General features: G+C 53.1%; 47 protein-coding genes, 4 tRNA genes and 2 rRNA genes (2 of these 53 cut by a window edge). 26 read left to right on the forward strand and 27 right to left on the reverse strand.

Annotation, left to right across the window (positions count from 1 at the left end; genetic code table 11):
* From C7120_RS13300 to C7120_RS13320, 5 genes are all read left to right on the forward strand, one after another.
* Positions 1 to 1,971 carry the 3' portion of a hypothetical protein gene (locus tag C7120_RS13300; protein ID WP_107622122.1) on the forward strand. The gene continues 159 nt to the left of window position 1, outside the view, so 1,971 of the gene's 2,130 nt are visible here — the last part of the coding sequence; its start codon lies beyond the left edge, outside the window; its stop codon occupies positions 1,969 to 1,971.
* An 85-nt stretch (positions 1,972 to 2,056) separates the two neighbouring features.
* Positions 2,057 to 7,270 carry a carbohydrate binding domain-containing protein gene (locus C7120_RS13305; RefSeq protein ID WP_107622123.1) on the forward strand — a complete coding sequence of 1,738 codons (5,214 nt, stop codon included), beginning with the start codon at positions 2,057 to 2,059 and terminating at the stop codon, positions 7,268 to 7,270.
* Positions 7,271 to 7,311: 41 nt separating this feature from the next.
* Positions 7,312 to 7,827: a hypothetical protein gene (locus C7120_RS13310; RefSeq protein WP_107622124.1), complete on the forward strand. Its 516-nt coding sequence runs from the start codon at positions 7,312 to 7,314 to the stop codon at positions 7,825 to 7,827.
* Positions 7,824 to 8,540, forward strand: a complete 717-nt coding sequence (locus tag C7120_RS13315; RefSeq protein WP_146154278.1) for a hypothetical protein — start codon at positions 7,824 to 7,826, stop codon at positions 8,538 to 8,540. Before C7120_RS13310 ends, C7120_RS13315 begins: the two co-directional genes overlap by 4 nt.
* Before the next feature lie 13 nt (positions 8,541 to 8,553).
* The gene (locus tag C7120_RS13320) at positions 8,554 to 9,327 is read left to right on the forward strand and encodes a hypothetical protein (RefSeq protein WP_107622126.1); all 774 of its coding nucleotides are present in this window, start codon (positions 8,554 to 8,556) and stop codon (positions 9,325 to 9,327) included.
* A 160-nt stretch (positions 9,328 to 9,487) separates the two neighbouring features.
* Here the strand turns inward: C7120_RS13320 and C7120_RS13325 are convergent, their stop codons facing one another.
* Both C7120_RS13325 and C7120_RS13330 read right to left on the reverse strand, forming a co-directional pair.
* Entirely contained in the window at positions 9,488 to 10,678 is a 1,191-nt protein-coding gene (locus C7120_RS13325; RefSeq protein WP_107622127.1) for a site-specific integrase, read from the reverse strand.
* 122 nt (positions 10,679 to 10,800) lie between these two features.
* Positions 10,801 to 10,876, reverse strand: a tRNA-Pro gene (locus C7120_RS13330).
* A 108-nt stretch (positions 10,877 to 10,984) separates the two neighbouring features.
* Between C7120_RS13330 and C7120_RS13335 the strand changes: the two genes are divergently transcribed.
* Positions 10,985 to 11,057: transfer RNA gene (locus tag C7120_RS13335), tRNA-Phe, on the forward strand.
* Positions 11,058 to 11,072: 15 nt separating this feature from the next.
* On the forward strand, positions 11,073 to 13,265 hold the full coding sequence (locus C7120_RS13340; RefSeq protein WP_107622128.1) for a DUF4838 domain-containing protein: 2,193 nt from the start codon (positions 11,073 to 11,075) through the stop codon (positions 13,263 to 13,265).
* Positions 13,266 to 13,370: 105 nt separating this feature from the next.
* Here the strand turns inward: C7120_RS13340 and murF are convergent, their stop codons facing one another.
* The 3 genes from murF to C7120_RS13355 all read right to left on the reverse strand — a co-directional run bounded on the left by murF (position 13,371) and on the right by C7120_RS13355 (position 16,658).
* Positions 13,371 to 14,678: a UDP-N-acetylmuramoyl-tripeptide--D-alanyl-D-alanine ligase gene (murF, locus tag C7120_RS13345; protein ID WP_107622129.1), complete on the reverse strand. Its 1,308-nt coding sequence runs from the start codon at positions 14,676 to 14,678 to the stop codon at positions 13,371 to 13,373.
* A gap of 166 nt (positions 14,679 to 14,844) precedes the next feature.
* Positions 14,845 to 15,876 (reverse strand): DNA methyltransferase, encoded by a 1,032-nt coding sequence (locus C7120_RS13350; protein WP_107622130.1) that lies wholly within the window; start codon positions 15,874 to 15,876, stop codon positions 14,845 to 14,847.
* A gap of 2 nt (positions 15,877 to 15,878) precedes the next feature.
* Positions 15,879 to 16,658, reverse strand: coding sequence for a restriction endonuclease (locus C7120_RS13355; RefSeq protein WP_107622131.1), 780 nt, complete (start codon positions 16,656 to 16,658; stop codon positions 15,879 to 15,881).
* Between the two features lie 694 nt (positions 16,659 to 17,352).
* On the opposite strand from C7120_RS13355, the gene folP reads away from it, so the two are divergent.
* The 4 genes from folP to C7120_RS13375 all read left to right on the forward strand — a co-directional run bounded on the left by folP (position 17,353) and on the right by C7120_RS13375 (position 21,384).
* Positions 17,353 to 18,144: a dihydropteroate synthase gene (folP, locus tag C7120_RS13360; protein ID WP_233247127.1), complete on the forward strand. Its 792-nt coding sequence runs from the start codon at positions 17,353 to 17,355 to the stop codon at positions 18,142 to 18,144.
* 33 nt (positions 18,145 to 18,177) lie between these two features.
* Complete coding sequence (gene cdaA / locus C7120_RS13365) at positions 18,178 to 18,954, forward strand: diadenylate cyclase CdaA (protein WP_107622132.1); 777 nt, start codon at positions 18,178 to 18,180, stop codon at positions 18,952 to 18,954.
* Positions 18,955 to 19,082: 128 nt separating this feature from the next.
* Positions 19,083 to 20,126 (forward strand): phosphate acetyltransferase, encoded by a 1,044-nt coding sequence (gene pta, locus C7120_RS13370; RefSeq protein WP_107622133.1) that lies wholly within the window; start codon positions 19,083 to 19,085, stop codon positions 20,124 to 20,126.
* 52 nt (positions 20,127 to 20,178) lie between these two features.
* On the forward strand, positions 20,179 to 21,384 hold the full coding sequence (locus C7120_RS13375) for an acetate/propionate family kinase (protein WP_107622134.1): 1,206 nt from the start codon (positions 20,179 to 20,181) through the stop codon (positions 21,382 to 21,384).
* Positions 21,385 to 21,557: 173 nt separating this feature from the next.
* On the opposite strand, the gene fucP is transcribed toward C7120_RS13375, so the two are convergent.
* From fucP to C7120_RS13400, 5 genes are all read right to left on the reverse strand, one after another.
* Complete coding sequence (gene fucP / locus C7120_RS13380) at positions 21,558 to 22,868, reverse strand: L-fucose:H+ symporter permease (protein ID WP_107622135.1); 1,311 nt, start codon at positions 22,866 to 22,868, stop codon at positions 21,558 to 21,560.
* A gap of 107 nt (positions 22,869 to 22,975) precedes the next feature.
* Positions 22,976 to 24,748, reverse strand: a complete 1,773-nt coding sequence (gene fucI / locus C7120_RS13385; RefSeq protein ID WP_107622136.1) for an L-fucose isomerase — start codon at positions 24,746 to 24,748, stop codon at positions 22,976 to 22,978.
* Positions 24,749 to 24,842: 94 nt separating this feature from the next.
* Entirely contained in the window at positions 24,843 to 25,538 is a 696-nt protein-coding gene (locus C7120_RS13390) for a GDSL-type esterase/lipase family protein (protein ID WP_107622137.1), read from the reverse strand.
* A 33-nt stretch (positions 25,539 to 25,571) separates the two neighbouring features.
* Positions 25,572 to 26,393, reverse strand: coding sequence for a UDP-2,3-diacylglucosamine diphosphatase (locus tag C7120_RS13395; protein ID WP_107622138.1), 822 nt, complete (start codon positions 26,391 to 26,393; stop codon positions 25,572 to 25,574).
* A 90-nt stretch (positions 26,394 to 26,483) separates the two neighbouring features.
* Entirely contained in the window at positions 26,484 to 26,804 is a 321-nt protein-coding gene (locus C7120_RS13400) for a metal-sulfur cluster assembly factor (protein WP_107622139.1), read from the reverse strand.
* A 343-nt stretch (positions 26,805 to 27,147) separates the two neighbouring features.
* Between C7120_RS13400 and C7120_RS13410 the strand changes: the two genes are divergently transcribed.
* Positions 27,148 to 29,358 carry a glycoside hydrolase family 3 C-terminal domain-containing protein gene (locus C7120_RS13410; RefSeq protein WP_107622141.1) on the forward strand — a complete coding sequence of 737 codons (2,211 nt, stop codon included), beginning with the start codon at positions 27,148 to 27,150 and terminating at the stop codon, positions 29,356 to 29,358.
* A gap of 16 nt (positions 29,359 to 29,374) precedes the next feature.
* On the opposite strand, the gene radC is transcribed toward C7120_RS13410, so the two are convergent.
* The 3 genes from radC to efp form a co-directional block, all read right to left on the reverse strand.
* Positions 29,375 to 30,061 carry a DNA repair protein RadC gene (gene radC / locus C7120_RS13415; RefSeq protein ID WP_107622142.1) on the reverse strand — a complete coding sequence of 229 codons (687 nt, stop codon included), beginning with the start codon at positions 30,059 to 30,061 and terminating at the stop codon, positions 29,375 to 29,377.
* 13 nt (positions 30,062 to 30,074) lie between these two features.
* Complete coding sequence (locus tag C7120_RS13420) at positions 30,075 to 31,124, reverse strand: glycosyltransferase (RefSeq protein WP_107622143.1); 1,050 nt, start codon at positions 31,122 to 31,124, stop codon at positions 30,075 to 30,077.
* A gap of 140 nt (positions 31,125 to 31,264) precedes the next feature.
* Positions 31,265 to 31,831 (reverse strand): elongation factor P, encoded by a 567-nt coding sequence (gene efp / locus C7120_RS13425; RefSeq protein ID WP_107622144.1) that lies wholly within the window; start codon positions 31,829 to 31,831, stop codon positions 31,265 to 31,267.
* A gap of 223 nt (positions 31,832 to 32,054) precedes the next feature.
* Here efp and rpmH point away from each other — a divergent pair, with 223 nt between their 5' ends.
* The 6 genes from rpmH (at position 32,055) to C7120_RS13455 (ending at position 36,913) form a co-directional block, all read left to right on the forward strand.
* The gene (gene rpmH / locus C7120_RS13430; RefSeq protein WP_025065500.1) at positions 32,055 to 32,210 is read left to right on the forward strand and encodes a 50S ribosomal protein L34; all 156 of its coding nucleotides are present in this window, start codon (positions 32,055 to 32,057) and stop codon (positions 32,208 to 32,210) included.
* 105 nt (positions 32,211 to 32,315) lie between these two features.
* Complete coding sequence (locus C7120_RS13435) at positions 32,316 to 33,020, forward strand: PASTA domain-containing protein (protein ID WP_107622145.1); 705 nt, start codon at positions 32,316 to 32,318, stop codon at positions 33,018 to 33,020.
* A gap of 8 nt (positions 33,021 to 33,028) precedes the next feature.
* Entirely contained in the window at positions 33,029 to 34,096 is a 1,068-nt protein-coding gene (locus tag C7120_RS13440) for an RluA family pseudouridine synthase (protein WP_107622146.1), read from the forward strand.
* Between the two features lie 8 nt (positions 34,097 to 34,104).
* Complete coding sequence (locus C7120_RS13445; protein ID WP_107622230.1) at positions 34,105 to 35,100, forward strand: D-alanine--D-alanine ligase; 996 nt, start codon at positions 34,105 to 34,107, stop codon at positions 35,098 to 35,100.
* 8 nt (positions 35,101 to 35,108) lie between these two features.
* Positions 35,109 to 36,257: a 1-acyl-sn-glycerol-3-phosphate acyltransferase gene (locus C7120_RS13450; RefSeq protein ID WP_107622147.1), complete on the forward strand. Its 1,149-nt coding sequence runs from the start codon at positions 35,109 to 35,111 to the stop codon at positions 36,255 to 36,257.
* A complete protein-coding gene (locus C7120_RS13455; RefSeq protein ID WP_107622148.1) occupies positions 36,254 to 36,913 on the forward strand; it encodes a NigD-like C-terminal domain-containing protein in 660 nt (219 codons plus the stop codon). The genes C7120_RS13450 and C7120_RS13455 overlap by 4 nt, the downstream gene beginning before the upstream one ends.
* 116 nt (positions 36,914 to 37,029) lie before the next feature.
* Here the strand turns inward: C7120_RS13455 and C7120_RS13460 are convergent, their stop codons facing one another.
* The gene (locus C7120_RS13460) at positions 37,030 to 37,983 is read right to left on the reverse strand and encodes an NAD-dependent epimerase/dehydratase family protein (protein ID WP_107622150.1); all 954 of its coding nucleotides are present in this window, start codon (positions 37,981 to 37,983) and stop codon (positions 37,030 to 37,032) included.
* Between the two features lie 185 nt (positions 37,984 to 38,168).
* Between C7120_RS13460 and kbl the strand changes: the two genes are divergently transcribed.
* The 3 genes from kbl (at position 38,169) to C7120_RS13475 (ending at position 40,943) form a co-directional block, all read left to right on the forward strand.
* Complete coding sequence (gene kbl / locus C7120_RS13465) at positions 38,169 to 39,356, forward strand: glycine C-acetyltransferase (protein WP_107622151.1); 1,188 nt, start codon at positions 38,169 to 38,171, stop codon at positions 39,354 to 39,356.
* Between the two features lie 94 nt (positions 39,357 to 39,450).
* Positions 39,451 to 39,792 carry a hypothetical protein gene (locus C7120_RS13470; RefSeq protein WP_146154279.1) on the forward strand — a complete coding sequence of 114 codons (342 nt, stop codon included), beginning with the start codon at positions 39,451 to 39,453 and terminating at the stop codon, positions 39,790 to 39,792.
* Between the two features lie 125 nt (positions 39,793 to 39,917).
* Positions 39,918 to 40,943 carry a hypothetical protein gene (locus C7120_RS13475; protein ID WP_146154280.1) on the forward strand — a complete coding sequence of 342 codons (1,026 nt, stop codon included), beginning with the start codon at positions 39,918 to 39,920 and terminating at the stop codon, positions 40,941 to 40,943.
* Positions 40,944 to 41,195: 252 nt separating this feature from the next.
* Here C7120_RS13475 and C7120_RS13480 read toward each other — a convergent pair whose 3' ends face one another.
* The 12 genes from C7120_RS13480 to C7120_RS13530 all read right to left on the reverse strand — a co-directional run bounded on the left by C7120_RS13480 (position 41,196) and on the right by C7120_RS13530 (position 51,937).
* Positions 41,196 to 42,038, reverse strand: a complete 843-nt coding sequence (locus C7120_RS13480; RefSeq protein ID WP_369916890.1) for a low specificity L-threonine aldolase — start codon at positions 42,036 to 42,038, stop codon at positions 41,196 to 41,198.
* 6 nt (positions 42,039 to 42,044) lie between these two features.
* Positions 42,045 to 42,233, reverse strand: coding sequence for a hypothetical protein (locus C7120_RS14390; RefSeq protein WP_369916891.1), 189 nt, complete (start codon positions 42,231 to 42,233; stop codon positions 42,045 to 42,047).
* Between the two features lie 82 nt (positions 42,234 to 42,315).
* Complete coding sequence (locus tag C7120_RS13485) at positions 42,316 to 43,566, reverse strand: S9 family peptidase (protein ID WP_107622156.1); 1,251 nt, start codon at positions 43,564 to 43,566, stop codon at positions 42,316 to 42,318.
* Positions 43,567 to 43,603: 37 nt separating this feature from the next.
* Positions 43,604 to 44,566, reverse strand: a complete 963-nt coding sequence (locus C7120_RS13490) for an acetylornithine carbamoyltransferase (protein WP_107622157.1) — start codon at positions 44,564 to 44,566, stop codon at positions 43,604 to 43,606.
* Positions 44,563 to 46,251 (reverse strand): AMP-binding protein, encoded by a 1,689-nt coding sequence (locus tag C7120_RS13495; protein ID WP_107622159.1) that lies wholly within the window; start codon positions 46,249 to 46,251, stop codon positions 44,563 to 44,565. Before C7120_RS13495 ends, C7120_RS13490 begins: the two co-directional genes overlap by 4 nt.
* Before the next feature lie 18 nt (positions 46,252 to 46,269).
* Positions 46,270 to 46,827, reverse strand: a complete 558-nt coding sequence (locus tag C7120_RS13500) for a helix-turn-helix domain-containing protein (protein WP_107622161.1) — start codon at positions 46,825 to 46,827, stop codon at positions 46,270 to 46,272.
* Between the two features lie 169 nt (positions 46,828 to 46,996).
* Positions 46,997 to 48,139, reverse strand: a complete 1,143-nt coding sequence (locus C7120_RS13505) for an aspartate aminotransferase family protein (RefSeq protein WP_107622163.1) — start codon at positions 48,137 to 48,139, stop codon at positions 46,997 to 46,999.
* Between the two features lie 181 nt (positions 48,140 to 48,320).
* Positions 48,321 to 49,289, reverse strand: a complete 969-nt coding sequence (gene argC / locus C7120_RS13510; protein WP_107622165.1) for an N-acetyl-gamma-glutamyl-phosphate reductase — start codon at positions 49,287 to 49,289, stop codon at positions 48,321 to 48,323.
* A gap of 7 nt (positions 49,290 to 49,296) precedes the next feature.
* A complete protein-coding gene (locus tag C7120_RS13515; RefSeq protein WP_107622167.1) occupies positions 49,297 to 49,488 on the reverse strand; it encodes a PspC domain-containing protein in 192 nt (63 codons plus the stop codon).
* 106 nt (positions 49,489 to 49,594) lie between these two features.
* Entirely contained in the window at positions 49,595 to 50,794 is a 1,200-nt protein-coding gene (locus C7120_RS13520; RefSeq protein WP_107622169.1) for an argininosuccinate synthase, read from the reverse strand.
* Between the two features lie 24 nt (positions 50,795 to 50,818).
* On the reverse strand, positions 50,819 to 51,433 hold the full coding sequence (locus C7120_RS13525; protein WP_107622171.1) for a GNAT family N-acetyltransferase: 615 nt from the start codon (positions 51,431 to 51,433) through the stop codon (positions 50,819 to 50,821).
* An 18-nt stretch (positions 51,434 to 51,451) separates the two neighbouring features.
* The gene (locus tag C7120_RS13530; protein WP_107622173.1) at positions 51,452 to 51,937 is read right to left on the reverse strand and encodes an arginine repressor; all 486 of its coding nucleotides are present in this window, start codon (positions 51,935 to 51,937) and stop codon (positions 51,452 to 51,454) included.
* A 209-nt stretch (positions 51,938 to 52,146) separates the two neighbouring features.
* On the opposite strand from C7120_RS13530, the gene C7120_RS13535 reads away from it, so the two are divergent.
* On the forward strand, positions 52,147 to 52,518 hold the full coding sequence (locus C7120_RS13535; protein WP_107622175.1) for a thioesterase family protein: 372 nt from the start codon (positions 52,147 to 52,149) through the stop codon (positions 52,516 to 52,518).
* A gap of 131 nt (positions 52,519 to 52,649) precedes the next feature.
* On the opposite strand, the gene C7120_RS13540 is transcribed toward C7120_RS13535, so the two are convergent.
* The gene (locus C7120_RS13540) at positions 52,650 to 53,375 is read right to left on the reverse strand and encodes a Bax inhibitor-1/YccA family protein (protein ID WP_107622177.1); all 726 of its coding nucleotides are present in this window, start codon (positions 53,373 to 53,375) and stop codon (positions 52,650 to 52,652) included.
* A 684-nt stretch (positions 53,376 to 54,059) separates the two neighbouring features.
* On the opposite strand from C7120_RS13540, the gene C7120_RS13545 reads away from it, so the two are divergent.
* The 4 genes from C7120_RS13545 to C7120_RS13560 form a co-directional block, all read left to right on the forward strand.
* A 16S ribosomal RNA gene (locus tag C7120_RS13545) occupies positions 54,060 to 55,592 on the forward strand.
* A gap of 144 nt (positions 55,593 to 55,736) precedes the next feature.
* Positions 55,737 to 55,810 (forward strand) — tRNA-Ile (locus C7120_RS13550).
* A 20-nt stretch (positions 55,811 to 55,830) separates the two neighbouring features.
* A tRNA-Ala gene (locus C7120_RS13555) sits at positions 55,831 to 55,904 on the forward strand.
* Between the two features lie 148 nt (positions 55,905 to 56,052).
* Positions 56,053 to 56,816, forward strand: a 23S ribosomal RNA gene (locus tag C7120_RS13560) (it continues 2,150 nt past the right edge of the window).
* The 16S and 23S rRNA genes sit together here with 2 tRNA genes alongside, the layout of an rRNA operon.

The raw sequence follows: 56,816 nt of genomic DNA on the forward strand, positions 1-56,816 counted from the left end.
CCGGACACCTTCGGTCGCCGTGTCAAGATGTCGCCCGTCGATGTCGCCATTCAGGATGGCGAGTATTTCGCCCAATGCCGGCAGGTCGTGCTTTCGGCTCAGCACAAAGGCAGTATCTCCACCTCGTTCTACATCAACGACGGGTCTTTCTACTCCCGCATCCAGAAAGTCAAGCTCAAGGATATCTTCGGGGATGAGCTTGTTCCGGTCCCGCATGTTGGCAACAACACGCCGGTGGAGGACTGCATAGAGTTCTGCCGCAACCTGAGGTCGAATACCAACGAGCAGTATGGTATATTCCCGCTCTTGCTGACGGATGACTCAGGGGTGGACTCGGGCTTCAATTACAAGTTCCTTAACGCCTTTGGCAAGGATGTTCCCCTCCGTTCCAAGAAGGTGTGGATCTTCAGGTTCGGGAGGTTCGAGCAGATAACGGTGGACTCTCTATATGCCTTCGACCCCGACAGGTCGGGCGACGAATGCGACTACTACAATGCCGTGCAGCGTACCGAGTATGTCGGAGAGGTACCCATCACGCTGGCTCCGGGCTACTACATCTCGCCGTTCATCCGGGCCAACTATCTGCTCCGCCGCATCTTTTCCCATTTCGGTTATGAGCTGCAGGAAAATTTCTTCACACGCACCGAGCCGTTTTCCAAGATGGTGGTCGTGAACAATGTCATGGACGCACTGGTCAACGGTCATATCCGGGTCGCCGACCTCGTTCCCGATGTTTCCTGCGCCGATTTCATAGCCGTGTTCCGTAAGAAGTTCTGCTGTGAGTTCACATCCGACGAGGGGCGGCGGACGGCGGATGTAGTCTTCCTGAAGGACGCATTGGCGTCCAAACCAACAGAAGACCTTACCCGCTGTATGACGGAGGAACCGGTCATATCCTATAAGTCGGAAAAAGACTATCAGCGGGTAACGATTTCTTCCGCCGATAAGGTAGACAGCGGCATCTCCGAATCCTATGATAACCTCGCCGACATGGTGAAGAGTAATCCGGGAGCCTACTTCAATCCTGTTGACGGGGTATTCTATAAGCAGGGCTTCTCGGGCAACTACGAGGTCATTACCAAAATCGGCGAGGCCTCGCAGGACTACAATACAGGAGAGGATCTCGAGGCGAAGGAGGTCAAGATCCCGGATCTCATGCCGGAGTTCCGGAAACTCAAATATAAAGGTACCGTGGAAGATACGGAGGTAGAGATCGATTTGGGCCCGTTCTTGTATGTCGGTTCATACATTTCTCTCAATTCCAAGATGATGGTGGCGGGAGAAGATAAAGAGTCTGACTCCGAGTCGGCAAACAAGCAGAAGACCATGCTCGCCTTCTGCTATCGCCTGGGGGGACGGCCGGAAGGTACCATCTCGTCCTACAATGTCTATGGCGACCTTCATCCCCGCATCTTCGACTATGCCCTCTATTATCATGGTCCCGATGGCATCTTCGAACGGTTCTATCGTGATTACGACTTGCTGCTGCGAAATTCCCTGCACGAGACGAAGGTCAAGCTGCTGCTCTCGCAGTCGCAGAAACAGAACCTGCCCTCCTATGCCAAGGTGGTCATCCGGGGTGTGGCGTTCTTTTTCGGCAAACTCAAGTTCGTCCTCGGAGGCAAGAACGAGCCCGTGGAATCGGAGCTTCGCACCATCTCGCTCATGAAGCCTGTCATGTCTGCCCCACTTATCAACGGGCAGCTTACGGCGATGGACACCACCTACAAATGGGTGGGACACGAGAGACAGACCGAGGTCAGCGGAGAAGAGTATGAGAACTCCGGACTCGACAAAGACCGCACCTTCACCACCATCTATCCGCCTATCCCGTCTGCCGAATATGCAGGGAAGCCATACGGTCAGCAGTCCTCGTTCACATCGGAGATGATCAGGCACGGATCGTTCTGGAGGCACAGCAAGTGGAAGTTCACCAAGACGGAGGTATGGTTGGAGTGCGTTCCCAAATAACCCCCGACACCTATCACCCGACATCAGAGCTTGTCCTTTACCATCCACCTCTATTCTCGTAATTTTGCCATAAATAGTAAAGCGCATGGATATATTGTTGAAACCAGACTCTCTCTGCCTTGCGGGAACCATGAGTCATTTTGTCATATCAACCGGCAACGAGATTACTCTTGTCCTGAAGTTTGCCGACACGGATACGATCGTCGTCCAACATACCTATACGCCGAGCAAGTCCAACCGCGTCGAGGTGGATCTGCAGAGCATCATCACTCCGCTGCTGTCGTTCCGGCTTCAGGACATATCAGAAGTCTATAGGCAGCCGTCGATCGTACGCAAGTTCACGGCCGTACTCTCCGAGGTCGGTACCTCCAACACCGAGTCATGGTCTTTCTCCGTGCTGCGTGCCGGCATCGACCACTTTGCCGACTCGGCGTCCAACTGGCTGCGGTCAAACTTCCTCACCTGGCAGCCCACTGTCAAGCCCGTTACCTATTATACGCCGGAATTCCTCACCTACTACGCCCAGACGGATTCCGTTTGTAAGTGCAAGGGATATGTGGACAACAATGGGAAATATGATGAGATCTTGATCTCCATGGGCAACCTTTCCGCGGGATACGCCTGGACCATCCCCGTGCAGTATGCCATCATTGCCGGAAAAATCAACGCCTTACCCTCCTACTATGATGTCTGGGTGGAGAATACGAATGGTGAGAGACTGACCTACATCCAGCGTTATTATGCCTCCGATATCCGGAGCGAGCAGGAACAGTGGGTACTGTTCGAAAACTCATTGGGAGGCGTCGACACCTTCCGGGCTTATGGAAACTCGGAGAATACCGCCAAGCACACCCACAACATCGCGGAGATAGAGAACGACTCGGAAGAATATCGGGTCGACACGACTCGGGAGTACAAGAAGAATACCGGGCACCTCTCCGCCCCGGAACGCAAGTGGCTGCTCGACTTTTTCCCGTCGCTCGGCAAGTATCTCTATGCCGGTACGCATATCCGTCGCATCGTCGTTACTGAGAGCGAGGTGAGCTGGCAGACGAGGGAGCTCCCGTCCTCCTATACCTTTACCTACAAGTATGCAGACAGCCGACCTTATCTCAATCTATCCCGTACGGACATCCCCGCGGAGGTTCTTGATATCAAAATCCCCGATATAGGGTCTTTTACCGTCGCCCCGCGCTTGGTTGAGCTGGACCGCCTGCCGCTGAGTGGCGGGGCACTCTTTCCCGTCCAGAGTCCTTACTCCGATAAGTGGAGTACCACTACTGCCGCGGCCGTCCTCGACTGGCTCTCGCGTGAGATTACATCTGCCTACAAGGGCGATGGATCCTTTGGACACTCGCACTCCAATATCTCTTTGTTGGAGTCGATGACAAAATTTGGCAACTATCTCCTTATAGGGGCGAAAAAAATATCCGCGGGGCTGGCCGATGTGGCTACGAAGGCATTAGGACTCGATCCAAAAAGTAGCGATTGGGACAAGATCCTCCGCAAGGACACCCCCGACATGGCACAGGAGTTAATACGCTTCCTGAAAGGCATCGCCCTCGGGGAGGAGAACGGCAGGTACTATCTCGACGGCGACGGCTTCGCCCGTCTCTACCGCCTCGTGGTGTCCTCCGTAACGAGCAGCCGCTATGCGGCGGGCGACGAGGGTCGTGGCTACTCCCTTTACGAGGATGAGCACGGCACGGGCACGCTCGAGGTGGACAATCTCAAAGTGCGCAAGAAGATGACCGTGGCCGAGCTGGAAGTCAGGAAGAAGACATATACCTCGGGCAACCTCTCGCTGGGCAAGGCGGGCAACACGATATTCGCCGTGCGCCCGATCGGCAAGGACGGCGCGCCCATGGGGAACATGGTCTTCGCCGTGGGAGGCGTGGCCATCGCCGTGCGGGACGGCGGTGTCGAGGTGCTCGGCAAGCGGAGCGAACATGAGACTCCGTCCTATTATCGCTGTTATTTCATCAGCACGGACGGCGACCGCACGATAGACAACTGTTGGCGCATCGGCGACCAGGCGAAGTGCCAGACCAGCAACCTCGTGGAGGGCACGACCATGAACGTCGCCAACCGCTACTACTGGCGTATCGTCGTGGGAAAGGGCACGGAGACGCTCGAGGACGGCAGGCAATATCACTATGTGGACCTCTCGAACGAGAAAGCCCCGGTCGTTGAGATACCCCCGAGGGTCGCCGGCTCGGCGTCAAGACTGTACAAGAGCGTAGACGGAGAGGCGACCCTGTCATGGGAGGAGTACACGGCGACATATCCTGTCGAGCCCCAGGCCGGGGATGTGTACCTGTTTGCCCATACCGACGGGGCGGGCTCGCAACCCGAGGTCATCATCTATACCACGGCGGCGGAGCATACGATCCTCGTCCCCAAGCAGGATGACATCTACCGAACGGCGGCCGGAAAGTACTACCGTGCCGACCTCGACTACAACAGCGACCTGTGGGTGGAAGTCTCTCCAGGACTCCGCACCTGCACGGGCTACGACCTCTCCGTGGCGAACGACACGCCGCATACGGGCGACGACATCGTGCAGGAGGGCTCGCAGACCGACCCGGAACGACAAGGACTGATAGTCCTTGACGCTGACGACGGCATCAGCAAGTACAAGGGCATCGACTCCTTTTCCTACAAAGGAAAACGCAAGCAGCACATCGGCGACACGGTGGAGCTGGAGGTTAACCGTCTCACCATCGTATCGTCAGCCCCCGACGGCACGCCGGAGTCCTACCCTGTCCCGTGCGACATGGGAGCGTGGACGGCAAGGCCCTACCCCTACTACGCCCGGGTGAGCAAGGACGGGTCCCTGTGGCTCTGCGCGAATCCGGCCGGGGCGAAGCCCACGGACATACCCTCCGACGGATCGACTGTCTGGCGGAAGCAGGTCAGCAAGGGAGGGAAAGGCGACAAGGGCGACAAGGGCGACAAGGGGGATGCCGTAAGCTCGTATACCTACATCCGCTACTCCGACGATGGCGGGCAGACCTTTACGGCGGCGGAAGCCGGAAAGCTCGCCGAGGCGAGAAAGATACAGGGCGTTGGCAGGAACTATGCCAACCAGCCGGCCGCCTATAAGAACGAGAAAGTCATCACGCTGTACGACGGGTTTATCGAGAATCAGCCCGCAGAGATCCCGTTTGTCCTCTCCGCCCGGGCAAAATACCATATCAGCGCCGCCGCCAAAAGTGGTGAGATGAAATCGAACATATCCCCAAAATTGGAGAACGGGACCACGGTCTGGTCGAATCTCCTGTTTGCCGATGGAAAATCCACGCTAAAGGCCGACGGCACGGAAAAGGACGGAGAAGCGTCTTTTTCAAAGAAAATCAACGGTCGGATAGCCGCCATGCCGGGGATATGGCTGCGGTCGTATGTTTATCTCGAGGACGGCATCACCAAAGACCCTGACTCCTACTGGTATGACATACAGATAGAGTACGGACCATTGACCGATTATATGCCAGCCCCGGAAGACATGGTCGCCGGAACGACCCCCGGAAAATGGCTCGGCGTAGCCGTCTGGGACAAGCCCTATCCACCCCTCGAGCCCTCCGCCTACTCGTGGAGCAAGGTACAGGGACCGGACGGCAAGCCTGGCAAGGCCGCCGAGTTCTTCCGGTTGAGAGCCGTTACCGAAAAGGCCGTGGTTGACGGCAGCGGAAAGCTCACGGCAAGCCTCTCCTACCAGGTTGAGCATGTAACGGGGGCCGACATCGAGCTGCGGGACACATCGCCCGACGGCATGAAGATACGCTACCGGGGAGACACGGGCACCCCCGCTGACACCGTGATGGGCTACGGGAGCATCTCTACCGCCACCTATGTGCTGGAGGACTACTCGCATGTGCCCCACCCGGACAACCTCGTCGTGGAGCTGCTCGGAGCTGACGGCTCTGTCCTCGACCGCCGCACGGTGCCCGTTACCTTCTCGACCGTCGCCGCCCTCGACATCAACGGTCAGCTGGGAGAGATAACAGCGAGGGTACAGGGCATGGCCGGGGGCGGCCGGAACCTGCTCAAGGGAACGGCGTTCGACAAGGAGCATCCCAACTGGTTCCGCCTGTCGTCCGGAGCGATTATCGACCCCGCCAACAAGCATGGTGGACACAACAGCGTGGACTGCTCACTGACAGGCGTGCAAGAGGACCTATACAAGGGCGTATTTTTCAAAGCGGCCGTGGAGCCTGGCAAGGAGTACACCGCCTCCGTGTGGGTACATGGCGACCCCGCCACGATGGACCGTGGCGCCTCTCTTGAAATAGTATATACAGACCAGCAAGGGCAGCGGCAGCATATCGCCGTGGAGAGTGTCAAGCCGGCGCTGACAAATACCTGGCAGCGTTTCTCCAAGACCTTTACCGTTCCGTCCGGGGTCTCGGAGATAGAGTGCAATACCTATAATATCCGCAACGGCGGCATGCATATTGCCGAGCCGATGCTTACCTCCGGGAACATGCTCTCCGACTGGCAGCCCGCACCGGAGGACGCGGAGGCGTACCTGTCTGAGATAAAGGCGAGTATCGCAAACATATCCCTGTCGATCACGGATCTGAAGACGGGGCTCGAGTCCGTCGGCATACACCTGTTCTCGGCCGAGAAGCCGCAGATACGCCTCGTCGGCAACAATGTCGGCTTTTATGGCACGGACGGCAAGATGTACATCGGTCAGGGCGTGGATGACCAAGGCAGGGTGTACCTCATTATCTACGACAAGGACGGAATCACCCCGAAGTACAACCTGGGTTACATGGGCATGCCGGAACTTATCGGGCATGCCGTACCCTACAGCATGGTGGTCTCGGAGAGCCTCGGCCCGATACCGCCCGGAACCGTGCTCTCCGCACAAGACTTGTGGAACGACTTGCAGACCACGCCCTATGCCTCGCTAAGGCATACGGTATGGGTCTACACGGAGGCCTACACCCTTGACGGGCAGGGTAACAGGCTGTACCAGTACGGGGGAGTATACAACGGCATGTATGACAGCCCGGCGGTGGACAGCGACAACAAGCCAACCGGTAACAAACTTCCGGAGAACCCACAGGGAGCATACATTGGCGTATGGGACACCTCCGACCCAAACCACAATCTGAAGAGCACGACCATTCTGTACAATTACCCGAATGTCGAGGGGCGGCACGCCGAGCGATTGAAGGTAAATTATCATAAGGATTACTACGGCCCCGGACTGGACAGGTACATGCTGAGTCTGAGGGGCGGAGACTATGAGGAGAATATGACCGTCCCGCTGGCTTTGGTGAATCCGTGAGGTCTGGTTTGAGCATTATTTTAAAAATAAGGAAATACATTATGGCAAAAGTAAGTGAATTAGAAATTAAGAATCCTTCGGATCTTCCGAGGGCGGAGAGCTTAGAGGGCGTCAGCCTGCCCTTTGTGAGTAGAAATAGGCTGGTTACGGCGGCCGTCTCCGACTTTGTGGAGGCGTGCAAAGTGCCCGTGAACGAGTTCATCACGGAGAAAGGCACGGAGTTTGATAAGAACCTCGACGCCGTGAAGAAGCCCATAGTGCAGGTGTCCGGGAACAGTGTTACCATGCTCCCCAACAAGTTCTACCACATCCCCATGCCGGACGCCGGCGGGGCGTACACCCTGACCCTGCAGGCTCCTACGGACACGGCGAGCACCAACGACTACGAGGGTGGTTTTGACACCGGGGCCACGGCACCGACCATCACCTTCCCGGCCAATGTGGACTGGGGTGAGGTGGACATGAGCATCTTGGCCAACACGCACTACGAGTTCTCCATCCGCTACGACAGCGTGAAGAACAAGTATTATGGAGTTATATACAGCTGGGCATTATGAGGAATATCAGAAGAAGACTGATGATTACAGAGGCGGCACACCAGAAATGGCTCAATACGCCGATAGATTTCGAGGACGCCGAGGTCAAGCGCATCTGCGTGGAGAACTTCGGTGGCGAGAGCGGAATCACGAACAAGAGATACGGAACTGTCGGCGTGGCAGGAATGGCGGGCGAGCTCACACGCAGACAAGCGGCGGAGGTTAGCTATTTCGGGGATCTCTTTAGAGACAATCCCGCCATCGTCAAGTTTAATGAATTCCGGTACTTCACGGGGTATTTCTCCGGAAGTATCATCAAGAGACAGGCCTTTTGCAAGGGCAGTGTCAATCTCACGGAGATTACGACACCGCCGACAACAAGGGTACTCTCCTACTACTGGCTCTTCCAAGATGCCCTCCCGAACGCCCTTACGAAAGTTACCCTCAACGAGGGGCTGGAGAGCATACAATATATATTTCTGGATAAAGCCACATCCTTACGGAAGCTGGTATTACCAAGTAGCTTGCGGGAGATTAAATCGGGCAGCATGACGTACTATGGTCTCAAATTATCCGTCCTTGTCCTCAAATCGGCCGTGCCGCCTGTTAACACGCAACCGCCGAACCTGATATCCGTGGACATGTATGTGCCCGACGAGAGTGTCGGGCTCTACAAGGCGGCTGACGGGTATCAGGCAGACAAGGTGCATCCCATGAGCGAATATCAAGAATAATTATTTTACGACTATGATACGATACAGAAAAGACAACGAGATTTACAACGGCCGCTACATCAAGGTAGACGGCATGGTGATTGTCAACCCCACGGAGGCCATGCTGGAGCAGCTGGGCTTCACGAGGGAAGAATACGAGCCCGAGATCCCGGTACAGACAGAGCCGGACACCGGCGAAGTCATCAACCAGCTGAAGGAGCTGCTTGCCGATAAGATAGATGGTCTTTCGGACGAGGATGCCGCCGCCAAGCCCGCCCTTTATCCGTCATGGATGAGCAAGGTCGGCAAGGAGGTCAAGGCGGGCGAGAGGCTGTGGTTTGGCGGGCGCTTATACAAGGTCGTGCAGACGCACACCGTGGAGCGGCAGCACCAGCCCTCCGTGTATACGGCGGCTCTCTACGCCGAGATTGGAGACACCGACCCCACCAAGGGCACGCTTCAAAACCCCATTGCCTTTTTGATTGGCATGTCCCTAAAGAAAGGCTTGTACTACAGGCAGGACGGGGTGCTGTACAAGTGCGTAGAGAATTTGGACAACTGCACCTGGAACCTGAAGGACATCCCCCGCTATGCGCAGGTGTATGACCCGGCAACGGGTGGCGCAGAAACGCCTGCGGAGCCGGGCAGCAGCAAGGACAACCCGATCATGTTCCAGGTGGGAGTCAGTTTGAAAGAAGGCAAGTACTACAAGCAGGCGGGCGTGGTATACAAGTGCCTGAAGTTCGTGCCCAACTGCATGTACGACCTTAAACTCCTCGTGGCGCAGAAGTTCGTCGAGAAGGCGTAGTTCGCACTGTGCTTCATCCCGGAGACGGGCTACTCTTACTCATTAATTATGCCTGTTAGCAGTTTAGCTGCCATGTGAATTTTGTAAGAAGGAAAGAAAGAAGGTGGAAAACAAGATTTTTATTGCTTTCCACCTTTTATTATATATATAGGAGAGAGTATCATAATACGCCCTTGTAATTCAGCAGCAGGTCATTGGCGTTTTGTAAATCTTTGGGCGTATAAATGTCTGTGATAAGGATTGAGGAATGCCGCGCCTGGTCCCTTACAGTTAGAATATCCGTATTGGCACGAAGCATGTTGGTGATTCCTGTATCCTTCAGGCTGTAGAACTTATAGCGATCTGTCATTTTTAGATTTTTCCGTATGTAATGATGCCAATAGTCCCGGAATGATTTTTCGCTTCTTCGCTCTGGTCCGGGAGCAAATCCGTGACTAAACAAGTAATAATTGCTTGGGCTGTCGAAGATGTGCAGGTCAATCATCAGTCTGAGAACATGGTCAGGCATGGTTAGCAGCGCGTCATTATGATTCTTTGTATTCAGGCCATGAAGAAACAGAGTCTTCTTCTTGATGTTGAAGTCGCCAATCTTTAGATAGCTCATTTCTTTCGGGCGCACAAAGAGGTAGTGAAGAATGTAGCATGCGAGCAGGTAATGCCTGTTGTGTTTCCATGCCCAGTTTTTAATTTTTATCAACACATCATCGGGTATGACATCCCGGTTCTTTAGTTGCCGATTTCGCTTAACGCAAGAATAGCCCTCTGTGGGATCGTTTGGAATATACCCGCGTTCGACCAGATATTTGCAAAAAGTCTTAAGCCATGATAGATAGTTATTTCTTGTCCTTATCGTATTGTTTCTGTCAATAAAGATGTAGTCCAGGAATTGTCCTACCAGAACTTTGTTAAACTGGTAGCTATAATGCAGGTTGATTTTCTCTTTCTCCTTCCATTTCCTCAGTATTCGGATCCGACTGGTATAAGACGCGACGGTGTCTTCCCTCATGTTGCCTTCTCCAAGCATCTTTAGTAGATATTCTTCATACCTCCCGCAAGCATCATCAAAGGATGTGTATTCCAGAGGCTGCACAATCTCCACCCACGGGTTCCATCCCTGCACGAGTTTTTCCGTCAGCCTCTTGATGAGAGCCTCTCCGTATGCGCGTTGCGCCCTCTTGCCCTTGATATGCCCAAGCATAAATTTTTTCAGGCACATCTTTCCTCGGGAAGGATCGAACGCTGAAAGAGATACATAACATTCCGAAGCCTGATGTAGCCTCGGGGTTTTCCAAGCGACAATCTCCTCGATGGCTGTCTTTCTTTTTTGAGTAACAAAATTTTTTTTAGGCATTTCTAAATTTTTGAGTGAAATGCCCGATTGATTTAACTATAGAATTTCTCGCCGACTTTTCGCCGACCTTTTTACCCCCGACAAAGCAAAAGAAACTGATTATCAGCCACTTTGCTTTGTTTTGGTCGGGATGACCAGACTCGAACTGGCGACCCCTTCGTCCCGAACGAAGTACGCTACCAACTGCGCTACATCCCGATTGCGGGTGCAAAGATACGGTAAAAATATGAAACGAGGGAATTTTTATAGGGAAAAATTTGCAGATTCGGCTTTAAAAGCGTATCTTTGCATCACTTTTTCATACTTGGTACCTTAGCTCAGGTGGTAGAGCAATGGACTGAAAATCCATGTGTCCTTGGTTCAACTCCAAGAGGTACCACATATATTAGTCTTTATGAGAAAGTTTAGAAGATTATTCCTGATTGTTCTTATTGCCCTTTGTTCCATGCCGTCGAGAGGGCAGATCTTGCTGGTGAAAGACGGAAAAGCCAAGGCTTCCATCGTTTTGACCGACCCAACTGCCGAAACCCGGCAGGCTGCCGAGTTGCTGAATAAGTTTGTCGAACGCATATCGGGCACTCAACTGCCCTTGGCACCCCAGTCGAAAGTCAGGCGAAACGGCGTGTTCATCGGTGGAAAGAGCGCAGGTTTGGACACCGACGGTTATCAGGTGGAGTGCCGCGCCGGCTCGCTGTTCATCACTTCGGGGGGTGGTCGGGGAGCGATTTATGGCGTCGTGGCCCTGTTGGAGCAGTATATGGGTGTGAACTATTGGGCTTATAAAGCCTACGACTGCCCCCGCAGGCCGACCCTTGAGTTGCCCGCGATGCGGTTGCGCGAGGTTCCCGCCTTCCGTTTCCGCCAGACTTTCAGCTATGGAAACGATGATCCCGACTATGTATTATGGTATAGGCTGAACCATCAGAGTGAGGTGTTCGCCTCTAATCTCTGGGTGCATACCTTCAACCAAATACTTCCGGCCTCGATATATGGTACGAGCCATCCTGAATACTACTCCTTCCTGAACGGCGAACGGCGGCCGGGGGCGCATAGCCAGTGGTGCCTTACAAATCCAGAAGTTTTCGAGCTCGCCTGCCAGAAGATTGATTCCATCTTCAAGGCGAACCCGGGGAAGACCATGATCAGCGTGAGCCAGAACGACGGCAACAATACTTATTGCCAGTGCGAGGCATGTCGGGCGGTGGACGAATATGAGGGCTCGCCCTCGGGTAACCTCATCCGATTCCTCAATAAACTGGCGGAACGGTTTCCCGACAAGCAGTTCTCCACCCTTGCTTATCTCTATAGCATGCACCCGCCGAGGCATGTGAGGCCACTGCCCAATGTCAACATCATGCTCTGCGACATCGACTGCAAGCGCGAGGTGCCGCTCACGGACAATGCATCGGGCCGTGACTTCATGCGTGCCCTTGAAGGATGGGCTCGCATCTCTGACAATATCTTCGTATGGGACTATGGGATTAATTTCGATAACATGATTGTTCCTTTCCCCAACTTCCATATCCTGCAGAAGAATCTGCAACTTTTCAAGAAGAACCATGCCACCATGGTCTTTGAGCAGGTCAACGGACAGCGGGGCACCGACTTCTCGGAAATGCGTGCCTATATGCTCGGCAAGCTGATGTGGAACCCTAATCTTAATGCCGATTCGTTGATGCAGACTTTCCTCAACGGCTATTATGGCAAGGCAGGCAAGTATCTTTATGAGTATCAGAAGGTGTTGCAGGGAGCTTTGCTGGCTTCGAATACCGACCTCTGGATCTATGATTCGCCCGTTTCCCACAAGGAAGGAATGCTCAATGGGCATTGTATGGCGGTGTATCAGGAACTCTTCGACAAGGCTGAAGCTTCCGTGCGCGGGGATAGCATGCATCTCGCAAGGGTGCAGATAGCCCGTCTGCCCATACAGTATAGCGAACTCGAAATAGCCCGTACGCAGACCGGACTTGACAAGGCGGCCGTGGAGCGCAAGCTCGAGACTTTCAGGGAGCGCTGCGCGAAGTATCATATTGTCCACCTCAATGAGCGTAATAATCTTGTGCCTGATTACTGCCGGCTTTATGAGGAACGCTTCCTGCCCCATGTCAACAGCAACAAGGCCGCGGGCGCCAAGGTGGTGTGGAACCACGCGCCGGCCGCCCGCTATCAGCCTATTGCCGACAAGGCTCTCACCGACGGGCTTTATGGTGGCGCGTCGTATGTGGAGAGTTGGGTAGGATGGGAAGGCGAGGATGCCGACTTCGTACTGGATATGGGTGAGAAGAAAACTTTCAGCAGCATCACGACCGACTTTCTGATGCAGTCGGGGGCATGGGTGTTGCTTCCCCAAAGCGTAACCTATAGTTATTCTCAGGACGGTAAGACCTTTACTGACTTGGGTACTCGTGAGTTTGTCGAGGACCGCGACCCCAGTATCAAATTCGTTCCCGGCGAGGTGAAAGGGCCTTCTCCCGTTACGGCGCGTTATATCCGCGTGGTGGTAAAGACCATCGGCCTGTGCCCATCGTGGCATTATGGAGTAGGCTATCCGGCCTGGTTCTTCCTTGACGAGGTGAATGTGAAATAATCCTATGAACTGCAGGATATGCAGGCAACGGGGATTCCCATTCATGGCCGATGCGCCACATGGGAATCCCCGTTTCTGTTGTTAGCTCCTGTTCTCACTCCTTTTTTAGAGAATTTCTGGCAACTGGAAGAGCTGGATACCATTGCTGCCCTTTATAAGGATGTAATGGTTCGTGAAAGGTTCGGCGGCAATGGCTTCCTTCACCGCTGCCACATCCTTGAACTTGCGGAAGTCGCAGTTGGTTTTCATGAACTCCTCGCCTACCAACCAGACTTGTTTCAGGGAGGTGGTTTTCAAGTAGTCTACAATCTTCTGGTGTTCTTCCCGCGAGGCTTCTCCCAGCTCACGCATGTCGCCGAGGATGGCCATCTTATGATCCACCTGCATCATCACGAAGTTTTCCAGTGCGGCCCGCATACTCGTGGGGTTGGCGTTGTAAGCGTCCACGATGAGCTTGTTGTGATTCGTTACGGTGAGTTGGCTTCGGTTGTTGCCGGGAACATAGTTCTCCAGGGCGTGCTTTATCTGCTCCGGCGTTACCCCGAAATGCAGCCCCACGGTGATGGCGGCGAGCATGTTGCTGAGGTTGTATGTACCGATGAGATGTGTCTGGACCTCCTGTGGGGCGATGCCGTTTCCGTGCCAGACGAACTTCAGGAAGGGCGCACATTTCGCGAGCTCGCCTTTTATTTCAGCCTCAACGGTCCTGTCGGCGGAATATCTCTCTATGGCGGCAAATTTTCTCTTGGCCGCCATGCCCGCAAGATAGGGGTTGCCGGCATCCAGGAAAAGGAGACACTGGTGTGCTTCGAGGTAGTCATAGAGTTCGCCCTTGGTTCTTTTCACCCCGTCAAACGAGCCGAATCCCTGCAGATGGGCCATCCCCACATTGGTAATCAGGCCGCAGGTGGGCTCTACATAGTCTACAAGAGCCTTTATGTCGCCCGGGTGGGAGGCACCCATCTCGATGACGGCGATGTCGTGCTCCTTTCGGATTTGCAGCAAAGTCTTGGGCACGCCTACATCGTTGTTGAAATTGCCTTCAGTGTGCAGCACGCTGTATTTTTCTGAAAGCACGGCCGAGAGCAGTTCTTTGGTAGTGGTCTTCCCGTTTGTACCGGTAATGCCGATAACCGGAATGTGAAACTGGCGCCGATGTTCGCGGGCAAGTTCCTTGTAGGTCGTGAGGCAGTCGGCTGTGAGAATATAGCGTGGGTCGCCCATTTTATAGTATTCGGGTTCATCCACAATGGCGTAAGAACACCCCTTGTCGAGCGCTGACTGAGCAAATTTGTTTCCATTGAAATGGGTTCCCTTGAGTGCCAGGAAAATGCTTCCTTCCGGACAGTCGCGGCTGTCGGTGGTTATCACGGGATGTTCCTCGTAAAGCTTATACAGTTGCTTGATATCCATTTTTCCAGTTTGAATTTGCTGCAAACTTACTAAAAATATTCTGAACGGCGACAAGAGAAGAAGAAAAAGTGGATTGGATTCTGTCGAGGGGGCAGCAGTGGAAAGTGGTGAAGATTAGGAGTAGAGGAGGAATGGGCGGGTCGGTATTCGATAAAGGGTATCGAGTTTAAGGCTTGGAGGAACTCAAGTCGATGAATTCCGTCTCGTTCCCGAACAAGTTGCCTTCTCCGGCCTCGAGCCTTTTCCTCGTTATTTCTATTGCCAGATCCGTCTTGTCGATGCCTATCCAGCTCCGTCTGTTCCTTGCCGAGGCCTCTAATGTCGTTCCCGAACCGCAAAAGGGATCGAGGACAATACTATCCGGCTCGGAGGAAGTCCGCACGATGAGTTCTATCAGGGCAATGTTCTTTTCAGTGGGATAAATAGGATATTGCGGGTCTTTGAAGTCTGTCCAGATGTCTTGGAACCGCTTGCCGTACTTCTCGTCGGCATAGATGATTTTGCGGGGATTGCCATTCGCCGACCATTCTATCAGTCCTTCCTTGTCCCATTGATCCATGATTTCCACGCTTGTCCTCCAATGCCTGCCCGCTGGGGGCATCATCCCCTTGAATTCTTGTGGATTATTTGATTCCCCGGGAGCGTGTATTGGCACAGTAGTATAGCGTCTTCCATCCTGATCTGTTTTAGGAAACAGTCTCACGATATCTGATTCGGCATATGGTTTAAGCGGCTCATTCCAGATGGGATTTGTTGTCTTTGTATAGAACAGGATCATGTCTTTTATATTGCCGTAGCCGATTCGCTTGAAGTTCTTTGGATTGCATTTCACCCTCGTTATGTCGTTTCTGAAGTTCTCAATGCCGAACACCTCGTCCATCATCACTTTCAGATAATGGCCTATTTTGTAGTCCGTATGCAGATAGATAGACCCTCTCTCGGAGAGCAGCTCTCGCATGAGAAGTAGCCGTTCTCTGATATATTCCACGAAATCCCTGCCCAGTAGTTTGTCGGTATAGGCTATGTCTCCCTTGGCAGAGTTGCTGATGGTGCTTGCTCTGCCGTCTGTGATGGTGAAGTTCACATTCGTTGCGAAGGGCGGGTCGGTATAGATGAGGTCTACCTTGCCCGCAAGTTGCCTCTGCTCGATTAAGAACTTGAGTGCGTTTATGTTGTCGCCTTTGATAAGAGTGTTCATTGTCAGATGGAGTTTAGGAAACTGCGAAGCAGCAGGGCGCTCATGATGTTGTGGTCGGAATGCTTGCCTGTTATATCCTTGTACATCTTGCCATCCCCCTTGATGTAGACCACTCCGTCTAATATCGCTATTTTTATGGCATCCGCATGGCTCTCGAGAGTTGCGATGGCATCATTGAATTGGGCATTCTGATGACCGCCTATGTCGGACAGGAATTTAGCTTCCCCGATGATAAATTGCCCGTTTATGCGCGCCAGAAAGTCTAAACCTTTCTCGTGGGTATAGGCCAGTTTCTGTCTCGCGAAGTCTTCCATTTCCTTGTCTGATGCGCTCAAAATGGCATTCCCATTCGTATTCTTGAAGTCTTCTAAACACAAAGTAGGAAATCCTAAAGCGCCAGATCTCACCCAATTCTTGAACATGGGGCCGATTTGTCGATTGGTTTCTTTAGGTTGGCTGCATTTCTCGTATAAGTTGCCCAAATCCATTTCCCTGATTTCTGCTGCCAGCCGGTTTACGGTTTTAGGGTTTCTTGCAAGTGCGCTCCTGTCTCTTTTGAGATATGCCACATAGCTGTCTTTGATGGGGAAAATCTCTAAATCGAGCAAGCTCAGTATGAGTGCGTGATTATCTGTCGAGTTATAGGCGGCCTCCACGCGTTTCCATTTGGCATTGTCTATATCCCTTATGCCGTTGGGAATTGTCGGGTATACCTTGAAGAGATCATCTAAATATGACCTTTGCGATGCGTAGTCGATGCTTTGCTCTAAGAACCAGTTCATATTTGGTTATGCTTTTTGTTTCTGCAAACTTACTAAAAATATTCTGAACGGCGACAAGAGAAGAAGAAAAAGTGGATTGGATTCTGTCGAGGGGGCTTTAGATGAAAGCGCTTGCCGCCGGAGGATGGGGAGGGATGGTTGATCATAGATGAGAAAATCCGTTTTCGGAATTTATTTTATAAAACGCTACTAATAATATCGGAAATCACTTGCATGACACCTCACGAAATGCAACGGGTCTGAGGTCTGTGGCAAAACGGCCTTATTTCTGGAGTTTTCTAAGATTTTGGAAATCAGGGACTTGTGGGTTTCCTGTCGTTTTCCGGGCGCCAAAAGACCGTTAAATACCCTGTCGGGAGCGACTTTTAGGGCAGTCGGAAGCGGCAAAAAGGAAAGTGAAAAGCCGTTGAAAGGGATACCGATGGCCGTTATCAGCTCTGTAAAAGGGCGCCTTCTGCGATTCTAAGGGTTATTTTTCATCATTCCGGAGAGTATTTCCATCCTAAAGTTTAAAAATATTTTGTAATGATTTTGGAATAAATTTATTTTACATGTGATATCCTTTTGCCCATCTCCGGTTTCTTTCCAGAATGTATATTTGTGAGGAATTGTCGTGTCTTGTATGGACATAAGAATGAAAAAAATGCGTCTTGCGTGCCAGAAGCAAGATATTTTTCGTATATTTGCGAGTGATATGGAATATACGATTCATGTAAACGGCAGATTGCTGTCGTTGTCGCGGCCTGTGGTAATGGGCATCCTGAACGCCACTCCCGACTCTTTCTATGCGGGCAGTCGTGTACAGACCGAGGAGGCAGTCATGGCACGGGCGAGGCAAATGCTCGACGAAGGCGCCGAGATCATAGATGTAGGAGCGTGCTCCACGAGGCCTGGTGGCGAGGTGGCGACGGAGCAGCAGGAAATGCGGCGGTTGCGTGTGGCACTCACGGCCATCCGGAAAGTTGCTCCAGAAGCGGTTGTTTCAGTAGACACCTTCCGCCCAGAGGTGGCTCGCATGGCCATCGACGAGTTCGGAGCGGGCATCATCAACGATGTCTCCGAAGGTGAGGATCCGGCCATGTTCCCACTGGTGGCCGGGAAAGGGGTGGCTTACATCCTGATGTCCGTCAAGGCCAACCTGCACGATATGCTCATCTCGATGGCACAGGAAGTGCAGCGGTTGCGCGATCTTGGCCAGAAAGACATCATCCTTGACCCAGGGTTCGGATTCGGAAAGACGATGGAGGAGAATTATGCTCTGCTCGGCGAGATGGACAAGATGCGGGTGATGGAGCTGCCGTTGCTGGCGGGCATCTCCCGCAAACGCATGATTCATCAGGTGCTCGGCATAACGCCCGACGAGTCGCTTAACGGTACTACCGTACTCAACACCATCGCCCTGATGAAGGGAGCGTCAATCCTGCGGGTGCATGATGTGAAGGATGCCGTACAGGCGGTTAAGCTGTTCAATCACTTAAATCCATAAAAAAGCCCTTCCTCTGTGGAAGGAAAGACGACTATGTTTTTCGACTTTGGCATAAAAGATATTATCGACATCCTCCTTGTCGCCCTGTTGCTCTACTACATCTATCGCCTGATGAAAGAGAGCCGTTCGCTGAATGTGTTCATCGGCATCATGGTCTTCGTCGTGGTATGGCTCTTTGTGAGCTATGTTCTGGAGATGAAGTTGCTGGGTTCGATTCTCGACAAGTTGGTGAGCGTGGGCGTCATTGCCCTCATCATACTGTTCCAGGAAGAGATACGAAAGTTTCTTTATAATCTCGGAGCTCATCGCCGCTTCAAGAGCGTCTTCAAGTTCTTTGCCTCGAAAGGCGAGAAACCGGAGCGGGAGGACAAGGAAACCATCATGCCCATCGTGCTGGCCTGCATGAGCATGTCGAAGAGCAAGGTGGGAGCTCTTATCGTCATTGAGCGCGTTACGCCCCTTGATGACATCGTGGAGACGGGCGATCTCATCGACGCGAACATCAACCAGCGGCTCATCGAGAACATCTTTTTCAAGAATTCGCCGCTGCACGACGGGGCGATGATCATCTCGAAGAAGCGCATCAAGGCGGCCGGATGTATCCTGCCGGTGTCTCACAGTCTTGACATTCCTAAGGAGTTGGGGCTTCGCCACCGTGCGGCGATGGGCATCTCGCAGGCTTCCGATGCCATAGCCGTGGTGGTTTCCGAGGAAACGGGCCGCATCAGCGTGGCCGTGAAGGGCGAGTTCCGTCTGCGGCTTTCCGCCGAGGAGCTGGAAAGCATCCTTGCCAAGGAAATGGGAGGGTAATCGTTGGATTTATGAAAATTTATACATCCTACCACGGACAAAGTCGATTAAAATTAGTAATTTTGTAAATTGAAAATAGCAATCAGGGTATTTTATACCTCTAAATATATCACTTTTTTATTATAGCTATGAATTTATTGGAGCAAATTGTAGCGCGCGCAAAGGCGGACAAACAGCGCATCGTACTCCCGGAAGCAGAAGAGGAGCGCACATTGAAGGCGGCTGACAGGGTGTTGGGCGATGGCATTGCCGACCTTATTCTTATTGGCGATCCTGCCAACATCAAGAAAGAGGCAGAAGAGTGGGGCCTGAAGAATATCGGGAAGGCAACCGTGGTGGATCCTCTGAACTGCGAAAAGTCTGAGGAGTATGCGGCTCTTCTGGCAGAACTTCGCAAGAAGAAGGGCATGACATTGGAGCAAGCCCGTGAACTCGTTACGAAGAACAATCTCTATCTGGGCTGTATGATTATCAAGACGGGGGATGCCGACGGGCAGATTTCCGGCGCGCTGAGTACCACCGGCGACACGCTCCGTCCGGCCTTGCAGATCATCAAGTGTGCTCCGGGCATCACTTGCGTGAGCGGTGCGATGCTGCTCATCACGGGCCGCTCACAATATGGCGAGGATGGAATCGTCGTCATGGGCGATGTGGCCGTAACTCCCAATCCTACCGCCGAGCAGCTCGCGCAGATAGCCTATACGACAGCTCAGACGGCAAAGAGCGTTGCCGGTTTCAAGGAAGTTCGCGTGGCCATGTTGAGCTTCTCGACTAAAGGAAGTGCCAAGGATGCCATTGACAAGGCTACGGGCAAGAGCGTGTACATCATAGACAAGGTGTTGGAGGCCACCAGGCTGGCACAGGAGAAGTATCCTGACCTGCAGGTGGATGGCGAGTTGCAGGCCGACGCGGCGCTCGTGCCCTCTGTCGGGATTACGAAAGCTCCCGGCAGCCACATTGCCGGAAAGGCAAATGTCCTCGTCGTACCTAATCTCGAGGTCGGAAACATCGGCTATAAGCTGGTGCAGCGGCTGGGTGGCGTAACGGCTATAGGACCCATCCTGCAGGGGATAGCCCGTCCGGTGAACGACCTTAGCCGTGGATGTTCGGTAGACGACATATATTATATGGTGGCCATCACCGCCTGCCAGGCCCAGGATACCAAGGCATAAGGATGAAAGATTGCGAATTAAAGATTAAGAAATAAATAAAATTTAAGGAAAAATGAAGATACTTGTACTGAACTGCGGAAGTTCATCCATCAAATACAAGTTGTATGACATGGCCGACGAGAGCGTGCTCGCACAGGGCGGCGTGGAGCGTATCGGCCTCGACGAGGCTTTCATCAAGGTGAACCTCGGCAACGGCGAGAAGCGCCAGATCATGGCAGAACTGCCCACGCACAAGGAAGGCGTGGCCCTGGTTTTCAAGGTATTGCTCGACCCAGAAATGGGTGCCATCGAGAGTCTCGACGAGATTGATGCCGTGGGACACCGTATCGTGCAGGGAGGCGACTTGTTTGAGAAGAGCTGTATCGTAACGCCCGAGGTGGAGCAAGGCATCGAGAGCCTGATCGACCTCGCGCCTGTTCACAATGCCGGGCACCTTCGCGGTATCCGCGCCGTGAACGCCCTGATGCCTGATGTGCCGCAGGTAACGGTATTCGACAATGCCTTCCATGCCACTATGCCCGACTATGCGTACCTCTATGCAGTGCCTTATGAGTTCTATGAGAAGTACCATGTGCGTCGTTATGGCTTCCACGGAACCTCTCATCGCTATGTGTCGCAGCGCGTGTGCGACTTCTTGGGTGTCGATATCAAGACCCAGAAGATCATCACCTGCCACATCGGAAACGGAGCGTCGGTGGCTGCCGTGAAGTACGGTAAGGTCATCGACACCTCCATGGGGCTCACCCCGCTGGCCGGCCTGATGATGGGCAGCCGTTCCGGCGACATCGACCCGTCGGCCGTAACCTACCTGATGGACAAGCTCGACAAGGCTCCGCAAGAGATGGCAGAGTTCTTGAACAAGGAGAGTGGCGTGCTCGGAATCACGGGCATATCAAGTGATATGCGCGAGATAGAGGCCGCCGAGAAAGAGGGCAACAGGCGGGCCCATCTGGCGATGCAGATGTATAACTACCGCATCAAGAAGTATATCGGTGCCTATGCGGCGGCCATGAACGGCGTGGACATCATCGTCTTCACTGCCGGCGTGGGCGAGAATCAGGAAGGCATGCGCTGGGAGTCCTGCGCAGGGCTGGACTATCTGGGCGTGAAGATGGACCGCGAGCGCAACCATGTGCGCGCCAAAGAGCAGATCCTGTCGGCCGACGACTCCCGTGTGAAGGTCGTGATGATTCCTACGGACGAGGAAATCGTCATTGCCCGAGACACCGTTGAGCTCATGAAAGGTTTGAAGAAGTAAGCGGGAGAGCCGTCGTCCCAGGGTGGGGATGTCGGCAGAGTCTATACGAAAGAGGGCAAGCCGGGAGATGAATCCTGGTTTGTCCTCTTGCTTTTTGCCGTCTTCCGTCCGACAATCTCGCCGATTTTGTGCGACGAAATCGCCGAAATTGTCCTACGAAATCGCCGAGATTGTCATTCAGAAAGCGGCTTCCGTTCCCTCCTCAGCTGTCTTACGGCATAGGTAAACACGACGCAGAAGCACACGAGGGGCAGCACATAAGAGACATTTACGGCAGGATGGCCGAGGATAACCCTTTGGTCGATGATCATGCCTTGCAGCGGCGGCATGACGGCTCCACCGACGATTGCCATGACGAGGAATGCTGCTCCGAGGCTGGCGTCTTGGTTGTCCACATGCTCGAGGGCGATTCCGTAGATGGTGGGAAACATCAGCGACATGAAGATGCTGATGCCTACGAGGCTGTAGAGGCCTGCCATTCCTACGACGCAGATGGCCCCTATGGTGCATATTCCTGCGCCGACAGCGAAGAGGGCGAGCAGCTTCCGGGTGTTTACATACTTCATCAAGGCTGTTGCGAGGAATCGCCCGCAGAGGAAGAACACCATGGCCACGATGTTATACATCTGCGCCTTGGCCTTGTTGATGCCGAGGTTGTCGGCATACTGGATGATGAAAGTCCATACCATGATCTGCGCGGCGATGTAGAACATCTGTGCTGCCACGCCCTCGCGATAGGATGGATTGTGCCATAGATTCCGCAGTGTGGTCTTGGCATTGTTGGTGTGGGTATTCTCGGAATAATCGGTTTTGGGCACCTTGATGAATACGAAGGTTGTCAGCACCAGTAATACTACCAGTCCGATGGCTACATACGGATCGCGGATCACCGCAAGGTCGTGAAGGCGGATGCCAGCTTTCTCCGCCTCAGAGAGCATCGGGAAGATAACCTTTCCTGCTGCATCGCGCTGGTCGGAGATAAGGTTCGGCAGCACGATGAGCGAGGCTACGCTCATGCCCATCAGCGATCCCATGGGATTGAAGGCCTGCGCGAAGTTGAGGCGGCGTGTGGATGTCTCCTTGGAACCCAGTGAGAGCACGAAGGGATTGGCCGTTGTCTCGAGGAAGGCAAGTCCGAATGTCAGGATATAGAGGGAAATGCAGAAGAACGAGAACTGCTGATAAATGGCCGCGGGGATGAACATGAATGCCCCGAAGGCATAGAGCCCGAGTCCCAGGATGATGCCGCTCTTATAGCTGTATTTGCGGATGAACAGGGCCGCGGGGATCGCCATGGTGAAATAGCCGCCGTAAAAGGCGAACTGAACAAGCGACGCCTTGGCCGCGGAAATCTCCATTACCGTTTGGAAGGCGGCAACCATGGGGTTGGTAATGTCGTTCGCGAATCCCCAAAGGGCAAACAATGAGGTCAGCAGGATGAAAATGAGAAGATACTTCTTCTCCACGACTTTCTTCTTTTCCATAAATCAGGATGGTTATCTTTATAGGTTTTTATAAACTCAACCCCTGGCCCTCTTCCTCGTGAAAGAGGAAGGGGCGGTGGGGTTGAAGCGGATATCAGGTCTATCGGCTATTTGTAGATGGGGCCGAAATTCTGGCATGCTCTGTAGTCAGCACCTTCCTTGTCCATGCCGAACGCGTTCCATGCCGACGGGCGGAAGAGGTTCTTGTCTTCTACATTGTGCATGCATACAGGAATGCGGAGCATCGCAGCGAGGGTGATCAGGTCGGCACCGATATGCCCGTAGGTGATGGCCCCGTGGTTGGCACCCCAGTTGTTCATCACAGAATAGACGTCCTTGAATGCATCCTTTGCGGCATCCGTGCGCGGTGTGAACCAAGTGGTAGGCCATGTGGGGTCCGTTCTCTTGTCTAGAACATCGTGAATTTCTGGATCAATATTGACTACCCATCCTTCGGCAAGCTGCAATACGGGGCCGAGACCGTCGACGATGTTCACGCGAACCATGGTTGCGGGGAACTCTCCCCTCGACAGGAAGTGGACGCTGAAGCCGCCCCCACGGAAATAATCGCGGTCGGCCGGCATCCACTGCGTATGTTCCAGGCAGCGTTTCTCGTCCTCGGCGGTAACTTCCCAGAATGGTTTCATGGTGGGATTACCTTCTGAATCCTGGCATTGGCCGGAGCCGTCCATGGTCGTCGCGCCAGAGTTAATAAGGTGAATGATGCCATTACGGGCAGTACCGGACAGCTCCTTGCCCGTAACTCTCTTCACGGCTTCGGGGCTCCAGTAGGTGCGCACATCCGAGAAAATCATCGGCTGGTTGGTGAGCAGATATCCGAGCAGCATCGCGGTGCCGTTGAGGGTGTCGTTTTCGGTGGCCAGGATGGAAGGCTCGCGCCGCCCGTTCCAATCGAAAGTGGTGTTGAGGAGAGTCTCGGTAAAGTCGCCGTTTGGCATCCAGTCCGTCCACTGACGCTGCCCTTGGAATCCTCCGGCAATGGCGTGATGGCCGAGTGCCTCTTCCTTGAATCCCATCTCGCGGAGCTTCGGGTTGCCATGGTAGAGGTCGTTGACGATGAGCGTCATCTTGACAACGAACTCCCAGTCTTTTTCCTTCTCCGCGCGGGTCTTCTGTTTCTCGGCTGGGTTCTTGTCCCATCCTTCGTTGGGCTTGATGTATTTATTGACCCATGCCATGGCTTTCTCATACTCTTCATGGTCGTAGATGCCAAGGTCCATGCGGCGAAGAATCTCTACTTCGTCCACGCTTTCTGTCCTCATGCCGAGATATTTCTGGAAGAAATCGGTGTTGATGATACTTCCGGCAATACCCATGGTTACACTACCGATCGATAGGTAGGACTGGCCGCGCATCTCGCCAACAGCAACGGCAGCACGGGCAAAGCGCAGCAGCTTCTCCTCCACATCGCCCGGGATGGTGTTGTCTTCTATGTCCTGCACATCATGTCCGTAGATTCCGTAGGCGGGAAGGCCTTTCTGTGAATAGGCCGCCAATACCGCCGCGAGGTAGACGGCTCCCGGGCGCTCGGTCCCGTTGAAACCCCAGACAGCCTTGGGCCAATGCGGATTCATGTCCATCGTTTCCGCTCCGTAGCACCAGCAGGAAGTTACGGAGATGGTGGCGCATACTCCTGCGCCCTCGAATTTTTCCGCACAGGCGGCAGCTTCGGCAACACGGCCGATGGTGCTGTCGGCAATTACGCATTGAACGGGCGTTCCGTCGCGATATTTCAGTTTGCCCGAAAGCAGGTCTGCAACGGCATGAGCCAGATTCATGGTCTTGTCTTCAAGACTCTCACGAACGCCTCCTTGACGACCGTCAATGATGGGGCGTATTCCAATCTTTGGATACTTCATATTCTATGGTATGTTTAAAGTTTAATAAATTGTTGACGCAAATATAGTAAAAATATCGGGAGAACGATGCAGATTAATCTTTTTTAAACCAGGCCTATCTATATTTCTCTATAATGGGGGCGATGAGCCTTTCCATGACAGCATATCCTTTTTCGTTGGGGTGTACGCCATCGGTGCAATAGTCGGGGTTTAATTCTTCACCATCTTTCGACAACATGGAGGAAAAATAGTCTACATAGGGGATCTTGTTTGCCTCAGCAAATGCTTTAACGCGTGCATTCAAGTGGCGTATCTTGTCCATGGCATCTGTAATATTCTTCCTCCAACCGAATCCTTTTGCAGGCAGACAGGAGGCGAGGATGACCTTGATTTTATGGAGTTTGGCCAGTTCTATGAGTGTCTGGATATTCCCAAAGGTAAGATCTTCGTCGTATTTTCCGCTGTTTTCTGCGATGTCGTTGGTTCCATAATTAAATACCATTACCTTTGGACGGAGGTTTATGACATCCTCTCTGATACGGAGAAGAAAGTGGTAGGTTGTCTGTCCGCTGATTCCGCGGCCGATATAGCCGTGCTCCTTAAAGAAGTCCGGGCGTTTACGAATCCACCCCTCAGTAATGGAATTGCCGAGGAATACGACCCTTTTCTCACTCTTCTTTGGCAGTCCCAGTTGGGCGTTGGCCTCCCTGTAACGATTGGTGGTGTTGGCAGTCTCTTCTTGTGCCGATACACATAGTGGTATTGTCAAAAGCAATACGAGGATGGCTAGCTGTTTCAAGGTTATTTCCATGGTTCTTATGATTAGTTCGGTGTCAGGGTTTTGTCAAGGCCGGCTCTCGCCTTCTACATACTCTTCGAGAAACATGTGCTCTCCGTCGAAGACAGCATAGGTGAATTGCCGTATCCAATCACCAAGGATGAGCATGCGTGTTTTCCGTGAAAGGGTGAGATCGAGCTCGATGTGGCGGTGTCCGTAGATATAGTAATCCACATCGGGATGTGTCTTCATGTATTCCTTGGTGAATCTAACGAGATATTCCTTGTCTTCTCCCATGTAGGGCATCTCTTTGCCGTCGGCTCGTTTCAGGCGGCTGTGTTTTGCCCAGTTGAGTCCCAATTGCATTCCCCACCACGGGTGAAAGAAGTTCAGAAGGCGTTGGCAACTTCGGTTGTGGAACGCTTTCCTGAGGAACTTGAACTTGGCGTCAGGATCTCCAAGACCGTCGCCATGGGCAAGGAAGAATACCTTGTCGTAAATTTCGGTGGTAATAGGAGCACGATGGAGGATGACTCCGCATTCCTTTTCAAGATACCCGTAGGTCCAGATGTCGTGGTTCCCGGTGAAATAATTCACTTCTACCCCCATGTCCGTGAGTTCCGAAAGTTTACCTAAGAAGCGTGTGTAGCCTTTCGGGATTACATACTTGTATTCATCCCAAAAGTCGAACATGTCGCCCAGCAGATAGATGGCCGCGGCCTTATATTTGATGCTGTCGAGGAAGCGAACCAGTCGGCGTTCCTGCGTCCGTGCGTGCTGGATGGCCAGAGAACCGAGGTGCGCGTCGGAGAGGAAGTAGACATATTTTGCCTCTTCATGGTTTCGGCTTGTTGTCGTTGCAGTCTCTATTTGTGAGAGGTTTGGCATAATGCTTTGTTGGTTTTTATGTTTTATGCTGTCTGCGAGGCCGTTTCCTGCTTCACGGGAGTTGAGAATAGGAGAGTGCCTGCCGCTTTCTCAGTCGAAGCCGAGTTCCACCCGTGCCTCCTCACTCATCATACTCTGATCCCAGGCAGGCTCGAACACCAGGTTTACATTGGCAGATTTCACTTCTTCGAGGCTTTCCACCTTGGTCCGCACATCCTCCAGAATGAAGTCGGCGGCGGGGCACGAGGGCGCGGTGAAGGTCATGTCGAGGTCTACGGTATGGTCGTCTTTCACCTCTATCTTATAGATCATTCCCAGATTCCATATGTCTACAGGTATCTCGGGGTCGTAGACGGTTTTCAGCACATCCACGATTCGCTCTTCCGTCCGGGTCTTTTCTTCTTGGGTCATACTGCTTGTATTTTCAGCGGAAATAGCGCAGGCGAGGACAGGGAGAACTTGTTCTCCGTCTGCCGGGCGCAGGTTATTTTCTGCAAATATACGAAATATTCTTCTAAATGCGCAATTTCTGCGGGATGTTTTTATGCGGGCGAAGAGGCAGAAGGTGCCAAACAGTCCGTCCGGAAGAGGTAAAATTCCAAACTTTCGGGCATTAGGATGGAAGCAAGAAACCGTTAAGGGGAGAAACGGGACTCGCCAGCAGGAAACCATGAAAAAAGTGTTCCTCTTTTCGCGGGCCCTCAATAATATTTCATATCTTTGCAGGGAAGTTATATTAATATTTTGACATATCATGAAAAAAACAATTTTGTTCTTGATGCTGTGCGGCATCTCTTCCGCCTTTGCACAGGACAACGCTCTACGACTGACGGAGAAAAACATCACTAAAGTGGTCAAGGCCATGACTTTGGAGGAGAAGGCGAGACTGCTCGTCGGCCTCAGCTATATCTATAACGACTCCTCGCAACGGCATACGATACCCGACATAGAGGTAGGGGCGGTAGGCTATACATTCCCTATTCCCCGCCTGGGTATTCCGGTAACCCTGCTTACCGACGGACCGGCCGGCGTGCGCATTCCCGCCAAGCGCAAGGACGACTCCCACACCTATTATGCCACGGCTTTCCCGATAGGTACGCTCGTGGCCTCGAGTTGGGATATTGAGACCGCGCGCAAGGTGGGTGAAGCTCTGGGGCAAGAGACTCTTGACTATAATTGCGACCTGCTCTTGGGGCCGGGGATGAACCTCCACCGCAATCCGTTGTGTGGCAGAAACTTTGAATACTTCTCCGAAGACCCTGTCTTGAGCGGTACGATGGCCGGCTACGAGGTGCTCGGCATCCAGTCGAAAGGCGTGGGCGCTACCATCAAGCACTTCGTATGTAACAATCAGGAGTCATATCGCACGCAGAACAACTCCATCGTCAGCCAGAAAGCTCTCCGCGAACTTTACCTCAAGAACTTTGAAATAGCCCTCCGCATCTGCTCCCCGTGGTCGGTCATGAGCTCCTATAATACGCTCAATGGGCAACGGGCCATGTATCACAAGCCACTCCTCATCGACTGGTTGCGCGGTGAGATGGGCTATCGCGGCATGGTCGTTACCGACTGGTATGACTACCGCGACCCCGTTCAACAGGAGATCGGAGGGTCTGATTTGCTGCAGAGAGGCGTCAAGCAGCAGGTGGACGATATCATAAAGGGCGTAAAGACCGGTAAGCTTCCGATGGAAATCGTTGACCGGAATGTAACCCATCTGCTGGAGTATATCGTCAAGACACCTCATTTCAAAGGCTATCGGGCTGCCAATCAGACCGATTTGGAGGGGCACGCCCGCATGGCCCGGGAAGCAGCCGAGCAAGGCATCGTAATGTTGAAAAACGAGGGGACGGCCCTTCCGCTTGGCAAAGGCCTGCGCATTGCGCTCTTCGGATATGGCTCCTACAAGGGCTTTCTGGCCCATGGCACAGGCTCGGGAAGCGTGAACAAGGCATACACCCTCAACCTGATGCAGGGTCTGGAGGGGGCAGGCTTCCGTCTCAATGCCGAGCTGAAATCGCTCTATGAGGACGCCGAAGCTGATGTGGCAGTCAGCAAGAGCTATGCTGAGCGGCGTGCGCAGGAGTCGGATGTGGCAGTGGTAACGATCAGGCGCAATGCCGGGGAAGGTGCCGACCGCTGGGAAGAGCCGGGCGACTGGCTCCTGAGCGACCTTGAAAGGAACATGCTCCGCAATATATCAGAGGCTTTCCATGAGCAGGGAAAGAAGGTGGTGGCAGTGCTCAACATCGGAGGCGTTATCGAGACAGCCTCGTGGAGCAGCCTCGTCGATGCCATCGTGCTGCCCTGGCAACCGGGAATAGAGGGTGGCAACGCCGTCGCCTCTATCCTGTGCGGCAGGGTGAACCCGTCGGGGAAACTGCCCATGACCTTTCCTGTGGCATATGAAGACATCCCTTCGGCGAAGAATTTCCCAAATCATTTTCATAAGGAAGCATGGGACAAGACGAAGAAAAACATCGGGTGGACTCGCTATGAGGAAGGTATTATGGTAGGATACCGCTATTTTGACTCCTTCAAAGTTCCGGTAGCCTATCCCTTCGGCTATGGTTTGTCTTACACCACCTTTGCCTTCAGCAATCTTAAGGTCAAGAGACAGCGTGGTGGCTATGTGGCTTCCGTAACCGTAACGAATACCGGCAGCAGGGCAGGGAGAGAGGTGGCGCAGCTCTATGTGTCGGCCCCGAGGGGAAGTCTGGAGAAGCCCGTGCGGGAACTGAAGGCTTTTGCGAAGACGCGTGAGCTGCGGCCCGGCGAGCGCGAGACGCTCGTGATGAAAATAGAGGCTGTCGACCTTGCCTCCTTCGATGAGGCCGCCAACAGCTGGGTAACCGATGCGGGAACCTATCGGATTGAGGTGGGGGCGTCGGTGGAAGACCTTAAAGTGAAGGCGGAGTTTAAGGTTGGTAAGCCGGTTGTCAAAAAGGTTCCGACTGTAATCTAAGTTCAGGGAAGGCTCGTCAGAGTCTTCCGCTTTCCCGATAGCTATAGTATTTGCCATCGGTAACGATGATGTGGTCGAGAAAATATATCCGCATGGTTTCCGCGGCATGCTTGATGCGCTGGGTGAGGCGGTCGTCCATCGTGCTGGGAACGGCATTGTTGCTCGGATGATTGTGCGCCAAGGCGAGTATGGTAGCGTTGCAGAGGAGGGCTTCCTTCATGGCGATGCGCACATCCACCGCCGTCTCGCTGATTCCGCCATAGCTGAGCTTCACCGCCTTGATAAGTTTGTAGGCCTGGTTCATCAATAATATCCACGACTCCTCTACATCCAGGTCCTGCATCTTGGGGTGCATGAACTCATAGATGGCCGTGGCCGATCCTAAGTCTGGCCGCTCTTCGGCCCTCGCGCCTTGCCGTCGCTTGCCCAGTTCGCAGGCCGCGAGGATGGTAACGGCCTTTGCCGGCCCCATGCCCTTGTATTTTTCCAGCTCTTGAATCGACATCTTCCCCAGGGTGTTCAGGTTGTTCTTGCAGTCGCTGAGCACTTCTTTCATGAGGTCGACGGCACTTTGCCGGGGCGACCCCGACCCGATCAAGATGGCAAGGAGCTCGGCGTTGGAGAGGTTCTCGGCACCGATTCGCATGAGTTTTTCCCGTGGGCGGTCTTCCTCGGCCCACTGATTGATGGTGAGTTTTACCATTGTTTAATCTCCTTTATTTATAGAAAGTCCTCTCGAAGGCATGGAACTCGTCCTTTCCCAGAACCATGCGCTTCCAGCATGCAGCCATAAATCCGCAGCCGTATCCTGCCAGTTGGATGAACGAGGAGACAATGCTCATGGCTCCGATTTTGATGTTCTTGTTCCGGATAGACGAGTCGAAGAAAATGAGGAGTGAATAAAGCAGGATGGGGATGACGCTGACTTCCATGCATGCGAAACCGAAAGCCCCCTGCATGTGCGTGTAGCCAAAGAAATAGTTTACTACTCCCAGGAGAAAGAGTAGCATCAGCAAGCCCACTCCGACGGTAAAGGCCATGGGCAGCAGGTGTACGAGTTTCAGGCTCTCCGGATATTTCATATAGAGGTTGATGCGGGCGATGCCGCTGTTGTATACCTGCCGCCAGAACTTGCGGAAGTCGGTGCGGCGCTTGTGATAGACCCACGCCTTCGGGAAGAGGCGGCATGTGAAGCCTGCCTTGAAGATGCGGATGGAGAAGTCGATGTCCTCGCCGAAGCGCATCTTGGAGAATCCCCCGAGCCTCTGATACACCTCTTTCTTGATGCCCATGTTGAAGGAACGGGGATAGAACTTATCCAGTTTTTTCCGTCCTCCACGGATTCCGCCGGTGGTAAAGAAACTTGTCATGGAGTAGGAGATGGCCTTCTGGATGTCGGTGAACGACTCGTGGGAGCGGTCGGGACCACCGAAGGCATCGCTGTCGGCCGCCGCCAGTTCCTCGTCTACGGACTGAAGGTATCCTTCCGGGACTACGACATCGGAGTCGAGAATGATGAGCCACTTGCCCCGCGCACGCTCCGCGCCATAATTGCGGCTCTGCCCGGGCCCGCTGTTATCCTTATAGTAATAGTGGATATCCAGCTTGTCGGCATACTCCTCGCATACCTCCCTGCAGGGATTTGCCGATCCGTCTTCTACGATGATGACCTCAAAATCACGGGATTGCTGGTGGGTGAGGCTCTCGAGAAGCTCTTCCACCTCGTCGGGACGATTGTAAACGGGAACGATAAAGCTGTATTTCATATTTGTGTTAGGAGCGTGCAGGATGTCAAAAGGTTATCAGAAGAATGACAAAATCGGCGAAATCGTGCGACGAAATCGCCGATTTCGTCAGTCAATTTCGCCGATTTTGTTGTGTGGGAGACGGTCTTTTGCGACTTCGCCTATTCGTTTACGCGACCCAGATAACTGCCGTCGCGGGTATCAACCTGAATGGTTTCCCCCTCGTTGATGAACAGCGGCACGCGCACCTCGGCTCCGGTTTCGAGTGTGGCAGGCTTTGTCGCGTTGGTAGCTGTATTGCCCTTGATGCCCGGTTCGCTGTGAGTGATCTTCAGATTGGTCTTTACCGGCATCTCGGCAGACAGGATCGTGCCATCGGAAGTGTCGGTAACGATTTCCACGATGTCGCCCTCTTTCATGAACTCTACCCCCGTAATCTGGTGGCGGGCAACGGGAATTTGCTCGAAAGTTTCCTGATTCATAAAGATAAGTCCTGATGGATCCTCGTAAAGATACTGGTAGGGGCGGCGTTCCACGCGTACATCGTCCAGCTTGAAACCTACCTGGAAGGTGCGCTCAAGCACGCGGCCGTCGGACACATTCTTCAGCTTGGTGTTCATAACGGTGTTGCCTTTGCCCGGCTTCCTGTGCTGGAAGTCGATGCAAACCCAAATCCCTCCATCCATGCGGATGCAGGTTCCTTTCTTGATTTCCTGTGAATTGATCATTGTAAATGTCTGATATTGTTTGTTTATTAATCGTCGTAATCCTTCCGGAACCGGTTGCAAAGTTACTATATTTTTATAAAAAAACATCCTTTTCATGGTGAAATTTCGCATAATTCTTTGTCGTTTCGAAAATTATGTGTACTTTTGCAACCCAAAAAGGTGTGAACTCATCGATAGGGTTGACCGTTCTTAGAATAATAATGAATCATAAATAGATAGGACAATGAAAAGAACATTCCAGCCACACAACCGCCGCCGCGTGAACAAGCATGGTTTCCGTGAGAGGATGGCAACGAAGAATGGCCGTCGTGTATTGGCATCCCGCCGTGCCCGTGGCCGCAAGAAGTTGACTGTTTCTGATGAGCACCACGGCAAGTAAGTTGCCGCTGATTCTCTAAAAAATCAGTTAAAACAGAAAGAAGTGAAGTCTAATCTTTGCTTCTTTCTGTTTTTTTATTATCTTTGTACTCAAAAAGAGGAAGGAATGAAGGCTTCTGAATTTGTTCGGAAAATCATGAGCGGCTATCTTTGGGCTAACTTGGCTGCCATGGCTATGGTGGTAGTCTTGCTGTGCCTGGGCGTTAAGTTCGGTATCGACCTCTACACCCATCATGGCGAGGAGATAGCGGTTCCCGATGTCCGGCATAAGGCTTTTTCCGATGCGAGTAGTGTTCTGGAAGATGTGGGATTGAAAGTGGTAGTGAAGGATACGGGCTATGTGAAGACCCTTGCCCCTGATTGTATTTTGGATCAGACACCCGCACCCGGGGAAAAGGTGAAGTCGGGCCGTATCGTATATGTTACCATCAACTCGCCGCATACGCCCACATTGACGCTTCCCGATGTCATAGACAACAGTTCCCTTCGCGAGGCCATGGCCAAATTGACATCGATGGGCTTCAAGCTCGGTGCCCCGGAGTATGTGGCCGGCGAGAGAGACTGGGTATATGGCATCACTGTGAAGGGTCGCCATGTGGTGGCCGGCGACAAGATCTCCGTCGAGGAGACGCTGATTATCCAAGTGGGAAACGGATTGCGGGATGACACCGATTCTGTGGACTACATCGCCCCTGTCTATCCTGAGGAAATGGAAGAGGCGGAGGAAGGTGAGGTCGACGAGTTTGAGGAGGTAAAGGCTCCGCCTGCCGCAGAACCTCTCGTGAAGCCTTCCGCTCCCGAAAAGAAATAACCAGGCGAATGACTGACTATATAGAAGACATAGACGAACTTGACGATGACGACCAGCAGCTCTATGAGCACTTCCGATTCGTGGTGGACGAAGGGCAGAAGCCTCTTCGTATCGATAAGTATATGTCGGAGAAGATGCAGCATTCCAGCCGCAACCGCATACAGCTGGCTGCCGACGCGGGGTTCATCCATGTGAACGATAAGCCTGTGAAAAGCAACTACAAGGTGCGTCCCCACGATGTCATCACCCTGATGCTCGACCGCCCGAAGCACGATAACACCATCGAGGCAGAGGATATTCCGCTTGATGTGGTTTATGAGGACGGGGAACTAATGGTGATTAACAAGCCTGCCGGACTGGTCGTGCACCCGGGAGCCGGCAACTTCCATGGTACCTTGATTAATGCCATAGCCTGGCATCTGAAGGATTTACCCTCGTTCGACGCCAACGATCCCGAGGTGGGACTGGTGCATCGTATCGATAAGGATACCAGTGGTCTGCTCCTGATAGCTAAGACTCCGGATGCCAAGACGAAGCTGGGACTTCAGTTCTTCAATAAGACCACCCACCGCAGTTATACCGCCTTGGTATGGGGAAACTTCACGGAAGAAGAAGGAACGATAGAGGGCAACATCGCCCGCGACCCCAAGGACCGTCTCCGCATGAAAGTGTTCTCTCCGGAATCTGGGATTGGGAAATCCGCGGTTACCCATTATCGGGTCATCGAGCGCTTCGGATATGTAACGCTCGTGGAGTGCATTCTCGAGACGGGTCGCACTCATCAGATTCGTGCGCACATGAAGCAGATAGGGCATCCGCTTTTCGGCGATGAGCGCTATGGCGGCATGGAGATACTCCGCGGCAATCGAAGCTCCACCTATAAGGCTTTCATCCAAAACTGTTTTAAAATCTGTCCCCGCCAGGTTTTACATGCCCGTACCCTTGGATTTGTGCATCCGAAGAGTGGTGAACAGATGGATTTTACCTCTGAATTGCCGGAGGAAATGGACAGGTTGATAGCGAAATGGCGTATCTATATCAATGGTACGACCAACGATACATTTGAAGAAAACTAATGAGAGATATGGAAAATTTCAAGAGAAATATAGCCATTGTCTGTGGTGGCGATTCCTCGGAGCATGATGTAAGCATGCGTTCGGCCGAGGGTTTGTATTCATTCTTCGACAAGGAGAGATATAATGTCTATATTGTCGATGTGAAAGGGGTGGACTGGCATGTGGAGTTTGCCGGCCGGAACAATATCAAGATTGACAAAAACGACTTTTCTTTCGTCATGGATGGGAAAGCTGTTGTGTTCGACTATGCTTATATCACCATCCATGGTACTCCCGGAGAGAACGGCATGATGCAGGGTTACTTCGACATGCTGCACCTGCCTTATTCCACGAGCGGCGTCCTGGTGGAGGCCATGACCTTTGATAAATATGTGCTCAACAACTATCTTCGCGGCTTCGGAGTCCGTGTTGCGGACAGCATCCTGCTTCGCCGGGGTGAGGAATATGATGAGGAAGAGATCGGGAAACGCATCGGTATGCCCTGCTTCGTAAAGCCGGCTGCGGACGGATCGAGTTTCGGCGTTTCGAAAGTGAAGAACACCGACCAACTCGCACCTGCGTTACGGGTTGCCTTTATGGAAAGCGACGAGGTGATGGTAGAGCGCTATATGGAGGGAACGGAGATTTCAATTGGTTGTTACAAGACCAGGGCGAAGAGCGTGGTTTTCCCCGCTACGGAGGTGGTTACATCTAATGAATTCTTCGATTATGATGCGAAATACAACGGTCAGGTTCAGGAAATCACCCCCGCCCGCATTGCTCCTGAGACCGCCAAGGCTGTCGCTGAAGAGACCAGTCGTATCTACGACATCCTGCATTGCAATGGTATTATCCGGATTGACTATATCATCACGAAGGATGCTGATGGCAAGGACGAGGTGAACATGTTGGAAATCAATACGACGCCAGGTATGACAGCTACCAGTTTCATCCCTCAGCAGGTGCGGGCGGCAGGTCTGGATATTAAGCAGGTCCTTACGGAAATCGTTGAAAATCAATTCTAATACAGGCAATGAAGATACCAGAGAAGTTTGACTCTATTCGGCCGTTTGAGCCGGAGGAGTTACCGGAAGTCTACGACAGGCTGCTCCGGAGCGAACAGTTCTGCCAGATCGTGAAGTATCTCTACCCGCAGATGCCCATCGAGGTGGTGGCCCGGAAGATGAAAGGGTGCAAGTCTTCTCTGGAATTCCAGTTGGCTTTTTGCTATGATTTCATCAAGAATCTGCTGAAGAAAGCCAGTCTGGGATGTGATTTCGATTGCTCCGCGCTGGATGTAACGAGGCGTTTTACCTTTATCAGCAACCATCGCGACATCGTTCTTGACTCAGCGATTCTTGATGTTCTGCTTTATGACGCAGGCTTCAAGACCACTTGTGAGATAGCCATTGGCGACAATCTGCTCTTGCTGCCGTGGGTGAAAGACCTTGTCAGGCTCAACAAATCGTTTATCGTGGAGCGTAATCTGCCGATGCGAGAGATGCTGATGGCGAGCAGGAGACTGGCAGAATACATGCACTTTGTCATCGGGGAGAAAAACGACAATGTGTGGATTGCACAGCGGGAAGGTCGCGCAAAAGACAGCAACGACCGCACCCAGGAGGCCGTCTTGAAGATGATGACCATGGGAGGAACGGGTTCCTTGACCGACCGCCTCGTTCAGTTGCATCTTGTTCCCTTGTCTGTCAGCTATGAATTTGACCCCTGCGACTATCTCAAGGCAAAGGAATTCCAGCAGCGCCGCGACATCGCGGGGTGGAGAAAAGGGGCTCAGGATGACCTCGTGAGTATGCAAACGGGCATTCTGGGCTTCAAGGGGCACATTCATTATCATGCCGCTCCCTGTATAGATGACTTTCTGCGCAACCTCGACCCTGACCTGCCGAAAAACGATTTCTATCGTATTGTGGCAGAACATATCGATCACGAGATACACCGCGGCTACCGCCTTTATCCGGTGAACTATCTGGCAATGGACTTGCTGGCTGACAATAACGAGCATGCCGCCTATTATTCAGAAGCAGACAAGGCGCAGTTTGAGCAGTATTTGACTGCTCAGATGGCGAAGATCGACCTTTACAACAAGGACGAGGCTTTTCTCCGGGAGCGCATGTTGACGATGTATGCCAACCCTGCCATAAATCATTTTGCCGCACTATGAAGCATTTCCGACTCTTTCTGATGACTTTGCCCTTCCTTGTAAGTTGCTCCAATGAGGGCTATGAGACGGGCGATGGTTCTTACTCGTATGTGAGGGCCGACTTTGTGGAGGCTCATACCGTGGCAAGGGGAGAGTTTGACAGTGCTGTTACGGATGAGAATGAGCACCTCGTGCTTAGCCCTCATGCTATGGAGAAATGGGCGGGGACGGCGGATTCCACTTACCGTGCGCTCTTATATTATAAAAAGGAGAAGGTTGCGGGACAGGTAGTTCCCTTCCAAATTGTCTCGGTACTTACCGTGAAATATGCCGATACCAGCCGGCCGGATACGCTGAAGACCGATCCCGTTACTTTCCAGAGCTTGTGGAGGAGCAAGAATGGACGATACCTGAATATAAGTTTTTATGTAAAAACGGGACAGGGTGGAGAGATGCGGTACGGTCCCCAGACCATTGGAATACGAAAAGACAGCGTGGCTACGGCGGCCGACGGTACTCGCCAGGTGTACATTACGCTCACCCACGATCAGAATCATGTGCCTCAATACTATTCCTCGCGTGCTTATCTGAGCCTTCCCTTGCAAGAGGAGGACAGGACATCGGTCTTCCACCTGACCGTCAACACCTATAAAGGCATTATTCAGCGCAGCATCTGACAGCAGTTCCTTGCATGCAAAAGTGAGACTTGTCTGTACGAAAGAAAGCCGTTAATGAAAGAACATTAGCAGCCTTTGTTTTTTCGCGGAGAGGTCTTCCTTTTACGAATTCACAACTACTTTAGTTTTACAGCCAGATGCTCAAGCATATCCTTTGTCATGGCATCAAGGTCGTAGATCGGTTTCCAGTCCCATTCCTGACGGGCACAGGTGTCGTCCATGATATCTGGCCAGCTCTCTGCGATTCCTTGTTTCAGGGGATCGATATCGTAGACCATCTCAAAGTCTGGCTTGTATTTCCTGATGGCCTGATAGACGGTCTCCGGTCCAAAGCTAAGGGATGCGATGTTAAAACCATTGTGATGGACAAGTCGGGTTGGGTCAGCCTCCATCAGCATGATGCTTGCGTTGAGCGCGTCGGGCATGTAGATCATGTCCATTCTGGTGCCTTCCTTGATAGGACAGGTAAATTTCTCGCCGCGCGTGGCATAATAATAGATGTCTACGGCATAGTCGGTGGTGCCTCCTCCGGGAGGAGTTACATAGGAGATGACACCCGGAAAGCGCACGGAACGCGTGTCGACGCCATACTTGTGGAAGTAATAATCACTCAGAAGCTCGGTCGTTACCTTTGTAATGCCATACATCGTGGTAGGCCGCTGAATGGTATCCTGGGGCGTATGGTCGTGGGGCGTGCTGGGCCCGAAGCTTCCAATGGAGCTCGGAGTGAACACGGAACAGTGGTTCTCGCGGGCCACCTCGAGGATGTTCCATAGGCCCTCGATACCTATCTTCCATGCCAGGCGGGGCTTGGATTCGGCTACTACCGAAAGTAAGGCTGCGAGATTGTAGATCGTATCGATGTTGTAGTGCCTCACAATATCGGCAATCATTTCGGCATTCGTAACATCGGCTTCTGCTGAAGGCCCCGATTCCAAGAGCTCTCCCTTAGGTTCCGCCCCCTTGATAAAGCCTGCTACTACATGCTCGTTACCATACCTTTTTCTTAATTCTCTGGTTAATTCAGAACCAATTTGACCGGTAGAACCGATTACCAAGATATTTTTCATACTATTGTACTAAAGTTGTTTTTATTTCCGGAATGCAAAATAACGAATTTTTTTCCAGATTCCATCGATCTTTGAGGTTAAAAATAAGAATTTCGCCAGCTGTTTTAAAAAAAATAACACAAAACAATAGGTTATGTAGAAAATAATGAGTTACTTTGCATCAAGCAATTTTAAAATCTAATGTTATGTACGGAAAAATGAAAGAACATCTTAGCAAAGCCTTGGATGAACTGAAGAAGGCAGGTCTATACAAGGAAGAACGCATCATCGAAAGTCCGCAGGGAGCCGCCATCCAGGTAAAGGGAGAGGAAGTGCTCAACTTTTGCGCGAACAACTATCTGGGACTTTCCAATAACCCGAGAGTGATTGAGGGATCCAAGAAAATGATGGACAGGCGGGGCTTCGGTATGTCATCGGTGCGATTCATCTGTGGCACCCAGGACATCCACAAGGAGCTCGAGACCGTCATTTCAGAGTATTTCCACACCGAGGACACCATTCTCTATGCCGCTTGCTTTGACGCCAATGGCGGCCTCTTCGGCTCTTTTCTCACCGAGGAGGATGCCATTATCTCCGACGCCTTGAACCATGCCTCCATCATCGACGGCGTACGCCTGTGCAAAGCCAAGCGTTATCGTTATGCCAATGCCGATATGGCGGAGCTGGAGAAATGCTTACAGGAGGCCCAGGCACAGCGTTTCCGCATCATCTGTACGGATGGAGTCTTCTCCATGGACGGCAATGTGGCTCCCGTCGATAAGATCTGCGATCTGGCAGAGAAGTATGACGCTCTGGTAATGGTCGACGAGTCGCATTCCGCGGGTGTCGTCGGGGCTACCGGCCACGGCGTGAGCGAGCTGACGGATACCTATGGCCGCGTGGATATCTACACCGGCACGCTGGGTAAGTCGTTCGGGGGAGCCCTCGGAGGATTCACCACCGGGCGCAAGGAAATCATCGACATGCTCCGCCAGAGCAGCCGTCCTTACCTGTTCTCCAACTCCCTGGCTCCCGGCATCATCGGTGCCAGCCTCGAGGTCTTCAAGATGCTGAAGGAGAACAACGACATTCACGACCGCCTCGTGGAGAATGTAAACTACTTCCGCGACAAGATGATGGCAGCCGGATTCGACATCAAACCCACCCAGAGTGCCATCTGCGCCGTGATGCTCTACGACGCCCCGCTGTCGCAGAAATATGCCAACCGCCTGCTCGAGGAGGGCATCTATGTTACGGGCTTCTACTATCCGGTAGTGCCGAAAGGCGAGGCTCGCATTCGTGTTCAGCTCTCCGCGGCGCACACGCGAGAGCAGCTCGACAAGTGTATTACGGCCTTTGTGAAGGTGGGCAAGGAGCTTGGCGTTATCAAATAATACATCTTTAAATTCAAACTGGGTGCCGAGTATAAATGACTTGGCACCCTTTCTGTAAAAATCTCACCCCTCAAAGCTTTTCCGCAGTATGTTGATGGAAGTATTGTTAGGGCTGGTAGTGCTCGTGCTCTTGATGGTTTTGCGTTCCGGTCGCAAGCAGGAAATGCCCGTGGGGCTGATGATTTTCAATCTCATTCCTTTGTCTATTGCTCCTGTTCTGCTGTTTATGAGTATCTTTTTCTTTGATGATCCTAAGGCAGACTGGCGTGCCTATGCTGCCTTTTTCGCGGTAAACAGTTACCCGTTCCTCATTCTGGCTGGTATGTTCTGCTCTTTCCGGCTCTACCGACAGGGGCGGCATGGCTGGGCGTGGGTGCCCCCTGCGGTTTTCCACGGTATCAATCTCTGTTTCGTGGCCTGGGTGTTTTTGAACTGACGAGGCGCATGCTATCTTACAACGCGCACTCTTCTAAGGGGACGTAAACCTCCAATTTTTTCCGCAAAAGCTTGATCATGTGCCGAGAAAAACTTATTTTTGTCTATAAATCGAAACTTGTAAACATGCGGAAAACCATCTTTAAAATCCTTATTTGGCTGCCCCTCGCCCTGTGGGGAGTGCCTGCTCAGGGACAAGTTTTGAGTCAAATCATCGACAGCTTGAACCATCGTACGCTGTATTCCACCTACTGGGACAATGGCTGGGGTGGCCTGGTGCCGGAGTGGATTTACCAAGACTTGTTGGGGCATATGGCTTCCACCCCCAAACTTATCGCCCTCGTGAAACAGCAGAATCTCTCGCCGCCTCTGCGGCTCTCGGCCCTGCGTGCGCTCATAGACAGTCGGTCGCCCGTGTGTAAGGCCCTTGTGCTGCGCAATATGAGTGATTCGTCCCGCGTAACGGTGCGGTCTGCTGATGTCATTTACGGCGACTACACCCAGAATCTATATATAGAATGGTTGATGGAAGGCCGTGGCGAGGGCTGGCTGAGCGCTTCCGACTCGGCGCGAATAGACTCCGCGGCACTCTGTTCGCCCGTTGCCGCCCGATTGGATTATACCCGCCGACTGCTCTACCGACTGCCATCGGGACTTCCAGAATATGAGCAACGGGTGCGACAACTATATGTAAAAGAACACATCGCAGAGGCTTTGCCGTTGCTTGCCCGCTATCGTCGGGAGGCCGACAAGGCGCTCATTGCGGAAGCCTTGCTGCAATATGCGAGAGGATTGGATAAGGAGGGTGCGCAGGCTGGCCGCAAAGGCCATACCAACGAGGCATTGCTGGCCGTGAGAAATTGGCCCGATGAGGCTTTCAAAACCACGCTGCTGACCATCCGGAACTATGAGGTGCGCCGCAAATATTATGACTATGCCCGCATCAAATACCTTTTCGAGGCACTCATGGCCTACGACAGCCCGTGGGCTTACCGGCAGATAGACCTCACGCTGCGTAAGGCCAAGGGCAACAGGTATTACCGTGAGTATTTCCATTCGGCCATGAAGAAGCACTATCATGCCCGTTATCAGCCCCTGCTTGACAAGTGGCCGTATACGCCTTGGAATGATTTCGGCGACGGATTCGAGTAAGATTGGTTTTGGAAAAGTGATGGACATTTGACCGTAATGCCGCCTATAGAAAAAAGGAAAGCCACCCTCCATGTTGCGGAAGGTGGCTTCCTGTTTGAAAAAATCGGCGATATTGTCGCACGAAATCGCCGAAATTGTCATTCAAAATCGCCGATTTTGTCGTGTCGGCAACGGCTTCTTGTTTTCTCGTAGGTCGTCCGCCTTCTTGCCAGAGGGGTTTCCCCTTGTCGACGGAGAGAGCGAGGTGGCGGATTACAATATCTTGTCGAGTTCTTTCTTCAGGGTTTCAAGGTCGGCTTCCGTCGTTGACCAGCTGGTTACGAAGCGGCACACCATGCTGTCGGTGCTACTGGGCTCCCAGAGCGAGAAGAGCACCTGTTCGCCCAATTTGCTCACCTGCTCGTTGGTCAGGATGACGAACTGCAGGTTGGTGGGTGAGTCGATGGCGAGGCGTAGGCCTTTCTCCCTGAAGAGTTGCTTCATCTTTCCTGCCATTTTCAGGGCATGACGGGAGATGTCGAAGTAGAGGCAGTCGGTGAAGAGGGCGTCAAACTGAATGCCGATCAGTCGCCCTTTAGCCATCAGCGCACCATGCTGCTTGGTGATGGTGAAGAACGACTTGGGGGCGTCTCCTTTCGGGAATACAACGGCCTCACCGCAGAGAGCGCCCACCTTGGTGCCTCCGATGTAGAATACATCACAGTGGGCGGCCAGCCATGACAGGTCGATGTCGCCCTCTGCTGCCATCAGCCCATAGCCTAACCGTGCTCCGTCGATGAACAGCTTGAGGCTGTACTTCCGGCAGATATCGTATATCTCCGTGATTTCCGCTGCCGAATAGAGGGTGCCGTATTCGCTGGGGAAGGTGAGATAGACCATTGCGGGTTGGGCAAGATGTTCCCGGCTCTCGTCGTGGGAAAACCATTCCATATATCGGGCGAGGTCCCGGGGCATCATCTTGCCGTCTTTTGACGGCAGCGCAATCACCTTGTGGCCGCTGAACTCGATGGCTCCGGCCTCATGGATGTTGATGTGGCCCGTCTCGGCCGATAGCACGGCCTCATAATGCCGGAGACATCCGTCGATGACAGTCATATTGGTCTATGTGCCTCCCGATAAGAAGTATATCTGCGCCTCGGGACATCCGCAGACGGTGCGGATCTTTTTCCGTGCGGCTTCGCTCCACTCGTCGGAGCCGTAAGTGAGGCTCTGTCGGTCGTTGGTCTCTGTGAGGTGCTCCAATACCTTGGGGTGCGCTCCGTTGTTATAGTCGTTCTCAAAGGAGATCATTGCTTTTTGGGAAGTTAAGAAAGACGGGAGTTGAAGGAGTTAAGAAGAATGAAAGGAATCATGAAGTTATGGGTTGATGGAGTCAGAGGCCGTTGATCCAGTTAGCGATGTCGCTCAATACCTCGGGCGAAATGGTCTCCTCTATCTGGTAATACTCATTGCCGCCACCCGTGGTGCAGTGCTGGAACAGATGGTTCAGTCCCTCGTATTCCTTGATGAGATTCTTCCGGTTTCCGTTTTTCTGTAGTTCACGAATCATCTTTAGGTTGGTCTGCGGCAGCACCTGATGGTCTTTGCTGCCGTTGATGGCCATCAGTGGGATGCTGATCTGGCGTATGTAGGGGGCCGGATCGCAGTCGATGAAATAGTTCATCCACGGGTCCTGTGGCTTGGCAGCCAGCTCGCGGCGCAGGTTTTTCACGCTCTGCGTGGGCTTCTGACCGTAAATCTGCAGGTTGGCGTTGGCCTGCTCGGCGATCAGCGTGTCGCCTTTGATGCCCGGTCCGGCCATGACAACGAGGAAGTCGGCGGCTTTTTGGGCTCCTATCATGAAGGCGATGAGGCCGCCTTCGCTATGCCCGAGAAGTCCGACGGGGCCAAACTGTCTGCGTTTTTTCAGATAGTCGAGCCCGGCCTTGGCGTCATCGGCAAAGTCTTTGGATGTTGCGCCCTTGAAGGATCCTGTAGACTGGCCGATGCCCCGGTCGTCGTAGCGCAGCGAGGCGATGCCGTGCCGTGCCAGGAAATCTGCCAGGACGAGGAACGGCTTGTGGTCGAAGACGCCCTCGTCTCGCTTTTGGGGACCGCTTCCTGTTACCATCAGCACCACGGGTGTGCGTTTCCCGGGCTTGTAGCCTACGGGGAAAGTCAGTGTACCGGCCAGCGTGGCATTGGCTTTGGGATTATTGAAGGTTACCTCTTCGGTGGTGTATGGGAAGGGGGCTTTGGGCTCCTGTGGCCTGTCAGGGGGCGCGGGGCGGCCCGGTTTCAGCTCCAGCGGGAGCGTAGCGAGGCCTTGCCGGAAGGTTCCGTGAATGACCTTGTCGGTCAGTTTGCCAGTATAAGTCATGCCGATGGCTGCCACCCGCAGGCTTACGGAGTCTCTCGAGAAGTGGAGCAGCTGGGCGGGAATGCCCTGTGCGCCCTGCTCGGGTATATCTATCGTGCACTGGTTGCTGCCGTCGGGGGCTTTGGTGAAGTTGAAGATCATCTCCAATTTTTGGATACCTGCATCCAGATTGCCCTTCCAGGAACCCGCGATGCCTTGTGCATGGACGGCACCCGCCATTACTATAAGGATGAGGGATGCAGTCAGTCTGTTTTTGTTCCGCATGTTTTTTTCGTTTTTCTATAGGATGTTTCCTGTCTGTTCAAAGGGTTTCCAGCATCCGCTTCAGCACAACCTCGGCGCTGATTTCACGGTTGGCGGCCTCTGGAATGATCAGGGAATGGTCGCTTTCGATGACCTCGTCGCTGACGATGAGCCCCCGTCGCACGGGCAGACAGTGCATGAAATATCCTTGGTTGGTCCAGGACATGTGCTCGCGATCGATGGTCCAGGCCCTGTCTTCGCTTAGGATTTGCCCATATTGCTGTTTGTCGGATACTCCCGGGCAGCTCCAGTTCTTGGCATATACGAAGTCTGCTCCTCGCAGGGCTTTATGCTGGTCGTACTCAATGGGAGCCTTGCCCGTGAACTTCGGGTCAAGTTCATAGCCCTTGGGGTGGGTGATGACGAAGTCTACATCGGCGGCGTTCATCCATTCGGCAAAGCTGTTGGGCACTGCCTGGGGCAAGGCCCGGCAGTGAGGCGCCCAAGTGAGAACCACCTTCGGTCGCTCCGTCTGCCTGTGCTCCTCAATGGTGATGAGGTCGGCAAATGCCTGAAGGGGATGCACCGTGGCCGTCTCCATGGCCACTACGGGCTTTCCGCTGTATTCCACAAACTGATTGACAATGGTCTCGGCATAGTCGTAATCACGATTCTTGAGGCCCGCGAAGCTGCGTATGGCGATGATGTCGCAATAGCATCCCATCACGGGAATGGCCTCGAGCAGGTGTTCGCTCTTGTCTCCGTTCATGATGACACCCCGCTCCGTCTCCAGCTTCCACGCCCCGGCGTTCACATCGAGTACGATGACATTCATGCCAAGATTCATTGCGGCCTTTTGTGTACTCAGTCGGGTGCGCAGACTGTTGTTGAAGAATATCATCAGAAGCGTCTTGTTCTTGCCCAGCTGCTGATATCCGAAACGGTTGTCCTTTACCTCCTTGGCCTCTTCGAGGGCCAGCCTCAGGTCGCCTATGTCTTCTACATGGAAAAAAGTCTTCATATCTGTGATTCCTTGTTTTGGTCTTTCTCGCGGATTTCCACACGGCGAATCTTGCCGCTGATGGTCTTTGGAAGTTCATCGACAAACTCGATGACACGAGGATATTTGTAGGGCGCGGTCTCGCGCTTTACGAAGCTCTGGAGTTCCTTTATCAGCTCTTCTCCTGCCCGCGTCTTGTATTCGCCGGCGAGGATGACCGTCGCCTTTACCACCATTCCCCGCACGGGATCCGGAACACCGGTAACGGCACACTCTACGACGGCGGGATGCTGCATCAGCGCACTCTCCACTTCGAAAGGCCCGATGCGGTAGCCGGAACTCTTGATGACATCGTCGGCACGGCCTACAAACCAGTAATAGCCGTCCTGATCGCGCCAGGCGAGGTCGCCGGTATGGTAATATCCATCGTGCCAGACATCCTTGGTCTTGGCTTCATCACGATAGTAGTACTTGAAAAGGCCGATGGGCTTACGGTCGCCAATCACTATGCAGAGTTCTCCTTTTTCTCCATCCTCGCATTCAGTGCCGTCAGGCTTGAGCAAATGGACATCGTATTGCGGATTAGGCTTTCCCATTGAGCCGGGCCGCGGCTCGTTCCAGGGAAAGGTGCCAAGCGTCATCGTGGTTTCGGTCTGCCCGAATCCCTCCATCAGCTTGATGCCTGTGAGCTCATGGAACTTCTGGTAGACAGCGGGCTCGAGGGCTTCTCCGGCCGTCGTGCAATACTTTAGGGAAGAGAGGTCGTAGTTCGCAAAATTCTCCTGAATCATAAACCGGTAGATGGTAGGCGGCGCACAGAAGGAGGTGATGCGGTATTTCTCAATCTGGCGGAGAATCTTTTCAGCGGTAAATTTCTCGTGATCATAGACAAAGACAGTGGCTCCCGCAAACCATTGACCGTAGAGCTTGCCCCAAACGGCCTTGCCCCAGCCGGTATCGGCAACGGTGAGATGGACGCTGTCGGCATCCAGATTGTGCCAGTAGACGCCCGTTGTGAGATGGCCGAGGGCATAGAGATGGTCGTGGGCGACCATCTTCGGCTCGCCGGAAGTTCCGCTTGTGAAATACATCAGCATGGTGTCCTCGTTGGAATTCGCATGCTCCGGCCGCCTGAATGGCGGTGTCTGCCTCCACTCCCTGTTCCAATCATGAAAGCCTTCCGGTACGGGAAGGTCAGCCTGGGCCGGCGAGTTGACGGCTACGAGCGTTTTCACGGTTGGGCTTTCCGGCATGGCCGCCCGGATCTGCGCCGTTACATAGTCGTCGTTGACACAGATGATGGCTTTCACGGAAGCCCGCTGGTTGCGATAGACGAGGTCGTGCTTGGTGAGCATATGGGTAGCGGGAATGGCCACGGCACCAAGCTTACAGAGTGCCAGCATCGACAGCCACCACTGGTAGTGGCGCTTGAGAATGAGCATCACTTTATCGTCGTGTCCGATTCCGAGCGACTGATAGTAGGCCGCGACTTGGTCGCTCTGCTCCTTCAGGTCCTTGAAGGTAAAGCGAATTTCCTCTCCGCGCTCACTGGTCCACAGCAAAGCCAGTCTTTCCGGTTGTTCTTTTGCCCATTCATCCATCACATCATAGGCAAAGTTAAACTCCTCCGGTATGATAAAATGCAGGTTTTTCTTGAAGTCTTTCTCTGAAGCAAACTGAGTCTGCGATAAGAATCTCTCTATCATTTTGCTAATCTCCGATGATTATATGACGACACACAGAAACTGGCACGGCTCCTCGCCGATGGCCCTCATGCAGTGGTCTTCGTTGGAATTGAAATAGATACTGTCGCCCGGGTTCAGCGTGAGCACCTTCTCGCCGATGGTAATTTCGAGCTGTCCCGACATGACCATGTCGAATTCCTGCCCTTCATGGTGGTTCTTGCTGTGGTTCTCGTTGCCGGGAAGAGGGTCTACGGTTACGAGGAATGGATCCACCTTGCGGCTTCTGAATCCGCTTCCGAGACTCTGGTACTTATAGTCCTTGCGCCGATTGACGCTCAGCCCCTGTCCCTTTCGGGTTACGAAGTAGGCGCTCATGTGAGGTTCTTCGCCGAAGAGGAGCACATTGAGGTCTATGCCATATCGCTTGGCAATCTTGGAGAGTCGGTATACTCCGGGGTCGGCCTCGCCTTCTTCTATTTTCTGATAATGCTCAAGGCTTATGCCACAGAGTTCCGCGATCTCTTCTGCCGGGATTTCGAGAACCTCTCGCAGACCTTTTAATCGCTGACCGATTTGTTTGATTGATTCTTCTGCCATTCTTATATTGTCTTAAACTTGCGTCAAAGATACTAAAAAAACACGAATCCGGGGATGCGCATGAATGATTTTTAACTAAACGGCCCGATAAAACTACAAATGCCACATAAGGCACAGGATGAAACGAGACATTTGTAATTTCCGGGCTGTGGGTTGCCGTCGGGAATGTTTAAAGTGATGCGAACGCGGCCTTCAGGCGGTTTATGAAATCGTCCACATCCGCTTTCGTGATGGAGAGTGGCGGCAGGATGCGCAGAATGTTGCTCGAGGCACAGCCCGTAAAGCAGTGCTGCTCAAAGATGAGCTTCGACCGCAGCTCTTTGTGCGGGATGTCCATCACTACGCCTATCATCAGTCCGCGCCCCCTGACAGCAAGGATATGGGGCTCCTTCTTCTGCAGTTCTCTCAGCCGGCTGATGAAGTATTCACCCACCTCGTGCGCATTCTCCACGGTCTTCTCTTGCTCGAAGACATCCAGAACGGCCAGGGCTGCCGTGCACGCGAGGTGGCTGCCGCCGAAGGTGGTGCCCAGCTGGCCGTAGACGGGGGCGAACTCCGGCGCGATGAGCACGCCTCCCATTGGGAAGCCGTTGCCGATGCCCTTGGCCACGCTGATGAGATCGGGGCGGATGCCCAGCCACTGGAAGGCGAAGAATTTGCCGCTTCGGCCATATCCGCACTGTATCTCGTCGCAGACGAGGACGGCGCCATACCTCCGGCAGGCAGCCTGAAGTCCCTGGGCAAACTCTGGTGTAGCCATGTGCACGCCGCCCACTCCCTGAATACATTCAAGGATACATGCGCACACATCTTGCTTCTCCAACTCTCGCTCCCAGGCCTCGAGGTCGTTGAGAGGGAGGAAGGTAACATGGCCATTGTTGTTTACCGGAGCCACGATCTTCGGGTTATCAGTGGCCTCGACGACAAGTGAGGTGCGCCCATGGAAGGCTCCCTCGGCGGCGAGAACGCGCTTCCTGCCGGTCTTGAAAGAAGCCAGTTTCAGACAATTCTCGTTGGCCTCTGCCCCTGAATTGATCAGAAACAGCTGATAGTCGTCGCAGCCGCTTGCCTTTCCGAGCCGTGCGGCGAACTCGTGCTGTAGCCGATTGATGATCGAGTTGCTGTAGAACCCGATCCTGTCGAGCTGCTCGGTCATCTTCTTGACATAGTGGGGATGGCTGTGCCCGATGCTGATTACGGCATGGCCGCCATAGAAATCGAGGTATTCCTGCCCCTGATCGTCCCATACTTTGCATCCCTGTCCTTTCACGATGGTTACGGGGAAGAGGGGATATACATCAAATAGTTTCATGTCTTGGTGTTTTCTTGTTCTTTAAAAGATTCTGCCTTCCTTTGGCGGGAAATGTGAGGAGGAAAGCTTTTTGCGGCTGGAAGGATGACGAAATCGCCGAAATTGTCGGACGAATTCGGCGATTTCGTCGTTCAATCTCGCCGATTTTGTCAGGCGGGAGACAGCCTTTCGTCATCCTTTCTCAGAAGGCGCTCGGTTTCAGGTGCAGTCCCGACGCCTCGTCGATGCCGAACATAAGGTTCATATTCTGCACTGCCTGTCCCACGGCTCCTTTCAGGAGATTGTCTATGCAGCAGGTAATGAGGAGCTTGTCGCCGTATTTGTCGGCATGGACAAGGGCTTTGTTGGTGTTCACCACCTGTTTCAGGTCGAGAGGCTTGTCCACATAGTGTGTGAATCTTGCGTCCTTATAGAAGTCCTCATACCCTCTCACGATGTCTTCAAGGTTGGCGTCGGTCTTTACGACAGCCGTCGCGAAGATGCCCCGGGCAAAGTTGCCGCGGTAGGGAATGAAGTCGATGGCAGCGTTGAGATACCCCTGCGCCTGCTTCAGGCTCTGCTTGATTTCGGGCACATGTTGATGGCTGAAGGCTTTATAGACGCTCAGATTGTCGCTGCGCCACGAGAAATGGGTGGTCGGTCCGGGTCTCTGACCGGCTCCGGTGCTTCCCGTGATGGCGTTCACCGACACATCCTCGTTGATGAGGCGCATGCCCGCGGCAGGAAGCAGACCGAGCTGTATGCAGGTGGCAAAGCATCCCGGGTTGGCCACATGGCGGGCTCGGGCTATTTTTTCTTTGTTGATTTCGGGTAGTCCGTATACATAATCATTGTCCGGACATTCAAGTCTGAAGTCTTGTGCAAGGTCTATGATCTTAAGTTCCGGTGGCAGGGCGTGCTCTCGGAGGAAGGCTTCGCTCTTGCCATGGCCGAAGCAGAAGAATGCTATATCTATCTTTTCGAACGGCATGTCGCGGGTAAAGCGCATGTCGGTGTCGCCATAGAGTCCTTCGTGCACATCTGTCAGGAGGTTTCCGGCGTTGCTCTCGCTGTTCACGAATATGATTTCTGCCTGCGGATGATTGAGCAGCAGGCGGATGAGCTCGCCTGCCGTATAGCCGGCTCCGCCTAATATTCCTATTCTTATCATGAGCTGTTTATGTTTTGGGCGGCATCACGAACCAAAGGAGTATATAGACGATGATGCCGCTGAACGCAGTGCAGAATGTGAGCAGGGTATACACGACGCGGACCACGGTGGGGTCCCAGTCAAAGTACTCGGCGATACCCGCGCATACGCCGCCCAGTATCCTGTCGGCCGAACGCTCTAATCTCTTGCCTGTAGACATAATTCTTGCTTTTTAAAGTTGTTGTATCTTTTAGACGGCATGGTGGAGGGAAAGGTTGCGGAAACCGCCGAATTCTGTCTTTTTTCACGAAGACAGGGCGGATGCTTTACCTTTTCTCGTCGGGGTGCATGCCGTAGTAGACGCGCAGCGGAGTGCTCAACACTTTGATGAATCCCTTGGCATCCTGTGCCGTCCAGCCGTGTTGCATCTCGCCATATTCGCCGAGCTTGCTTTTCGTGAGGTCGTCGGGGGAGTCCACGCCCACGCTCTGGAACCCGTAGGGACGGAGCTTCAGGATGGCCGTTCCGTTTACATGGCGCTGCGAGGAGCGGAGCATGGCCTCGATGTCGGGCATGACCGGCTCGAGATACTGGCTCTCGTGCAGGAACATACCATACCAGTTAGCCACCTGATCTTTCCAGTATTGTTGCCATTTAGACAGGGTGCTTTTCTCCAGCAGGCGGTGAGCCTCGATGATGAGCTTGGGAGCCGCGGCCTCAAAGCCTACCCGCCCCTTGATGCCGATGATGGTATCGCCGACATTGCAGTCGCGCCCGATGGCATAGGCTGCGCCAATTTCCTCGATTTTCTGGATGGCCTTGACCTTGTCGTCGAATCTCTCGCCGTTGACGGCCACGACCTCGCCTCTCTGGAATTCTATCTTCAGTTCACTCTCTTCCTCCCGGGTTACATGCTTCAGGTAGGCTTCTTCCGGGAGGCCTTGCGCAGGGGCAAGCAATTCGCCGCCGCAGATGGAGGTCCCCCAGATACCCACATTGTAGCTGTATTTCAGTTTCGTGAAGTCGGCATGGAAACCATGCGCGTTCAAATAGTCCACTTCCTCCTGTCGGGAGAGGGCCTTGTCGCGGGTCAGGGTGATGATTTCGATGCCCGGGGCCAGTACCAGGAAGGTCATGTCGAAGCGTATCTGGTCGTTGCCGGCACCCGTGCTGCCATGGGCAATGGCATCGGCCCCGATCTCCCTGGCATACCGCGCAATGGCAATAGCCTGGAAGATGCGTTCCGAAGAAACGCTGATGGGATAGCAGTTGTTGCGCAGTATATTCCCGAAAATCATGTATTTCAGGCTCTTTTCGTAATATTCCTGTGTTACATCGAGAGTCGCATAGGCGATGGCTCCCAATTGATAGGCGTTCTCTTCATTGGTTTTCAACTGCTCGGGAGAGAATCCTCCCGTGTTGGCACATGCCGCATAGACATCCCATCCGTCCTCCGTCAGTTTCATCACGGTATAGGATGTGTCGAGTCCTCCCGAGAAGGCCACCACTACTTTCTTCTTTGCCATAGTCTTATCTGTTGTTTTGTTTGTTTATATCTGATCTTCTTTCGGTCTCTTCCTGTCAATTCGCCGGATTCTCTCAAGCACGGCCGTGGGGATCTTCGCGGGCAGGTGCTCCTCCGGATCGTAGAGCATGGCGGTGCAGATACAGTATTTTCGATTGGTGCGCTGCAGCACATCTACATTCACACAGCTTTCGCAGCCCTTCCAGAAGGCCTCGTCGCTGGTGAGGTCGGCGAAGGTAACGGGCTGATAGCCGAGCTGGGTGTTCATGGCCATCACCGCCGCTCCGCTCGTGAGACTGAATATTTTCGCGTGAGGCCAGCGGGTGCGGGCCAGCGAGAAGGTCATGTCCTTGATTTTCTTTGCGATGCCCTGGCCGCGGAAATCGGGGTGGACGATGAGTCCGGAGGTGGTAACATATTCTCTGTTTCCCCATGTCTCGATGTAGCTGAAGCCGGCAAACTTGTCGCCCGAGAGGGCTATCACGGCCTTTGCCTCCCGCATCTTCGTAGTCAGATACTCATGGGTGCGCTTCGCTATACCCGTTCCGCGCACCTTGGCAGCATCTGCGATGGTCTGTAGGATGGTGTCGACATACTTCTCATGAGAAGGGTCGGCCACCAAAACCTTGATTTCTTCCATTTCTCTCTCTTATAGTCTTTATTCGAGTTTCAGGTTCGGAATAATAGTTCCCAGACCTTCCTCAAGTGCCGTTTTTGATGCCCCTTCCTTCAAGGCGAGGAAGATGGTGTCGTCTCCGGCGATTGTTCCGAGAATCTCAGGTATGCTTGAGATATCTATGTTATAAGCGATAGAGCTCGCGTAGCCGGGCCGGGTCTTGATGACACCCATGTTCCCGGAATAGTTGAGCGACACGAATCCTGGAGTCTGAAGCAGAGTCGTGGCGGCTTTTGGCTTGCGCACGCGTTTATACATGGTCTCATTGGGCAGAACATAAACGCTTTTCCCGTCCATGCTCGAGGCTTTTGCGATGCGCAGTTGTTTCATGTCGCGGCTCAGGGTGGCCTGCGTAATAGGGAATCCTTCGTTCTTGAGTTCTTGCATGACTTCCTCCTGACTGCCCATCTCCTTGCTGGAAATCAGCATTTTCAGTACTTCTATGCGGTCGTTCTTCTTCTTTGACATGTTGTATATTTATTCAAATTTAGTCGCAAAGATAGTCTATTTTTGAATAATATGCAAGAAATTGGCTTATTTTTTGTGAATATTCATTTTATTTTTGCATATTATGCACAAATTAGAGGGGACTTCTGGAAGATCCTGCCGGTTTTTCACCGTGATTCCGATTAGTTTTATTATCTTTGCCGAGGTAAAACTTTTAAATCTTAGGAATCATGTTGAAAGAAGGACTTACGCATACAAGTGTTCTCACGGTGAGGGATTCGGACACGGCCCTTCATGTCGGATCAGGCGATATGCCGGTACTTGCCACGCCTGCCATGCTGGCTCTCATGGAGAATGCCGCCATGCTGGCGGTGGCCGCCGAACTGGAGGAGGGACAGACCACGGTGGGTGGACATATAGAGAGTTCGCATCTCCAGCCGTCCAAGGTGGGCACACGGGTGGAGGCTACGGCCATCCTTGTCAGGATAGAAGGCCGTAAACTTTATTACCACATCACCGCCAAAATGGGGGATAGGGTAATCGGCGAGGGGAAGCACCTGCGTTTCATGGTTGATCGAGCGCGCTTCCTGTCAAAGCTTTAAGTTGGCCGCTCGCTGGGTTATGCCGCTGGGTATTCTTCTGGCATATACATTCTGATACTTGTTCTTGATACACAAACGGGAGCCGAGGACTAATCCCCAGCTCCCGATAAGTGTTTTCTTAACTCTTCTGACTAATTGTCGCTGTTGCCGAAGAAGCGCAGCAAATAGAGGAAGAGATTGATGAAGTCTAAGTAGAGGCTCAACGCCCCTGCCAGTGCAATCTTCTGACTGCTCTCGCTCAGGTCGGGAGCCATGGCCAGCTGGACTTTGATGCGTTGGCTGTCCCACGCCGTCAGGCCGACGAAAATCAGCACGCCAAGGGCGCTGACCATAAGGTCCATCGTGGAACTGGCAATGAACATATTCACGAGTCCGGCGATAATCAGGCCGATGAGTGCCATCAGCAGGATGCCTCCAAGTTTGGTCAGGTCGCGCCTCGTGAAGTATCCGAAAGCTGCGGTGGCAGCGAAGGTGGTGGTAGAAACCAGGAATGTCTTGACAATGGCTGTGGTGGAGAACATGGCGAAGATGTATGCCAGCGTGGCACCGTTCAATGCCGAGAATATAACAAACATCAATGTCGTGGTGGTGAGGGAACGGTTCTCTTTCCAAACGCTGCCCGCAATCTTCCATACCATTACCAGTTCGGCGATGATGATGCCGAAGAAGACAAGACTGTTGCTATAGATGGCCTGTAGCAAAGCCGGAGAGTTGGCCACGCCGTAAGCCGTAACGCCACTAATGGCGAGAGCCAGCGTCATCCATAGATATACTTTACGCATTAAAGCAGGAAACGCCTCGGAAAGGCTGATGCTTTCCTCTTTTCTGATCGTTCTTTCTAATTCGTCAATTTCCATATTACCTTTATTCTATTAATAAGACCTTGCAAATATACCAATACTTTTCGTATTTCGTATTTGCTTCTATTGATTATTAACAAAAATTGTGCCGCCCCCTCCTCTACGACAGAATTCTTCCCGCCCGCTCTGACAGGATGGCAGAAAGCTTTACGCCCTCATATCCGCAGGCGTGAGGGTATAATGAAAAAGATAATGGAAGTCCATTTCTTTCTTCACTCTATATATAATAATAAGGTATGTTTTCTTTTCTTGTTCCTTTCTTCCTCCTATATATATAATAATGTATGCATTTTCCCCTTTTTTCCCTTTCCTTTTGTTTTGTCAACATTTCCGAAAACTTTTCCTTATTCCTGAAATTATCTCCCCCAAAGTTTGGCCGGTTGTTTTTTTTGTGTTACCTTTGCACTCGCTTTCGCCCATTTTGCGGGTCGTTAGCTTGATATTTTTCGTTCTTTGGCATTCTTACATAGAGAGACAGGTAGTACAGGAAGTCCAGGCATTCTCCTTCCCGGCGCTCGTTGCCCGGTTTGGTTTTTGCCTGTCATTTTTCAGGAAGAGTCCGTTTTTCCCTTTTCCTTGATTGGTATTGGGAAGATTCCACGGATTCCGGATAGCCGTTCTGACCGGATCGGCGCGCGCCGTTTCCTTTTTTGGGAATTTGGCGCCGCCACATGATTTTTTACAATGGAGAGTTTGATCCTGGCTCAGGATGAACGCTAGCTACAGGCTTAACACATGCAAGTCGAGGGGCATCATGTCGGTTGCTTGCAACCGATGATGGCGACCGGCGAATGGGTGAGTAACGCGTATCCAACCTGCCCCCGGCCGGGGTATAACCCGTCGAAAGGCGGCCTAATCCCCCATGTAGTCCTCTGAGGTCCTCCGATGAGGATGAAAGGTATTTTTCCGGCCGGTCGATGGGGATGCGTCCGATTAGCTTGCTGGCGGGGTAACGGCCCACCAGGGCTTCGATCGGTAGGGGTTCTGAGAGGAAGGTCCCCCACACTGGTACTGAGACACGGACCAGACTCCTACGGGAGGCAGCAGTGAGGAATATTGGTCAATGGGCGGAAGCCTGAACCAGCCAAGTAGCGTGCAGGATGACGGCCCTATGGGTTGTAAACTGCTTTTGCGCGGGGATAAATTGGGGAACGTGTTCCCCTTTGCAGGTACCGCGCGAATAAGGACCGGCTAATTCCGTGCCAGCAGCCGCGGTAATACGGAAGGTCCTGGCGTTATCCGGATTTATTGGGTTTAAAGGGAGCGCAGGCCGCCCCTTAAGCGTGTTGTGAAACCCGGGCGCCCAACGCCCGGCCTGCAGCGCGAACTGGGGGGCTTGAGTGCGCGCAACGCCGGCGGAATTCGTCGTGTAGCGGTGAAATGCTTAGATATGACGAGGAACCCCGATTGCGAAGGCAGCCGGCGGGAGCGCAACTGACGCTTATGCTCGAAGGCGCGGGTATCGAACAGGATTAGATACCCTGGTAGTCCGCGCTGTAAACGATGGATGCCCGCCGTTGGCACTTGGTGCCTTCGGCCAAGCGAAAGCGTTAAGCATCCCACCTGGGGAGTACGCCGGCAACGGTGAAACTCAAAGGAATTGACGGGGGCCCGCACAAGCGGAGGAACATGTGGTTTAATTCGATGATACGCGAGGAACCTTACCCGGGCTTGAATTGCTGAGGACGGCGCCGGAGACGGCGCTTCCCTTCGGGGTCTCAGTGAAGGTGCTGCATGGTTGTCGTCAGCTCGTGCCGTGAGGTGTCGGCTCAAGTGCCATAACGAGCGCAACCCCTCTCCGTAGTTGCCATCGGGTCATGCCGGGCACTCTTCGGACACTGCCGCCGCAAGGTGTGAGGAAGGTGGGGATGACGTCAAATCAGCACGGCCCTTACGTCCGGGGCTACACACGTGTTACAATGGCCGGTACAGAGAGTCGTCCGGGCGCGAGCCCGGCCCAATCCCTAAATCCGGCCTCAGTTCGGACTGGGGTCTGCAACCCGACCCCACGAAGCTGGATTCGCTAGTAATCGCGCATCAGCCATGGCGCGGTGAATACGTTCCCGGGCCTTGTACACACCGCCCGTCAAGCCATGAAAGCCGGGGGCGCCTGAAGTCCGTGACCGCGAGGATCGGCCTAGGGCGAAACCGGTGATTGGGGCTAAGTCGTAACAAGGTAGCCGTACCGGAAGGTGCGGCTGGAACACCTCCTTTCTGGAGACGGCATTGGGTTTTTTCCGTGTGTCTTTCGGTTCTCTTCCCTCCTGTTTCCTGTTCTCTCTTTCCCATATTTTTTCGGGGATGGTCCTCCGCCGCGCCTTGCCTGTTGCGGGCCGCGCGGGCTGGTCCCGGGCCTTCAGTCCCATAGCTCAGTTGGTCAGAGCGCCACACTGATAATGTGGAGGTCGGCAGTTCAAGTCTGCCTGGGACTACGTCCCTTTCCCGTTTCCCCGGGGGATTAGCTCAGCTGGCTAGAGCACCTGCTTTGCAAGCAGGGGGTCAACGGTTCGAATCCGTTATTCTCCACGACTCGGCCCCATCTTTTTGGGTTCCGTTTGGTAAGATCTTTGACATATTGACACAGGCAAGACAATGAAGTAGAGGAAGGCCCTCCTTATATAGGTGGGCCGGAAGTACGGGCCCGCCCCTGGCCTTTTCGGCGTTGGGGCGGCGCGCGAAAGTATTTAAGGGCGCATGGTGGATGCCTTGGCTCACTCAGGCGATGAAGGACGCGATAAGCTGCGATAAGCTCCGGGTAGGCGCAAATGGCCATTGATCCGGAGGTTTCCGAATGGGACAACCCGTCTGTCTGCAGGACAGTCACCCGGTGCGTTTATGCTCCGGGAGCTAACGCGGGGAACTGAAACATCTTAGTACCCGCAGGAGAAGAAAATAACGATGATTCCCCCAGTAGCGGCGAGCGACCGGGGATGAGCCCAAACCGTAGGGGTCTTTTTGGCCCTTTCGGGGTTGTAGGACCGCGCCGTTGTACCTTGATTGTGAGGAGAAGGCCCTGGAAAGGGCGGCCTTAGCGGGTGATAGCCCCTTATCCGAAGCATGACGGGACATAGCGGTATCCTGAGTAACGCGGGACACGAGTAATCCTGCGCGAATCCGCCGGGCCCATCCGGCAAGGCTAAATACTCGAGTGAGACCGATAGCGTATAAGTACCGTGAGGGAAAGGTGAAAAGCACTTCTAGCAGAAGAGTGAAATAGTTCCTGAAACCATGCGCCTACAAGCGGTCGGAGCACGTTATTCGTGTGACGGCGTGCCTTTTGCATAATGAACCTACGAGTTTCCGTTTCCGGCGAGGTTAAGCCCCATTGAGTGGCGTATCCGCAGTGAAAGCGAGCCTTAATAGGGCGTTTTAGTCGGTAGCGGCAGACGCGAAACCAAGTGATCTACGCATGTCCAGGGTGAAGTTCCGGTAACACGG

This window comes from Prevotella sp. oral taxon 376, from assembly GCF_003043945.1.
Classification (GTDB): domain Bacteria; phylum Bacteroidota; class Bacteroidia; order Bacteroidales; family Bacteroidaceae; genus Prevotella.

What these genes read in the sequence shown, in the direction of transcription:
- C7120_RS13305 (WP_107622123.1), top strand. Translation starts at nt 2,057, where the DNA reads ATGGATATATTGTTGAAACCAGACTCTCTCTGCCTTGCGGGAACCATG.
- C7120_RS13310 (WP_107622124.1), top strand. Translation starts at nt 7,312, where the DNA reads ATGGCAAAAGTAAGTGAATTAGAAATTAAGAATCCTTCGGATCTTCCG.
- C7120_RS13315 (WP_146154278.1), top strand. Translation starts at nt 7,824, where the DNA reads ATGAGGAATATCAGAAGAAGACTGATGATTACAGAGGCGGCACACCAG.
- C7120_RS13320 (WP_107622126.1), top strand. Translation starts at nt 8,554, where the DNA reads ATGATACGATACAGAAAAGACAACGAGATTTACAACGGCCGCTACATC.
- C7120_RS13325 (WP_107622127.1), bottom strand. Translation starts at nt 10,678, where the DNA reads ATGCCTAAAAAAAATTTTGTTACTCAAAAAAGAAAGACAGCCATCGAG.
- C7120_RS13340 (WP_107622128.1), top strand. Translation starts at nt 11,073, where the DNA reads ATGAGAAAGTTTAGAAGATTATTCCTGATTGTTCTTATTGCCCTTTGT.
- murF (WP_107622129.1), bottom strand. Translation starts at nt 14,678, where the DNA reads ATGGATATCAAGCAACTGTATAAGCTTTACGAGGAACATCCCGTGATA.
- C7120_RS13350 (WP_107622130.1), bottom strand. Translation starts at nt 15,876, where the DNA reads ATGAACACTCTTATCAAAGGCGACAACATAAACGCACTCAAGTTCTTA.
- C7120_RS13355 (WP_107622131.1), bottom strand. Translation starts at nt 16,658, where the DNA reads ATGAACTGGTTCTTAGAGCAAAGCATCGACTACGCATCGCAAAGGTCA.
- folP (WP_233247127.1), top strand. Translation starts at nt 17,353, where the DNA reads ATGGAATATACGATTCATGTAAACGGCAGATTGCTGTCGTTGTCGCGG.
- cdaA (WP_107622132.1), top strand. Translation starts at nt 18,178, where the DNA reads ATGTTTTTCGACTTTGGCATAAAAGATATTATCGACATCCTCCTTGTC.
- pta (WP_107622133.1), top strand. Translation starts at nt 19,083, where the DNA reads ATGAATTTATTGGAGCAAATTGTAGCGCGCGCAAAGGCGGACAAACAG.
- C7120_RS13375 (WP_107622134.1), top strand. Translation starts at nt 20,179, where the DNA reads ATGAAGATACTTGTACTGAACTGCGGAAGTTCATCCATCAAATACAAG.
- fucP (WP_107622135.1), bottom strand. Translation starts at nt 22,868, where the DNA reads ATGGAAAAGAAGAAAGTCGTGGAGAAGAAGTATCTTCTCATTTTCATC.
- fucI (WP_107622136.1), bottom strand. Translation starts at nt 24,748, where the DNA reads ATGAAGTATCCAAAGATTGGAATACGCCCCATCATTGACGGTCGTCAA.
- C7120_RS13390 (WP_107622137.1), bottom strand. Translation starts at nt 25,538, where the DNA reads ATGGAAATAACCTTGAAACAGCTAGCCATCCTCGTATTGCTTTTGACA.
- C7120_RS13395 (WP_107622138.1), bottom strand. Translation starts at nt 26,393, where the DNA reads ATGCCAAACCTCTCACAAATAGAGACTGCAACGACAACAAGCCGAAAC.
- C7120_RS13400 (WP_107622139.1), bottom strand. Translation starts at nt 26,804, where the DNA reads ATGACCCAAGAAGAAAAGACCCGGACGGAAGAGCGAATCGTGGATGTG.
- C7120_RS13410 (WP_107622141.1), top strand. Translation starts at nt 27,148, where the DNA reads ATGAAAAAAACAATTTTGTTCTTGATGCTGTGCGGCATCTCTTCCGCC.
- radC (WP_107622142.1), bottom strand. Translation starts at nt 30,061, where the DNA reads ATGGTAAAACTCACCATCAATCAGTGGGCCGAGGAAGACCGCCCACGG.
- C7120_RS13420 (WP_107622143.1), bottom strand. Translation starts at nt 31,124, where the DNA reads ATGAAATACAGCTTTATCGTTCCCGTTTACAATCGTCCCGACGAGGTG.
- efp (WP_107622144.1), bottom strand. Translation starts at nt 31,831, where the DNA reads ATGATCAATTCACAGGAAATCAAGAAAGGAACCTGCATCCGCATGGAT.
- rpmH (WP_025065500.1), top strand. Translation starts at nt 32,055, where the DNA reads ATGAAAAGAACATTCCAGCCACACAACCGCCGCCGCGTGAACAAGCAT.
- C7120_RS13435 (WP_107622145.1), top strand. Translation starts at nt 32,316, where the DNA reads ATGAAGGCTTCTGAATTTGTTCGGAAAATCATGAGCGGCTATCTTTGG.
- C7120_RS13440 (WP_107622146.1), top strand. Translation starts at nt 33,029, where the DNA reads ATGACTGACTATATAGAAGACATAGACGAACTTGACGATGACGACCAG.
- C7120_RS13445 (WP_107622230.1), top strand. Translation starts at nt 34,105, where the DNA reads ATGGAAAATTTCAAGAGAAATATAGCCATTGTCTGTGGTGGCGATTCC.
- C7120_RS13450 (WP_107622147.1), top strand. Translation starts at nt 35,109, where the DNA reads ATGAAGATACCAGAGAAGTTTGACTCTATTCGGCCGTTTGAGCCGGAG.
- C7120_RS13455 (WP_107622148.1), top strand. Translation starts at nt 36,254, where the DNA reads ATGAAGCATTTCCGACTCTTTCTGATGACTTTGCCCTTCCTTGTAAGT.
- C7120_RS13460 (WP_107622150.1), bottom strand. Translation starts at nt 37,983, where the DNA reads ATGAAAAATATCTTGGTAATCGGTTCTACCGGTCAAATTGGTTCTGAA.
- kbl (WP_107622151.1), top strand. Translation starts at nt 38,169, where the DNA reads ATGTACGGAAAAATGAAAGAACATCTTAGCAAAGCCTTGGATGAACTG.
- C7120_RS13470 (WP_146154279.1), top strand. Translation starts at nt 39,451, where the DNA reads ATGGAAGTATTGTTAGGGCTGGTAGTGCTCGTGCTCTTGATGGTTTTG.
- C7120_RS13475 (WP_146154280.1), top strand. Translation starts at nt 39,918, where the DNA reads ATGCGGAAAACCATCTTTAAAATCCTTATTTGGCTGCCCCTCGCCCTG.
- C7120_RS13480 (WP_369916890.1), bottom strand. Translation starts at nt 42,038, where the DNA reads ATGACTGTCATCGACGGATGTCTCCGGCATTATGAGGCCGTGCTATCG.
- C7120_RS14390 (WP_369916891.1), bottom strand. Translation starts at nt 42,233, where the DNA reads ATGATCTCCTTTGAGAACGACTATAACAACGGAGCGCACCCCAAGGTA.
- C7120_RS13485 (WP_107622156.1), bottom strand. Translation starts at nt 43,566, where the DNA reads ATGCGGAACAAAAACAGACTGACTGCATCCCTCATCCTTATAGTAATG.
- C7120_RS13490 (WP_107622157.1), bottom strand. Translation starts at nt 44,566, where the DNA reads ATGAAGACTTTTTTCCATGTAGAAGACATAGGCGACCTGAGGCTGGCC.
- C7120_RS13495 (WP_107622159.1), bottom strand. Translation starts at nt 46,251, where the DNA reads ATGATAGAGAGATTCTTATCGCAGACTCAGTTTGCTTCAGAGAAAGAC.
- C7120_RS13500 (WP_107622161.1), bottom strand. Translation starts at nt 46,827, where the DNA reads ATGGCAGAAGAATCAATCAAACAAATCGGTCAGCGATTAAAAGGTCTG.
- C7120_RS13505 (WP_107622163.1), bottom strand. Translation starts at nt 48,139, where the DNA reads ATGAAACTATTTGATGTATATCCCCTCTTCCCCGTAACCATCGTGAAA.
- argC (WP_107622165.1), bottom strand. Translation starts at nt 49,289, where the DNA reads ATGATAAGAATAGGAATATTAGGCGGAGCCGGCTATACGGCAGGCGAG.
- C7120_RS13515 (WP_107622167.1), bottom strand. Translation starts at nt 49,488, where the DNA reads ATGTCTACAGGCAAGAGATTAGAGCGTTCGGCCGACAGGATACTGGGC.
- C7120_RS13520 (WP_107622169.1), bottom strand. Translation starts at nt 50,794, where the DNA reads ATGGCAAAGAAGAAAGTAGTGGTGGCCTTCTCGGGAGGACTCGACACA.
- C7120_RS13525 (WP_107622171.1), bottom strand. Translation starts at nt 51,433, where the DNA reads ATGGAAGAAATCAAGGTTTTGGTGGCCGACCCTTCTCATGAGAAGTAT.
- C7120_RS13530 (WP_107622173.1), bottom strand. Translation starts at nt 51,937, where the DNA reads ATGTCAAAGAAGAAGAACGACCGCATAGAAGTACTGAAAATGCTGATT.
- C7120_RS13535 (WP_107622175.1), top strand. Translation starts at nt 52,147, where the DNA reads ATGTTGAAAGAAGGACTTACGCATACAAGTGTTCTCACGGTGAGGGAT.
- C7120_RS13540 (WP_107622177.1), bottom strand. Translation starts at nt 53,375, where the DNA reads ATGGAAATTGACGAATTAGAAAGAACGATCAGAAAAGAGGAAAGCATC.